55 protein-coding genes and 2 pseudogenes (1 of these 57 only partly in view) are annotated in these 57,245 nt (G+C 57.2%); 29 read left to right on the top strand and 28 right to left on the bottom strand.

Annotated features, from left to right (window positions below; translation table 11 throughout):
* From ACZ500_RS00500 to ACZ500_RS00490, 3 genes are all read right to left on the bottom strand, one after another.
* Positions 1-1,263, bottom strand: the 5' portion of a protein-coding gene (locus ACZ500_RS00500; RefSeq protein ID WP_464230579.1) for a TRAP transporter large permease. The gene continues 30 nt to the left of window position 1, outside the view; only the first 1,263 of its 1,293 coding nucleotides appear in the window; its start codon is at positions 1,261-1,263; its stop codon lies beyond the left edge, outside the window.
* A 3-nt stretch (positions 1,264-1,266) separates the two neighbouring features.
* Positions 1,267-1,734 carry a TRAP transporter small permease gene (locus ACZ500_RS00495; protein ID WP_464230578.1) on the bottom strand — a complete coding sequence of 156 codons (468 nt, stop codon included), beginning with the start codon at positions 1,732-1,734 and terminating at the stop codon, positions 1,267-1,269.
* 72 nt (positions 1,735-1,806) lie between these two features.
* Positions 1,807-2,805: a TRAP transporter substrate-binding protein gene (locus tag ACZ500_RS00490; RefSeq protein ID WP_464230577.1), complete on the bottom strand. Its 999-nt coding sequence runs from the start codon at positions 2,803-2,805 to the stop codon at positions 1,807-1,809.
* Between the two features lie 292 nt (positions 2,806-3,097).
* Here ACZ500_RS00490 and ACZ500_RS00485 point away from each other — a divergent pair, with 292 nt between their 5' ends.
* Positions 3,098-3,589, top strand: a complete 492-nt coding sequence (locus tag ACZ500_RS00485; protein ID WP_464230576.1) for a response regulator — start codon at positions 3,098-3,100, stop codon at positions 3,587-3,589.
* Positions 3,590-3,666: 77 nt separating this feature from the next.
* On the top strand, positions 3,667-4,275 hold the full coding sequence (locus ACZ500_RS00480) for a TetR/AcrR family transcriptional regulator (protein ID WP_464230575.1): 609 nt from the start codon (positions 3,667-3,669) through the stop codon (positions 4,273-4,275).
* Positions 4,276-4,519: 244 nt separating this feature from the next.
* Here ACZ500_RS00480 and ACZ500_RS00475 read toward each other — a convergent pair whose 3' ends face one another.
* The 6 genes and pseudogenes from ACZ500_RS00475 to ACZ500_RS00450 all read right to left on the bottom strand — a co-directional run bounded on the left by ACZ500_RS00475 (position 4,520) and on the right by ACZ500_RS00450 (position 9,137).
* Positions 4,520-4,669, bottom strand: coding sequence for a CooT family nickel-binding protein (locus ACZ500_RS00475; RefSeq protein ID WP_464230574.1), 150 nt, complete (start codon positions 4,667-4,669; stop codon positions 4,520-4,522).
* 205 nt (positions 4,670-4,874) lie between these two features.
* A complete protein-coding gene (locus ACZ500_RS00470) occupies positions 4,875-5,063 on the bottom strand; it encodes a ferredoxin (RefSeq protein WP_296995617.1) in 189 nt (62 codons plus the stop codon).
* A 429-nt stretch (positions 5,064-5,492) separates the two neighbouring features.
* Positions 5,493-5,694 (bottom strand): annotated as a pseudogene (locus ACZ500_RS00465) (DnaJ domain-containing protein); the annotation flags it as partial.
* Between the two features lie 64 nt (positions 5,695-5,758).
* Positions 5,759-7,126 carry a radical SAM protein gene (locus tag ACZ500_RS00460; RefSeq protein WP_464230573.1) on the bottom strand — a complete coding sequence of 456 codons (1,368 nt, stop codon included), beginning with the start codon at positions 7,124-7,126 and terminating at the stop codon, positions 5,759-5,761.
* 195 nt (positions 7,127-7,321) lie between these two features.
* Positions 7,322-8,713, bottom strand: a complete 1,392-nt coding sequence (locus ACZ500_RS00455; RefSeq protein ID WP_464230572.1) for a sigma-54 interaction domain-containing protein — start codon at positions 8,711-8,713, stop codon at positions 7,322-7,324.
* 244 nt (positions 8,714-8,957) lie between these two features.
* Positions 8,958-9,137 (bottom strand): hypothetical protein, encoded by a 180-nt coding sequence (locus tag ACZ500_RS00450; protein ID WP_464230571.1) that lies wholly within the window; start codon positions 9,135-9,137, stop codon positions 8,958-8,960.
* Between the two features lie 157 nt (positions 9,138-9,294).
* On the opposite strand from ACZ500_RS00450, the gene ACZ500_RS00445 reads away from it, so the two are divergent.
* The 20 genes and pseudogenes from ACZ500_RS00445 (at position 9,295) to ACZ500_RS00350 (ending at position 25,750) form a co-directional block, all read left to right on the top strand.
* Positions 9,295-9,477 carry a hypothetical protein gene (locus ACZ500_RS00445; RefSeq protein ID WP_464230570.1) on the top strand — a complete coding sequence of 61 codons (183 nt, stop codon included), beginning with the start codon at positions 9,295-9,297 and terminating at the stop codon, positions 9,475-9,477.
* Positions 9,478-9,741: 264 nt separating this feature from the next.
* Complete coding sequence (sctC, locus tag ACZ500_RS00440) at positions 9,742-11,556, top strand: type III secretion system outer membrane ring subunit SctC (RefSeq protein ID WP_464230569.1); 1,815 nt, start codon at positions 9,742-9,744, stop codon at positions 11,554-11,556.
* On the top strand, positions 11,553-12,953 hold the full coding sequence (gene sctD, locus ACZ500_RS00435) for a type III secretion system inner membrane ring subunit SctD (protein ID WP_464230568.1): 1,401 nt from the start codon (positions 11,553-11,555) through the stop codon (positions 12,951-12,953). The genes sctC and sctD overlap by 4 nt, the downstream gene beginning before the upstream one ends.
* The gene (locus tag ACZ500_RS00430) at positions 12,953-13,204 is read left to right on the top strand and encodes a hypothetical protein (protein ID WP_464230567.1); all 252 of its coding nucleotides are present in this window, start codon (positions 12,953-12,955) and stop codon (positions 13,202-13,204) included. Before sctD ends, ACZ500_RS00430 begins: the two co-directional genes overlap by 1 nt.
* Positions 13,205-13,486: 282 nt before the next feature.
* Positions 13,487-13,741 carry a hypothetical protein gene (locus tag ACZ500_RS00425; RefSeq protein ID WP_464230566.1) on the top strand — a complete coding sequence of 85 codons (255 nt, stop codon included), beginning with the start codon at positions 13,487-13,489 and terminating at the stop codon, positions 13,739-13,741.
* 42 nt (positions 13,742-13,783) lie between these two features.
* Entirely contained in the window at positions 13,784-14,242 is a 459-nt protein-coding gene (locus ACZ500_RS00420; protein WP_464230565.1) for a tetratricopeptide repeat protein, read from the top strand.
* Positions 14,233-14,679, top strand: a complete 447-nt coding sequence (locus ACZ500_RS00415) for an EscI/YscI/HrpB family type III secretion system inner rod protein (RefSeq protein WP_464230564.1) — start codon at positions 14,233-14,235, stop codon at positions 14,677-14,679. Before ACZ500_RS00420 ends, ACZ500_RS00415 begins: the two co-directional genes overlap by 10 nt.
* Before the next feature lie 91 nt (positions 14,680-14,770).
* Positions 14,771-15,511 (top strand): type III secretion system inner membrane ring lipoprotein SctJ, encoded by a 741-nt coding sequence (gene sctJ / locus ACZ500_RS00410; protein WP_464230563.1) that lies wholly within the window; start codon positions 14,771-14,773, stop codon positions 15,509-15,511.
* A pseudogene (locus tag ACZ500_RS00405) lies at positions 15,420-16,127 on the top strand (SctK family type III secretion system sorting platform protein); the annotation flags it as partial. The gene sctJ and the pseudogene ACZ500_RS00405, both read left to right, overlap by 92 nt.
* Before the next feature lie 20 nt (positions 16,128-16,147).
* A complete protein-coding gene (locus ACZ500_RS00400; RefSeq protein WP_464230562.1) occupies positions 16,148-16,813 on the top strand; it encodes an HrpE/YscL family type III secretion apparatus protein in 666 nt (221 codons plus the stop codon).
* The gene (sctN, locus tag ACZ500_RS00395) at positions 16,813-18,174 is read left to right on the top strand and encodes a type III secretion system ATPase SctN (RefSeq protein WP_464230561.1); all 1,362 of its coding nucleotides are present in this window, start codon (positions 16,813-16,815) and stop codon (positions 18,172-18,174) included. The genes ACZ500_RS00400 and sctN overlap by 1 nt, the downstream gene beginning before the upstream one ends.
* Positions 18,171-18,674, top strand: coding sequence for a type III secretion system stalk subunit SctO (sctO, locus tag ACZ500_RS00390; protein ID WP_464230560.1), 504 nt, complete (start codon positions 18,171-18,173; stop codon positions 18,672-18,674). The genes sctN and sctO overlap by 4 nt, the downstream gene beginning before the upstream one ends.
* A gap of 985 nt (positions 18,675-19,659) precedes the next feature.
* Positions 19,660-20,001: a type III secretion HpaP family protein gene (locus ACZ500_RS00385; protein ID WP_464230559.1), complete on the top strand. Its 342-nt coding sequence runs from the start codon at positions 19,660-19,662 to the stop codon at positions 19,999-20,001.
* Between the two features lie 390 nt (positions 20,002-20,391).
* Positions 20,392-21,258 (top strand): type III secretion system cytoplasmic ring protein SctQ, encoded by an 867-nt coding sequence (gene sctQ / locus ACZ500_RS00380; protein ID WP_464230558.1) that lies wholly within the window; start codon positions 20,392-20,394, stop codon positions 21,256-21,258.
* The gene (sctR, locus tag ACZ500_RS00375) at positions 21,242-21,892 is read left to right on the top strand and encodes a type III secretion system export apparatus subunit SctR (RefSeq protein ID WP_464230557.1); all 651 of its coding nucleotides are present in this window, start codon (positions 21,242-21,244) and stop codon (positions 21,890-21,892) included. Before sctQ ends, sctR begins: the two co-directional genes overlap by 17 nt.
* A 133-nt stretch (positions 21,893-22,025) precedes the next feature.
* Entirely contained in the window at positions 22,026-22,313 is a 288-nt protein-coding gene (sctS, locus tag ACZ500_RS00370; RefSeq protein ID WP_464230556.1) for a type III secretion system export apparatus subunit SctS, read from the top strand.
* Entirely contained in the window at positions 22,313-23,104 is a 792-nt protein-coding gene (sctT, locus tag ACZ500_RS00365; RefSeq protein ID WP_464230555.1) for a type III secretion system export apparatus subunit SctT, read from the top strand. The genes sctS and sctT overlap by 1 nt, the downstream gene beginning before the upstream one ends.
* Before the next feature lie 197 nt (positions 23,105-23,301).
* Positions 23,302-23,436, top strand: coding sequence for a hypothetical protein (locus tag ACZ500_RS00360; protein ID WP_464230554.1), 135 nt, complete (start codon positions 23,302-23,304; stop codon positions 23,434-23,436).
* 6 nt (positions 23,437-23,442) lie between these two features.
* On the top strand, positions 23,443-24,495 hold the full coding sequence (sctU, locus tag ACZ500_RS00355) for a type III secretion system export apparatus subunit SctU (RefSeq protein WP_464230553.1): 1,053 nt from the start codon (positions 23,443-23,445) through the stop codon (positions 24,493-24,495).
* 586 nt (positions 24,496-25,081) lie between these two features.
* Positions 25,082-25,750: a hypothetical protein gene (locus tag ACZ500_RS00350; RefSeq protein ID WP_464230552.1), complete on the top strand. Its 669-nt coding sequence runs from the start codon at positions 25,082-25,084 to the stop codon at positions 25,748-25,750.
* A 99-nt stretch (positions 25,751-25,849) separates the two neighbouring features.
* Here the strand turns inward: ACZ500_RS00350 and ltrA are convergent, their stop codons facing one another.
* Positions 25,850-27,328, bottom strand: a complete 1,479-nt coding sequence (gene ltrA / locus ACZ500_RS00345) for a group II intron reverse transcriptase/maturase (protein ID WP_464230551.1) — start codon at positions 27,326-27,328, stop codon at positions 25,850-25,852.
* Between the two features lie 583 nt (positions 27,329-27,911).
* Between ltrA and ACZ500_RS00340 the strand changes: the two genes are divergently transcribed.
* The 5 genes from ACZ500_RS00340 to ACZ500_RS00320 all read left to right on the top strand — a co-directional run bounded on the left by ACZ500_RS00340 (position 27,912) and on the right by ACZ500_RS00320 (position 31,487).
* Entirely contained in the window at positions 27,912-28,394 is a 483-nt protein-coding gene (locus ACZ500_RS00340; protein WP_464230550.1) for a hypothetical protein, read from the top strand.
* 63 nt (positions 28,395-28,457) lie between these two features.
* On the top strand, positions 28,458-29,222 hold the full coding sequence (locus ACZ500_RS00335; protein ID WP_464230549.1) for a hypothetical protein: 765 nt from the start codon (positions 28,458-28,460) through the stop codon (positions 29,220-29,222).
* Positions 29,223-29,357: 135 nt separating this feature from the next.
* Positions 29,358-29,597, top strand: coding sequence for a hypothetical protein (locus ACZ500_RS00330; RefSeq protein WP_464230548.1), 240 nt, complete (start codon positions 29,358-29,360; stop codon positions 29,595-29,597).
* A complete protein-coding gene (locus tag ACZ500_RS00325) occupies positions 29,594-30,208 on the top strand; it encodes a SycD/LcrH family type III secretion system chaperone (protein ID WP_464230547.1) in 615 nt (204 codons plus the stop codon). Before ACZ500_RS00330 ends, ACZ500_RS00325 begins: the two co-directional genes overlap by 4 nt.
* 4 nt (positions 30,209-30,212) lie before the next feature.
* Positions 30,213-31,487, top strand: coding sequence for a hypothetical protein (locus ACZ500_RS00320; protein ID WP_464230546.1), 1,275 nt, complete (start codon positions 30,213-30,215; stop codon positions 31,485-31,487).
* A 64-nt stretch (positions 31,488-31,551) separates the two neighbouring features.
* On the opposite strand, the gene sctV is transcribed toward ACZ500_RS00320, so the two are convergent.
* The 4 genes from sctV to sctW form a co-directional block, all read right to left on the bottom strand.
* Entirely contained in the window at positions 31,552-33,636 is a 2,085-nt protein-coding gene (gene sctV, locus ACZ500_RS00315) for a type III secretion system export apparatus subunit SctV (protein ID WP_464233132.1), read from the bottom strand.
* A 248-nt stretch (positions 33,637-33,884) separates the two neighbouring features.
* On the bottom strand, positions 33,885-34,214 hold the full coding sequence (gene sctY, locus ACZ500_RS00310) for a type III secretion apparatus assembly chaperone SctY (RefSeq protein ID WP_464230545.1): 330 nt from the start codon (positions 34,212-34,214) through the stop codon (positions 33,885-33,887).
* A gap of 18 nt (positions 34,215-34,232) precedes the next feature.
* The gene (gene sctX, locus ACZ500_RS00305; protein WP_464230544.1) at positions 34,233-34,637 is read right to left on the bottom strand and encodes a type III secretion apparatus assembly protein SctX; all 405 of its coding nucleotides are present in this window, start codon (positions 34,635-34,637) and stop codon (positions 34,233-34,235) included.
* 137 nt (positions 34,638-34,774) lie between these two features.
* Positions 34,775-35,914, bottom strand: a complete 1,140-nt coding sequence (sctW, locus tag ACZ500_RS00300) for a type III secretion system gatekeeper subunit SctW (RefSeq protein ID WP_464230543.1) — start codon at positions 35,912-35,914, stop codon at positions 34,775-34,777.
* 134 nt (positions 35,915-36,048) lie between these two features.
* Here sctW and ACZ500_RS00295 point away from each other — a divergent pair, with 134 nt between their 5' ends.
* A complete protein-coding gene (locus tag ACZ500_RS00295) occupies positions 36,049-36,237 on the top strand; it encodes a hypothetical protein (RefSeq protein ID WP_464230542.1) in 189 nt (62 codons plus the stop codon).
* Between the two features lie 606 nt (positions 36,238-36,843).
* Here ACZ500_RS00295 and ACZ500_RS00290 read toward each other — a convergent pair.
* A complete protein-coding gene (locus ACZ500_RS00290; protein WP_464230541.1) occupies positions 36,844-37,857 on the bottom strand; it encodes an aminoglycoside phosphotransferase family protein in 1,014 nt (337 codons plus the stop codon).
* A gap of 8 nt (positions 37,858-37,865) precedes the next feature.
* Positions 37,866-38,765: a nucleotidyltransferase family protein gene (locus ACZ500_RS00285; protein WP_464230540.1), complete on the bottom strand. Its 900-nt coding sequence runs from the start codon at positions 38,763-38,765 to the stop codon at positions 37,866-37,868.
* Between the two features lie 249 nt (positions 38,766-39,014).
* On the opposite strand from ACZ500_RS00285, the gene nagZ reads away from it, so the two are divergent.
* Entirely contained in the window at positions 39,015-40,082 is a 1,068-nt protein-coding gene (gene nagZ, locus ACZ500_RS00280) for a beta-N-acetylhexosaminidase (RefSeq protein ID WP_464230539.1), read from the top strand.
* 394 nt (positions 40,083-40,476) lie between these two features.
* On the opposite strand, the gene bioD is transcribed toward nagZ, so the two are convergent.
* From bioD to ACZ500_RS00220, 12 genes are all read right to left on the bottom strand, one after another.
* Positions 40,477-41,208, bottom strand: coding sequence for a dethiobiotin synthase (bioD, locus tag ACZ500_RS00275; protein WP_464230538.1), 732 nt, complete (start codon positions 41,206-41,208; stop codon positions 40,477-40,479).
* Between the two features lie 81 nt (positions 41,209-41,289).
* Complete coding sequence (gene bioF, locus ACZ500_RS00270; RefSeq protein ID WP_464230537.1) at positions 41,290-42,489, bottom strand: 8-amino-7-oxononanoate synthase; 1,200 nt, start codon at positions 42,487-42,489, stop codon at positions 41,290-41,292.
* Positions 42,473-43,828, bottom strand: a complete 1,356-nt coding sequence (bioA, locus tag ACZ500_RS00265) for an adenosylmethionine--8-amino-7-oxononanoate transaminase (protein WP_464233131.1) — start codon at positions 43,826-43,828, stop codon at positions 42,473-42,475. Before bioA ends, bioF begins: the two co-directional genes overlap by 17 nt.
* A gap of 235 nt (positions 43,829-44,063) precedes the next feature.
* Positions 44,064-45,671 carry a glucose-6-phosphate dehydrogenase gene (zwf, locus tag ACZ500_RS00260; RefSeq protein ID WP_464230536.1) on the bottom strand — a complete coding sequence of 536 codons (1,608 nt, stop codon included), beginning with the start codon at positions 45,669-45,671 and terminating at the stop codon, positions 44,064-44,066.
* Positions 45,672-46,171: 500 nt separating this feature from the next.
* Positions 46,172-46,879, bottom strand: a complete 708-nt coding sequence (locus ACZ500_RS00255; RefSeq protein ID WP_464230535.1) for an SPASM domain-containing protein — start codon at positions 46,877-46,879, stop codon at positions 46,172-46,174.
* On the bottom strand, positions 46,879-47,175 hold the full coding sequence (locus tag ACZ500_RS00250) for a hypothetical protein (RefSeq protein ID WP_464230534.1): 297 nt from the start codon (positions 47,173-47,175) through the stop codon (positions 46,879-46,881). The genes ACZ500_RS00255 and ACZ500_RS00250 overlap by 1 nt, the downstream gene beginning before the upstream one ends.
* A 337-nt stretch (positions 47,176-47,512) precedes the next feature.
* Positions 47,513-48,202 (bottom strand): acyl-CoA dehydrogenase family protein, encoded by a 690-nt coding sequence (locus ACZ500_RS00245; protein ID WP_464233130.1) that lies wholly within the window; start codon positions 48,200-48,202, stop codon positions 47,513-47,515.
* Positions 48,203-48,267: 65 nt separating this feature from the next.
* The gene (locus ACZ500_RS00240; RefSeq protein ID WP_464230533.1) at positions 48,268-48,762 is read right to left on the bottom strand and encodes an acyl-CoA dehydrogenase family protein; all 495 of its coding nucleotides are present in this window, start codon (positions 48,760-48,762) and stop codon (positions 48,268-48,270) included.
* Between the two features lie 266 nt (positions 48,763-49,028).
* A complete protein-coding gene (locus ACZ500_RS00235; protein ID WP_464230532.1) occupies positions 49,029-49,868 on the bottom strand; it encodes an aldehyde dehydrogenase family protein in 840 nt (279 codons plus the stop codon).
* Positions 49,865-50,512: an aldehyde dehydrogenase family protein gene (locus ACZ500_RS00230; RefSeq protein WP_464230531.1), complete on the bottom strand. Its 648-nt coding sequence runs from the start codon at positions 50,510-50,512 to the stop codon at positions 49,865-49,867. The genes ACZ500_RS00235 and ACZ500_RS00230 overlap by 4 nt, the downstream gene beginning before the upstream one ends.
* A 259-nt stretch (positions 50,513-50,771) precedes the next feature.
* A complete protein-coding gene (locus tag ACZ500_RS00225; RefSeq protein WP_464230530.1) occupies positions 50,772-52,718 on the bottom strand; it encodes a sigma-54-dependent Fis family transcriptional regulator in 1,947 nt (648 codons plus the stop codon).
* Positions 52,719-53,025: 307 nt separating this feature from the next.
* Entirely contained in the window at positions 53,026-57,159 is a 4,134-nt protein-coding gene (locus tag ACZ500_RS00220) for a S8 family serine peptidase (RefSeq protein ID WP_464230529.1), read from the bottom strand.
* Positions 57,160-57,245 lie beyond the last annotated feature (86 nt).

Below are 57,245 nucleotides of genomic sequence, written 5' to 3'. Positions count from 1 at the left end.
GGCGGTCGAAAGGGCCGGGAAAAAGGATATCAAGAACAGCAGGATAATATAGACCAGCAGGGTCGGCATGATCGCCCGCGATACGAACACGAAATCCGTCTTGGTGATGGCGGAGGCCGTATAGAGCAGCAGCCCGAGCGGTGGTGTGATATAGCCGATGCCGAGCGCTACGCTGATCAACAGACAGAGGTGGATCGGGTCGATCCCGAACGAATCGGAAATGGGCATCAGGATCGGCACCAGGATCATGATCGCGCCGATCGGGTCGAGGAACGTCCCCACCAGCAGCAGCAGCAAATTGGTGAAAATGAGAAAGACCCAGACGTTCGGGATGTACTGGAGTGAAACATCCAGGATGCGCTGCGGGATGCCCTGGATCGTGATGTACTCGGCCAGGACCCCGGCGCCCGAGACGGTGATCACCAGCGCACCGCTGATGATGCCGCTGCTGACGAGCATCTTGTAAAAGGCTCCCGGGCTGAGGGTCCGGTAGATGAAGGCCTCGATAAAAATCGCCATGACGCACGAGACCACCGAGGCCTCGGTGATCGTAAAGGCGCCCGTGTAGATGCCGGCGAAGAGGACTACGATCACCAGGCACGGGAAGAAGGCATCCTTGAGTGCCTTCATGAGACCCTTGCCGTCGAACGGCTCCATGGCAGTCCGGCCGAGCCCCTTCCAGGCGGAGACCACATAGGCGTAAAGGCAGAGCCCCGCAACGATCAGGAGCGAGGGCAGATAGCCGGCCGCGAAGAGCCGCACCACCGATTGACCGGCCGTCAGGGCGCAGATGATCATGATGATGCTCGGCGGCACGATGACCCCGAGGATGGCAGAACTCGTCAGAAGGCCGATCGAAAAATTCCTGGGATACTTATATTTGTCCAGGTGCGGGAACAGAACGCTGCCGATGGTCACCAGGGTCGAAATGCTCGACCCCGAAATCGCACCGAAGACCCCCGAACTGATGACGCCCGTGATGGCAAGCCCCCCGGGCAGGAACGAAACAGCCTTCCGCGCGAGATGGATCATCCGGTTGGCGGATTGGCCATGGACCATGACCGCACCCAGAAGGATGAAAAATGGGATCGCCAGCAAAGAGAAGTTGTCGAGCTTCTTCACCATGGTCTGTGCGACGAAGATCAGCTCCAGGTCGGTGAAGATGATCAGTCCCAACAAGCCAGTCAGGAAAAGGCTGATATAGACGGGGATCCGGATAAAAAGCAGAAACAGCAGAATTGCCAGAATGATCAGCGTTTCCACGCGTCATCTCCCTTTGAAAAGGTTGACCAGGCATTCCACGGTCCGAAGACCCATGACGACGCCGAAAAACGGGAGCATGCTGAAGATCACGTAGACCGGAACCCGCAAAATCGGGGAAAAGGTCTGCATCTCCCAAGCGACGACGACAAATTTGATTCCGAGCACGACGAAGATGACGCAGGCAAGAAGCCGCACCAGATTCAGGATGAGATCCAGGCCGAAACGCCACTGCGGAAACCGCTCGTAGAGCGCGTTGACCTTGAGCTCCGAATCCCATTTAACCGCCGCGCAGGCGCCCATGAACGTCATCAGAATAAACAGGTAAGTGGTAAGTTCATCGGGCCAGGAAAGAGGACGCCGAAAGACGTAGCGGCTCATGATACTGATGCTCAGGATGGTGAGGGTGACCGAAAAGCAGAGGAATATGCACCCGTTTTCGAGCCAGCCAAGAAACGTTCCAAGTCTCTTCATGGTAGACACCCTTGCAGAAGCGGGCCGCGCCCCCTATTCCGGGCAAAGCGGCCCGCGGTGTTCCGGGACCTCTTACATTCCCTCGGTCAGGTTCTGAATCTTGTCCAGCCACTCTTTGCCAATCTCGGGCTCGAACTGCTTCCAGACCTGCATCTGGGCCTCTTTGAACTTGGCCATCTCGGCGTCCGGCAGCACGATCACCTGCACGCCCTTTTCCTTCAGTGCCGCCGGGGCCTCTTCGGTCAGGCGCATGCTGGCCTCCCGGGCCTTGACAAAGTTCCGGTCGATGCTGCCCATGATGACCTCGCGCACCTTCGGATCCAGCTTCTGGTACCATTTTTCATTCACGACCAGGAAGAAGAGTCCCAGCATGTGTTTGGTCTCTGTAAAATATTTGGTCACGTCGGTCAGCCGCAGGCGAGCCACATTCATCGTCTGGTCCGTCCCATCCACGACCCCCTGCTTCAGGGCGGGAAAGACATCCCCCCAGGCCATCGGAACGGGGTTGACCCCAAGGGCCTTCCAGAAGGCCACCGGATAGCGGGCCTCGGTGGTCCGCATCTTCATCGCCTTCAGGTCGTCGAAGGAATTGACGGGCTTGGTAGTGGCGAGCCCGTAGACGCCGAAATAAGCCGTGTCCACCACGCGCAGGCCTTTGCTGAGGAGGGTGGTATAAAGCTCCTCCCGGACCGGCTCATTGTTCAGCAATGCATCCCATTTCTCATAGGATTCCATGCAGTAGGCAAGCGTACCGATGCCGAACTTGGGGTCAAGATCGGGCGCGTAGTTGCTGGTTAGAAACCCGGCCTGCAGCGTACCCATCCGCACCTTGTTGACGATCTCGATCGTGCTGCCCATTTGGGTGCTGTGAAAATATTTGGCCTCTACCAGGTCTCCGGCCGTTTCATTCAATTCCTTCTCGATCCACAACCCCACTTCCGCCCCCGGTTCGTTCGGCGGGATGAAGTGGGCGAACTTGAAGGATACCGGCCCGGCCAGCGCGTTGCCTCCAAAGGCCCCGAACAAAACCGCAAACATGACCATTCCAAAAAAACGAACTGCTCTTCTCATCATGACCTCCTCATTTCCTTCCGTTGACAATAAGGTTGGACAACAAACGGTTGGCACGAAAAGCAGGCTGCCAAGACCATCTCGATCTACTTGTCGGTCGGTAAATTTTTCTACTTGACGGACGGTAGAATTGGTGCCTATATAGGCATAAAGATTTGGGGTCGTCAACCATTTTTTTTGCGGCGGAAATCGATTTTTCGAGTGTGTGGCTGCGGAGATGCCGGGGATCCGCCTCGAGGGGGCTGCCCGTGCAATCCCATTCTGAATCTCTTTTTGAAGTGAGGATCGAACCATGGAAAAGAGGAACCTGCTGGACGGAAAGAAGGTGCTGATCGTCGATGACGAACCCGATGTGCTTGAATCGCTCGAAGAGCTGCTTTCGGACTGCAAAGTGACATCGGCGGACAATTTCGAGGCCGCCAAGGCCCTGCTCGAAAGCGAGCGCTTCGATATCGCGATCCTTGACATCATGGGCGTGAACGGATACGAGCTGCTTGAAATCGCCAACGCCAGAGGCGTAATTCCCGTCATGTTGACGGCCCATGCCTTAACCCCCGAAGATGCTGCGAGGTCATTCAGGTCAGGGGCGGCATCTTACCTGCCGAAGGAAGAAATGCTGAACCTCGAGACCTTCCTGAACGATATCCTGGAGGCCAAGGAAAAGGGCAAAAGCTTCTGGTGGAGGTGGTTTGAACGGCTCGGCGATTATTACGACCGGAAATTCGGGCCCAACTGGAAGGAAGCCGACAAAGATATCTGGGACATGATCAAATACGGGGCGTAATACGCTGGTTTGTAATGGTTTTTTATGTCCTGAACATCCGATCGTGTCTTCGGACCCATCCTCAGTGAGGGGTATTTATGGCAGCCATCGACCGGGAAACGGAAAAGTCGCGGCGTCAGGAAAAGATTTTCCGGACAGCTGCGAGAGTCCTGTGCAACCTCGGCTACGAGAAAGCCTCCCTGCGCGACATCGCCGAGGCGACCCACATGACCAAGGCCGGCCTGTACTACTACTTCAAGAGCAAGGAGGACCTCCTCTACCAGCTTCTGGATGGGTACATGGACGAGTTGATCAAAGGCATCCGAGAGATCCACACGCAGGTGGAGGACCCCCGTGAATTCCTGCAGGAAGCCATTCGCTTCCAGGTCGGGATGTACCATCGTGACAGCACGCGCAGCAAACTCATCATCCACGATGAAAACTGCCTGAGCGGCGCCTATTACCGAAAACTGAAAGACAAACAGCGCGAATACATTTCCTACTGGAGCAATGGCCTCGAAAGACTTTGCCGGAAGGAGTCGATCGAACTCGATTATCTGTCGGTCTACGTCAATTTTCTGGTCGGGATCTGCAACTGGATCTACCAATGGTACAACGCGCGGGGCGACGTCAAGCCCGACGACCTCGCCGAGCGTATCTTCACCTTCTTCCTGTATGGCATCACCGGCGAACGGGCCTCAGTCTGATCCGATGCGATCCCACATGCAAGACAGGCTGTTCCGCCTTGCGAGCCGGCAAGGCGGAACAGCCTGTCTTGGTTCTACAGTCCGTTTTTTTGATTGAGAAGCTCCAGATCCGAAGGGTGACAGATCGATCCGGACTTGTGCCGCCCTCACGAATCGCCCACTGACCGGTCCTGCAGGCCAAGGTGCGCCGGATTACGCTTCTCGAACAGTTGAAATCCTGAAATGCTCCCTTCCGCAAGCCCGTTCAAACCGATTGACCGTTACGGTGCATCACAAAAAAGCCATCCATCAAATTGACCGTCTCGATCGTCCCTTCGATGAACTGTTTATCGCCGAACATGTCGTAGAGCCAAAAACCATGGCCCTCAGCCTTGATCCGGGCCACATCCCTCATAATTTCCGTCTGTTGATTCCCCGAATCCATGTAAACCGTACTCAGACACATAAAAGCCTCCAAACTGCCGATCATGCCGAGCGCCGCCCGGTGCGCCCACCCTGAAGCCTTCCAGGCTCAGCACAGGGACCCTTCCACACAGGATGCCCCCGCATTTTACCGGGGGGCAGGACAGATCCACGCCGGGCGCCCTGCCGCGGCATCCTCAAACCTCTGAGACGGTGATCGCCTCGTGCTCGCAGACCTCGACGCAGCTTTCGCAGCCGAGGCACTCGTCCTCATTGACCGGGACCGATTTTTCATCGATAATTTCGTATACATCAACAGGACACACCTCTACACATTCACCGCATCCCACACACTTTTCAGCATCCACTTCAGGTTTGTAGCCCATCTGACATCCTCCGAGATCATAGTTCGTTTCCATCCGGAAATGGTCTTTCGGGCCAATCTCGGCGTCAAGCTGCATGATTGCTTGCGCGGCGACCTGCAGGTCGCTTCCGCACAAACGCTTGATTTAATTGAAATTGGCCAAACCGGGATCCGCTGCGGACCGGTGGGACCGAGCGGCGAAGCAATGAGGAAAAATCCTCATTTCCGGATTGGAAACCCGGTTGTGCTAAGTCATCATTTCCGGATAAACATGGTTAGAGATTCCAGTTTTTCCACCGGCAGCCCCGCTTCCCGAAGCCACCACCCCTGCAGCCGCCGGACCGCCCCACGCCGAAGCCCGCACGCGAAAAAGCCCGCATCATTTCGAACAGCACATCGTTCCAATCCGCTCCATCCGGCAGAGGCCCTTTCTCCGACGTCCGGCACAGGCTGTCATAATACCGCCGTTTCGCTTCGTCGCCAAGGACCTGGTAGGCTTCGTTGATCTCCTTCAGCCGCTCTTCACACGCCGGATCCCCCTGGTTTCTGTCGGGATGATAGGCCAGTGCGAGACGGCGGTAGGCCTTCTTGATCTCCTCTCCCGACGCCTCAGACTGAACTTCCAGAACCCGGTAATAGTCCCTCGTTGCCAAAGATACCATCCTCCCGTTGCCCAACCATCCGTCCCTCGATCCGCGTCCGCCGGAGCACACCCTTTCACTCTTTCGGCGGCATGGTCGCCGGAGTGGGCCGCCCGTTCGGACCGCCGCCGCTCCTCTCCCCTCTTCCGGCTGCGGCATAGTATACCGTACCGTTCTTCCGCTCCATCCGGATCCGGCCGCCGCGCAGCAGATTGCCGAGATACTTCGAGACCTCGTTCAGATGCATGCCGAATCCGCCCGCGATCTGGTCCGCCGTACACGGGCGGCGCTCCAGCATGGAGAGGATGGTTTCCCGGGTAGCATGCACGGAAATGTCTCTCTCCGCATGAAATTCGGCGATGACCTCGGCCTCCGGCCGAAAGAGCGGGCAAAAAGATTGGAGCCTCTCCGAGGAAACCGCCCCGGCGAATTCCTCTGCAGGCGGCCGCACGGCCGAATTGAGTTGGATGCGATCCGGGCGGATCTCGGCCGCCAGGGCGGCGATCCGACCGACATCGGCCGCCGTGGCATTCATCCCGGCCACCAGAAAGACCTCCAGCCAGAGTTGGCCCTTGAATCCCTCACGAAACACCTTTTCACCCGCTATCAACTGCTCGAAGTGCAGATCGGGATGCGGACGGTTCACCCATATGTAAGAGGCCTGATTCCAGGCACTCAGGGAAATCTTCACCACATCGGCCTGCGCAGCCGCCTCGCGCACCTCGGGAAGATGCAGCAGCGTCCCGTTGGTCAGGAGAACCGCCGGAATCCGGCTGTGGGTACGGACGAAGTCGAGCACCTCGCCGAAGCGGGAGTGGAGCGTCGGCTCCCCGGAGCCGGACAGGGTAATGTAATCGGCCTCCCCGCCCGCCTCCAACCAAGCCCGTATCTCTGCAATCACGGCCCCTGTCGGCACGTATTCCTCACGCGCCATGGTCTTGTGGGTGGTTCGGCCGAGCTGGCAGAACACGCAGTCGAGCGTACATGTCTTGTACGGCATCAGATCGACGCCCAAAGAGCGTCCGAACCGGCGGGAAGGGACCGGGCCAAACAGGTATCTTCCCGGTGAAACGGATTCCTCTTCCTGAAACAGGGCATCTTCCTTGCTGATCTCACATCCGGGCATCCTCAAATCCTCGCGATCAAGATTGCCGGAAAGATATGCTTCGAGGATTCTGTTCACCGAACCCGTGATGAAGGGGAGGATCCGAATGCCGCGGACCTCGATCAGATTCGCGTAAGACCCGGATATACCGCCGCAGATCAGAACCTTGACCCCCAGATCCACCAACCGCGCGGCGCGCGCCAGCGCGGTGTCGCACGCAAAGGGCACAAGGTGCTTCCCGCCGACCCCATCCCTGTCGATGTCCGCTACAAGGAGCATCCTTGCGGAGTCGAATAGGGGAGAGATACGATCTTCCCAAACCGTCAAGGCCACCTTCATCGAAGAAACTCCCGGCTTTTTCCCTTTAACAAAGCAAAAGCCGCGCCAAAACCCTCAAAAGCACGGTTCTTTTTTATAAATATATGATTTATCATTGCTTTTTAAATAAAAGGAAAACGCGGCAAATGGGCTTTATGGTGCTTTGCATCGCAGCACTGCAATAACAGGCCTGCATAGCGTCGCGTGAATGCGACTCTATTTGGGCGACTTTACGCCCCGTCGTCCGTCGCTTGTGGGCAGTGCAATCCCCAGCCGCCGAATCTTCCGGTAGAGGGTGCTTTTGTGGACTCGCAGCTCGCGCGCCACAGCCGCCCGGTTGAACCGGTTGCGCTCGAGGACTTCCAGAATCAGCCGCGTTTCGGCGGATTCCAGCGCGGCATGAATGTCGCCCCCCCGATCCATCACAGGCGAAGAACCTGTTCTGAGATGTTCCGGCAGGCAGCGGATCTCGATCTGTCCGCTGGGGCAAATCACGCAGGCATGCTCGATGATGTTCTCGAGTTCCCGGATATTTCCCGGGTAGTTATAAAACATGAGGCGTGAGACAGCCTCCCGGCTGATCCCCGTAATCGCCGATCCCCTCAAACGCTTCATCCGGTCTACGAAGCACTCGGCCAGCATAGGGATGTCCTCCTTCCGCTCCCTCAATGGCGGAAGGTTGAGACGTACCACGTTGATCCGGTAAAAAAGATCCTGCCGGAACCGGCCGGCATCCACCTCAGCCGCCAGGTCCTTGTTGGTCGCGGCGATCACGCGGACGTCGGCCTTTACGGAGCGCGTACCCCCGAGAGGCATGAAGGTCCTTTCCTGAAGCACACGCAGCAGCCGGGCCTGGAAGGCTGCGCTCAGATCACCGATCTCGTCCAGCAGGATCGTACCGCCTTCTGCAAGTGCGAAACGCCCGGGTTTATCCTTTACGGCGTCCGTGAAAGCCCCCGCCCGGTATCCGAATAATTCGGACTCGAGGAGGGTATCCGGCAGCGCGCCGCAGTTGACAGCCACGAACGGCTTCTTACGCCTCGGGCCGAGATTGTGGATCGCCCGGGCCAAGAGCTCCTTCCCGGTCCCCGTCTCCCCCTGGATCAGCACCGTGCTGCCGCTCCCGGCCACCTGCGGCAGGATCCCGAATATCTCGGCCATGGAAGGGCTCCGGCTGACCATATCCCCGACATGGTAGCGCCCTTCGAGCTCCTTGCGCAGTTCCTCGACCTGGCTCATATCCCGGAAGGTCTCGACACCACCGAGCACCCGCCCCACTTCGTCCTTCAGCAAGGCGGTGCAGACCACCACCGGGATCCGCCGTTTCTGATAATCGACAATATACGTTGCCGTGTCGACGAAGGAGCGACCCTGCGCCATGGTCCGCCGCAGCGCGCAATCCCTCTCGCACATATTGGACCGAAAGACCTCCCAGCAGTGTTTTCCGAGCGCCCTGTCCCGGGGGATACCCGTAATCCGCTCGGCCCCCCGGTTAAAGGACGTCACTCGCCAGGCATGGTCCACGGTGAACACCCCATCGGAAATACTCTCCAGGATGATCTCCGTCACATGCGAAGCGATCATGGAACACTTTTTCTCGGACCTCATCGACCCACCATTTTTAGCCGGCCAAGGGCCATACGCCCTTCAGAGCGGGCTCTCGAGCTGCGCTTCATATACAATACATTCTCAGCCGGTCTGCATGTCAACCGCACTTGCAGCACAGACCATATAGAATCACTTTTCCTGGATCGGCCTGGATCCATTGTGCAGCGGAGATTTCGGCCTGGAAAAACCTGTTTCGGACAAAACCTAACCTAGTGTCCATCCGGAAATGATTTCCCAGCACAACTCAGTTTCCAATCCGGAAATGAGGATTTTTCTTCACCGCTTCGCCGCTCAGTCCCACCGCTACGCGGCGGGCCCCGGTTTGGTCAATATCAAGAAAATCAAGCATTTGCGCGGAGGCGACCTGTAGGTCGCCGCACAAGCCAACGTGCAGATTGACGCCGAGATTGGCCAAAAAGACCATTTCCGGATGGAAACTAACCTAAGCGGGCGATCCCTTCTTGGCAAGCCAGAAATAAATAAAATCAGGGAGAAATTTCTTTCTTACCCGATATGCACCGCAATCTGGGCATCCAAGCACAAACGGTTGTGCGCGATCGGTCGGAAAGGCAACCGCCCTTATGACCCGGGGATCGGCCCATCAGCCTCACTCCAAAAAAGATAAACAGATATTTTCTCAAAAAGATCACCATCTTCCAGGCATCAATCCGATCCTCGATCCCGGTCTCGATGAACACCTGAGCGGCTCAAGAGCATCGGGGATTTCGGCACGGATATTGCTTAAGAGCTTTATCGCAGCCTGAGATTCATCGGTCTTGTGAGCCCCTGCTGAACGTATGAACGGACAAGCCCGGCGTACATCAAAGCGTATCAGACCTCCGAAGGGCAATTTACAAGGGGTAGCATATTTTCAGGGTGGAGAACCGCCATGACCGGGTTGCCTTTCCTTCCAGCCAGCCGGGGTGGAAGGGAAAAGATCGCCGCCATGGGAGGAAAACGAGGAAGACGATCGAACCCAATGGGCTATCCCGCTCATATCTTCGGTCTGTCTTTCCCCGCAAACAGAAATGTTCACCCGGATCATCCAAACAGGGGTGTTGTGCTGCATAACCGGAGCGATCCTCTGGTCTGCAGAAAGCCAGGCCGGGAGCCTGCCTTGGAGAAGCCATGTTTACTCCCATGTCTCCGAGGGGGAAAACCTTGCAGATCTTCTTCGTGATTTTTGTTCGAGCCAGCATTTGAGTGCGGTGATCAGCGAACAAATCGGGGGCACGGTCAAAGGCCGCTTCATCCAGATGGCACCGGAGGTGTTTCTGGAGCACATCTGCCGAGCCTACAGCCTCCTCTGGTACTGCGAAGGTGGCCGGACGCTCTACTTCAATCGATCGGGCGAATGGAGTTCCAAGATCATCATCATGAAGAACCTATCCTTCCAAATGCTGGAGGAAACCCTGGAACGAATGGGGGCGCTCGACGAAAGGTTTCGTCTGGAAATGCTGAACGAGGATGGAACACTTTATGTTTCGGGCCCGCCCCGTTATGTAGAGCTCGTATCGGACGTCGCTTCGAAGTTGAACGACACGCGCGCGACGGAGGCTGCAGCCAAGGCCGCACGGGAAGTCATCAAGATCTTCCCTCTCAAGCATGCCTGGGCTGCAGACCTGACCTTCACTTTCATGGATACCCAGCTGACGGTGCTGGGCGTAGCAACGATTCTCCGTCAACTGTTCGCCGACTACGGCACCGGCGGGCAGATGGCGGAAGCCCGGCTCAAGATTCTGCCCAGGACCGTCGGCAAACTCAAAGGAAAGGGGCTTGCATCGAGTGGAGCCCCCCTTCAGGAAGAACAACCCGATCAATCCGCTGACGAAGACCCACCAGCCGATCGAGAATCGGATGCGCCGGGTGAAAGAGGAACCGGGAGATATGGCAGTGCGTTTATTATGGCGGACACCCGATTGAATGCGGTTATCGTCCGGGATACCGAAGAGCGGCTGCGCTTTTATGAAGAGATGATTCCCCAATTGGATGTCCCGGTCGGATTGGTGCAGATCCAGGCAACCATCATGGATATCAGCACCGATTACCTGCACGAACTGGGTGTCAACTGGCGCTTCCATCACAAAGGGAATTCAGACGAGGGGACCACCTTCACCGATGCGGGACTCGACGTTGACGAAGATTTCAAACCCGCGAATCCCAACCTCATAGTCGGTCCGGGATTCAACTTCGCTACGGTTATCGGCTCGGCCGCAAACTATATCCTGGCCAAGGTGCACGCCCTCGAGCAAGACGGGAAGGCCCGCGTCTTGTCCCAGCCCTCGGTCCTCACCCTCGACAACGTTGCCGCCCTCCTCGAGCACAGTCAGACATTTTATGTGAGAATACCCGGCGACCAGGAAGTGGACCTCTTCTCCGTAACCGCAGGGATCGTCCTGAAGGTGACTCCCCATATCATCCGGGATAATTCAGAAACACGAATCAAACTCGCCGTCAGCATCGAGGACGGCAACATATCCTCTGATCAGGAAGTCGACAAGATCCCGATCGTCCAAAAGAGCAGCGTAAACACCCAGGCAGTCATCAAGGAAGACCAGAGCCTTTTGATCGGCGGATACTATCACGAGTCGCATTTTGCCACCGCCAGCGGGATCCCCTGTCTCCTGAACGTTCCGATCCTGAATATCTTCTTCAAACAGGATCAGAGGGTCTCCAAACGGGCCGAGAGAATGTTTTTGATCACACCGAGGATCATCCTGGACGAGGCCTTCACCGGGGCTGATCCCAAGAACGATCTGACCGCCTTACAAGGCGGGGAATCGATGTCACGAACCACTCTTCCCCGCCCCGAAAAAGGGAACGTCTTTGGAGTCGAACCATGAAACCCGCGCAAGAACCGCAAAAGCAGTACGTACTGAAGATCCTCTCCGGACCACATCTTGGGGCCGAGGTTCTGATCCGCGAAGGACATTATGTCATCGGAAGCCAGGAGACATGCGATATCGTGCTCAGCGACGAAAGCGTTGCATCCCGGCACGTATCCCTTTCCATCTCTGACGGCACCCTTGCCCTTTCAACGCTGGACGGCGCTGTCTACATTGACGGAGAAGGGCCTAAACAGGCTGTAACCACCCTCCTTCCCTTTCAGATTGTCACGATCGGCACCACCCATTTCAGCATCGGCCCTGCGGGTGAAAGATGGTCCCCCCTGAGCCTGCCTGAAATCCCCGGTCCGGAAAAGACCGAACCGCCTTCCAAAAATGCGGCTCACGTTTTACCTGATAAAGAAACCTGCCCAAAGAGTGCATCCATCCGCCTGCTGCTTTCGAGTTCTGTCTTCTTTGCAGTCGTTCTTACCCTTAGTATCTTTCTGGTATCCTTTTCTAAAGAACCCTCACATGGTACGTCGTTCAGCGCTTTGATCCCCACGGCACCCATTGAAGAGGCTCGAACCGTCATCGGCGAATTGGGGCTGTCAGGAGTGGAGGCCTCTCGCCTGGGAAACGGCAGGCTCATGCTCAAGGGTTCTGTGGAAACGCTGGAAGAAAAGCAGGCCCTGATGGAGTCTATCCAGCGAAGGATGGATGATGAGCCCCTACCTGCTTTCCACATAACTGTCAACGAACAAGTCGCAGGGATATGCAAAGACACGCTGGCGGCCTTGGGGCTCCCGCTGGAGGCAACGTCGGAAGGACCGGGCAAGATCATCCTCACCGGCTTCATACTCGATGAAGAACGTCTTGATCGGGGTATCGAAGTCATCAAACAAGATCTCCCTTTCATAGAAGAAATCGAAAATCGCGTCATGACCCCCAAGAACCTCGTACAGGAGATCTACGCCCGCCTGGCGAAAGCCGGCTTCAAAGGAAAAATCGACTTTGCCCTTCATCCTGACCACATCCTCGCTACAGGCTTGCTGCATGAGGACGATCTCAGACTATGGTCGGCCGTCAAGAAAGCCCTATCCGAGGAGTACGGAGACCATATCGCTATCCGAGAAAGCTTCCAGGCCGCTTTCCTTCAAGAAGATGAAATCGACTCGAACACGCCTGAAGCCTGGCACAGTGAACAGATTACCACATCCGGCGACCGCCGATTCATCCTCCCCATGAAATCGATCAGCCTCGGGCCGTTTCCGCATGTTTTGCTCGCACAGGGAGAAAGGCTTTTCGAAGGCGCCATGATCGGCAACGGCTATTCCATCAGACGCATCGGCCCGGACGGGATCATTGCCGTTAAAGGATTTGAAACCGTGCACATATACCCTGGAGAAAACTGATGGAGGACAGAGTGGATTTACCGGAAATCGATTTGGAAAGAGAACTGAGAACGGACCAAAGCGGGACATGCCTGGACGCTGTTATCCGCACTCTCTCTCACCATCTCATTGCTGTAAAAGGCGCCATCGATTCTGGGGCAACACCGGAAAGATTCGCCGACCTGAAAAAAATAAAGGAATCCCTGGAGACATCCAAACGTTTTGCAGAACAAACATTAAGGTATCTATCTGAACGATATCGAACAGAATGATGCGTATATTTAAAATAAAACCAAACGACTACTGTCAATTTCTGTATTGGAATTCACCGTGTCAATTTAAAAATTTTGTCAGATTCATCTCTTGCAGATCTCCTCCAGTATTTTTTATATCTCAAATTCAAAATACATACTTAATTATATATTTTGCAACAAAAGACAATCATACAACTAAAAACGTAAATTTTAGATAGAAAAGTATGTTGTTTATAAGCTGATTATTTATACATATTGACAGAATTTATAAATAAAACCAGTAGAAAAAAGGAGATTATCATGGCTGGTGATATCAATGTCATAACATTGAATATAGGCACAATCTTTGACGCTCTGGATTTGGCAAGAACGAGCAAAGAAACAGAAATAAAAACAAAGATCGACGAAATAAAGGCAAGTAAGGATCCGGATACCACACAGCAGATGGAACTCTCAAAACTCGTCAATGAGTGGCAGATTTACATGGGAGCACAGACCAACACCGTCAAAGCCCTGGCAGACGGCATCCGCAACTGCTACCAGAATATCAAATAGCAGGCAGTTGCGGCGCCATGTCTCAAATAAAGAGGAGAACATATGCCGATACAATTCCCTGCCGATCTATTGAGACTGATGATGCAGATTGGGTTTATAGCCAGCGGAACGGGATATCATACGGAGGCGGAAACCATCTTTTCAGGGGTCCAGGCCATGTCGCCCCAAAGCGAGTTCCCATCGATCGGGAAAGCGGTGAACAAATTGAACGAAATGGATCCTCAATCGGCGATTCAGATCCTTACAAGTGAAGCCCTCGAGATCAACCCCGGAAGCGATTTGGCGAAGGCGTTCTTAGCGCAGGCGTTCAGGCAGGCAGGACTCAACGACCGGGGCCGAACGCTTTGCACCGACATCCTGAACACCACCGAAGACGCCTCCGCGAGGCGGATAGCCGAAGCGATCCTCATCGAAATGAACCCGAAACATTTTCCAGCCCCTGCCTTTCGCAGCAACCTTTTCACATCTCTTCAACAGGAAGGAGAAGCATCGTGCAGATAACGAACCCGCTCGATTCGATCCTGCATCGAACACCACTCGATACATGGACGACCGAAGAAGCCGGCGTGTCGAGGTTTTCCCAATCCAGTGACGTTTCGGGATTTGAAAAGGCCATCGTTCCCGATTCGGAGTCTTTGATCGGGCGCGCCGATGCGGCCACCATTTCCTGGGCCGAGGCATCTTCATCGCCTCAGCGTGCCACGGGCCTTGGGGACGTCATTCTTCGAAGCATCGAGGACATGTCAGCAGCGCATCGTGAACGGATCCACAGGATACACGATACCGTCGACCAAGGAGCCGCACCGGCCTTGTCGCCAAGTGAACTCATACGGTTGCAGTATGAGATCCTGCAATTGACGATCGAGCAGGAGTTGGCCGGCAAGGTCGTCGATAAATGCGGTCAGGGCGTACAAACGCTTTTCAGGAATCAGGGATAGAGGCAACCCATTGAGCCTTATGCCAATCCAAAAACGCTGCAGGCGCATGTTTTTTTTGGTTGGCCTCTGCCTCCTGCTACCGGCTTGCAGCATGGAACTTTACACCAACCTCGAGGAGCGGGAGGCAAACCAGATCCTCTCGGTCCTCCTCGGAAGCGGGATCGATGTCCAAAAAATCGCTGGGAAAGAGCGAACCTGGGGGTTGAGAATCAACAAGGCCGACATGGCCCAAGCGATACAAATTCTCGAAAAAGAAGGACTTCCACGAGATCGTTTCGAAAGCATCGGAGAGGTTTTCAAGAAACAAGGGCTCGTGTCCTCTCCCCTCCAGGAGCGGATTCTTTACCTATACGCCCTCTCCCAGCAGATCTCCGAGACCATTTCGCATATCGACGGAGTGCTGACGGCAAGGGTCCTGGTGGTCATCCCTGAAAACAATCCCCTTTCGGACAAGATCCGCCCTTCTTCCGCTTCGGTTTTCGTTAAGCATATCGAGGCGACCGACCTCCAGACCAGCATCCCAAAAATCAAGCAACTGGTCGTGGACGGAATCGAAGGGCTTTCCTATGAAAATGTCACTGTGGTGCTTTTCCCATCGGAATCAACCTTCCTTCCCCTGGAAGCCCCCCATTACCGGCGGATTTTTTTGATCGATCTTTCACCTGGTTCGGTCATCCCCTTCTGGATCCTGGTCGGAGGCTTGGCGCTCGTCTCGGCGTTGATCCCAATCGGAATCGCTTATGGGCTCCGCTACAAACGAACATCGCGGGCGGAAGGAAGGCAAAAGGGCGACAGTTCTCTGCATCCAGGTGCCGATTATACGGCGTCTTGAAAATTGGGGAATCAGTGATATGAGCAACGTTTTTTTTGAACATCTGGTTCAAAAGCGGCATCCACTGGTCCCGCTCATCCTCGAATTCAACCTGTCGCCCGGCCGGACCGTTCATTGGAGTTGGATGGAGCATCTCCTGGATCGAAGGACCCTGGAAACCATCCGATGCAAACCAAGGGCCTCGAGAAGAATTTCACGCATCCTGCTGGACGAACATGGACTCGGTAACCGCTACTGTTTCCATTTCGAGGAAACGCCCCGGCGTCTGGCACTTATGGATGGGCGTACGCTCGAAGAACTGGTCTGGCATACGGGCATTGCTCTGAATGCACAGAAGATTCTGAAGACCATCGACAGAGAGTCCGTTCTCAGACTCAAGAGTGCCCTCGGTGAAAAGGGATATCTGTTCGCTGTCAAGCGGGCGCCATTTTTGCTGGGGCCGATTACGCCTCTTTCGGATGGCCCATGTGCCATGCCCGATCCCAGGTCCCACATGACGGCCTGTGGAACAATCTGTCTCGCTGCCAGTCTGGGCGATGCCCCTCATGCTTTGAAGGATCGGCTCCGGCTGAAACTCCCCAGGATCTATGCAAACTATTTCGGGCATCAGACAAACCCCGTGAAGAAGGAAATCGCATGGTCGGTACTCCGAAAGATATTGCTAAAAGAGGTGGCACCGCAGTGGGCCCCCTGTTTCTCGTCTACCATGAAGGGCTTCGGACAGCCCGAGGCACAAAGGTCCTCAAGGCTCGTCAATATACAACCTGTCTGAAGGCCGAAGAGATCATCCGCAAAGCCAACGAAGCCGCCGAAGAGATCACCGCTCGGGGCCGGACAGCCTTCGCGGAGGAAAAGGCCAGGGGCTACCGGGAAGGTCTGAGGGAAGGGAAAATGCAGTTGGCGGAGCAAATGGTTGGAACCGCCGCCGCCACCGCACGTTATCTCGCGGAATTTGAAGAAAAAGCCGTCGAATTAGTCATATCGGCCCTTCGGAAGATCGTTGGGGAAATGAACCCCGCGGAGCGGATCGTCCAGGTCGTGCGAAACGTACTGACCTTCGCGAAAAATCAGCCACAGGTCTCTTTGAGGGTCTGCCCGGCCGAAGCGGACAGCCTCAACGCCTCACTGAACGACATCATGACGGATTTTCCGGCTATCCGCTTCATCGATGTCGTGTCGGACGGTCGTCTGAAAGAAGGCGGCTGCATCCTGGAAACAGAGATGGGAGTGGTCGACGCCGGTGTAGACGTCCAGATCGAAGCGATACGGCGCGCCCTCACAAACGCCCTCAAGCGGAAATAATGGAGTTTTTCGTGCAGCACGAAGAAACCGTCGCGCGCTCTTTGGAACCTGTCGACAAGATTCTTGCCGCCGCCTTGAAAGAGGCCGTCTCCGTCGAGATCAAGGGGCGCGTCACTCAAGTCCTGGGAACAATCATCAAAGCAGTGCTCCCCAGCGTGCGGATCGGGGAGATCTGCCTTCTTCGAAACCCTTTCGAAGACCGGAGCCTGCAGGCGGAAGTCGTCGGCTTTTCCAAACAGGCGGCCCTGCTGACCCCCCTTGGAGAGATCGGAGGAATCTCCTCTTCAACGGAGGTCATCCCGAGCGGCAAGTACCACACGGTCCCGGTAGGACCGAGTCTTCTTGGCAGGGTCCTGGACGGATTGGGAAATCCGATGGACACCGGGAGGCTTGGACCGGTTGAGGCCCAGGATCATTACCCGGTCTACGCGGAGCCCCCGGCCCCGCTGACTCGTCGATTCATCACAAAACCGATGCCGCTGGGGTTGAGGGTGATCGACGGACTGCTCACCTGCGGTGAAGGCCAGCGTATGGGGATCTTCTCAGCCGCCGGAGTGGGGAAAAGTCGTCTCCTGGCGATCCTGACCAAAGGCGCCGAAGCGGATGTCAAAGTACTGGCCCTCATAGGCGAACGCGGCCGTGAAGTGCGTGAATTTCTAGAGAAGGACCTTGGTAATGAAGGTATGCGGCGAGCGGTAGCGGTGGTTTCGACCTCCGACAGGCCCGCCATGGAACGACTTAAGGCCGCCTACGTGGCAACGACCATAGCGGAGTATTTCCGCGATCAGGGCAAGAGCGTACTCTTGCTGATGGATTCCGTAACCCGGTTTGCCCGCGCGCTGCGAGAAATAGGACTCGCTGCAGGCGAACCGCCGACGCGACGAGGCTTCCCCCCTTCCGTCTTCTCCACTCTGCCGCGCCTCATCGAACGCGCGGGGCAATCCGATAAAGGCTCCATCACAGGATTGTACACCATTCTTGTCGAGGCCGACGACATGAACGAACCGGTGGCCGATGAGATGCGGGCCATCCTGGACGGGCATATCGTCCTGTCGCGGAAGTTGGCCTCCGCCGGCCATTACCCGGCCGTCGACGTACCGGGAAGCCTGAGCCGCGTCATGAGCAGCATCGTAGATGCCAATCACAGGGCGGCCGCCGCCCGGCTGAGGGAACTGTTGGCAAAATACCAGGAAATCGAGCTTCTCGTCAGAATCGGTGAATACAAAGAAGGGTCCGATCCGGAGGCTGATACGGCCATTCACAAGATAGAAGCGATCAACCATTTTCTGCGCCAGGATTCGAGTGAACGGATTTCTTTTGAAGACACCGCGACCCGGCTGAAGGAAATCGCGTTTCAATGATCACCACCTCATTCGACGTCTTATTGCGTGTCCGAGATCTCCGTGAGAGCTCTGCCGCTAACCTGCTCAAAAACCGTGCAGCGGCCTACGCGGAAACCCAAGAGGACGTCCGGCGAAAACAGGAAGGGCTGAAGGCCTACCGCGCCTGGCGGATAGAAGAGGAATCCCATCTATTCCGCCAGATAACAAACCGGCGTGTGACGGTCCGCGGACTGGCCGACCTCAAAGGACAGGTTCAATCGCTCCGTGAAAAGGAGATGATCCTGGAGGAATCTGCAGCACAGGCGGAAACAGACCGGCAGACTGCACAAGAGGCAATGAACGTAGCAAAAAAGGCCTATTTCGTCTCCGTCAGGCAAAGGAAAAAGTTGGACGGGTACGAAGCCGTTTTGAGAGAAGCCATACGAAGGGAGAGTGAACGGCTGGAAGAGGTCGAGATGGAGATCTTCCAGCGCTCCAGAATTCGCATCCTTATGGAGGATCCCCATGAATTGGCATAACACATCCGGCTTGACACGCAATAAATGGGACAAACCGGCAAGCACCCGTTGCATCCCCAATGAAAAACCAATATGCGATGCCCCGCTCGATGACGCGGATATCGAGCGGTTCCAAACCGCCATGTCCGAGCACCCGCCGCAATGCGTCTCATCGGCTCATAAGGGCTCGCCCCGAAACCACCGCGATACGGCACTACACGATCAACCAATCACGGATGATGGGCTTGCCGCTGATCGGAAGCCGCCTTCCTCCGCTTCTTCCTCCAAGGCTTCCGACCATCATCCAAATTTGCTGGATACGCCTGTTCAACTCTCCTCACCGGCGCCATACGGTTTTTTCCCCAATCAAGCCTCAGGCACGGAAACCTCGTTTACTCCGGACTCCAACCACGGTTCCCGGGACTGCCGAGGACAGGATCCGCAGGCTGCGGCAACGCATCGCCAACCCCCGCTTTACTCGATGTACCGATCCACCTTTGCAGAATATTTTCAGGATGGATACCGGACAATCGCACCAACCCCTCTGTTTGCAGCCTTGCCCCCTACCACGTCCGGCAGTGATGCGGAGCCCTCGATAAGCCTGTCCCATGCTCTTACGGGCATACGTCCCTTTCAGGAAGGGGCGGACCCGATCACCATGGAGAACACCGACAGACCTTCGGCAGGACCGCTTCCCGGACCTGAAAAAGGAAAACCGAACCATACGCCCTCCACGCCCGGGAGGCGAGAGGCTTTTCCCGGTACAGAAAAATTGGCACCCTTCTCTCATTGCAGCACCATGCACCGTGGCAACTCTTCAGAACCGACCATCCGAAAGCCCCTCTTCCGGGCTGGCAGCAGCCAGGCCCTGCCAATCGATAACCCACTGCCCGAAAACAGGCCTGTGGACCCGGGCGGAGTCGCAATGGCCATTCTTTCATCATTCCTGGGGGCAACCCGGGGTTCCGTCCCGTCGCAGTTTTCTCCCACCGAAGCGCAACCCTCTTTGGAACTTCTGGTTCATCAGATCGCCGACCGGGTCGGGGTGCTCCGGGACAGGCACGATGGACAAGAAGAGGTGCGCATCACGCTCAAGGATGCCTATATCGTAGATACCGAGATCCGCATCCGTATGGATGCGGGGAACCTCCAGGTGGATCTCCTGACGACCTCGTCAGACGCCCATGCGCTGCTTTCAGCGGCCGCAGAGGAACTCGCGCATATACTGAAAAACCGCATCGGAGAAAATACATCTGTCAGCATACACTACTCCGAAACACGGGAGGATCGATCAAGCGGGCACTCGAATCATCAGCACCGGCAACGTGATCCGCAGGAAAACGAATGAAAGACTCCAAAGTACCCGATCGATGCGACGCCGATCGCGCGATCGCCTTATCAAAAAGGGGATTGAAAGAGGCCTCTTGAACGGAGCCGGTTCAATCACGATAGGACCAGTGACGAAGACATGAAACACGACGTAGTCGCGCTGCGTATTGAGACGTTATCCCAGGAAACAATCCTTCTGTTGAACAAGATCTTCAGCAGGTGTGACCATTTGTTTTTCCGGATAGGGAATCAGCCGTGTCGTGTCGGCTTTCCGGCTCATAATCCTCTCTTCCAGGAAGAGATATGCCTAAAACTCTCAATAGGAAGGGCCACTGTACTGATGGGCCTCGGCCCCTGCTTTCCACCCGGCTGGACGGAAACTCTTTCCGACTGGGAGACTTTCCGTGAGATGCCCGAAAAAACGAGAGGAATGTTGATCGAAGCTGCGCTGGAAGATCTATTCGATCGTTTCGAGACATGGAGCGGCCTGCGTGTGGAAGTTCGTGAGGTCCTCTTCAGGGAACAGGGTTTTAACGAGACAAGGAGGCCGACAGGTATTCCGCGAGGGCCTGTGCAACTGGATTTCGAGTTCGTACCGGAAGGCGGCGGCATCACGAATGAAAACCACCAAAGCATCATGGGGCGTCTGCATCTGGAAACGGACGCGTCCCAGTGGATCGATCCGCTGCTGGAACATATTCCCCGGACGGTTAACATGGCATGCGACGGCATCCCCTTGAGGTTAGCCCTCCTCGTGGGCCGTACCCGCCTCACACTTTCCGGGCTCAGTCAAATAGAACCGGGAGATGTCATTTTACTGGATGAAAATGCCCGGAACGGCGACGGAAGCGTTGAGATCCGCCTTGCGCCCCGTCTGTCCTTTCAGGCTCATTTGAACGGCCGCATCGTCACAGTGCGCAGACTCGTAAGAGGATCTATGGAAAAAGACCATTTCGATGAAATCGCCGAATCAGATGACGACCTCGAAGACCAAGACTTCGAAAAAATCGAGGAAAGCGATGAGATCCCTGCCGCAGAACTGGATGAAATCACGATCGGCCTGACCTTCGAGGTCGGCCATAAAACCATCTCTCTCGGGGAACTCATGAATCTGCACCCGGGCTACACCTTCGAGTTGGAAACCCCTTTGGAAAAACCGGTTGCCATCCGCGCGAACGGGAAACTGATCGGCTGGGGAGAACTGGTAGGCGTAGCGAATCGGATCGGCGTCCGAGTCTTGACGTTTCTACGGAACAGTGATGAACGAACTTCCTGACATTCTGTATGTCATTGCAACACTCGCCTTTTTGGGCCTGGCCCCTTTCCTGGCGGTGATGGTGACTTCTTTCGTCAAACTGGTGGTCGTATTCGGACTCCTCAGAAACGCCCTCGGCATTCAGCAGATTCCTCCCAATATGGTCATCAACGGACTGGCCATCATCCTTTCTTTTTACATCATGGCCCCCGTTGCGGATGACTGCTGGACGGCGATGCAGCGCCAAGACCCGATCCAGAAAGATTTCAAGAATTACATTCAGGCGGCGGTGGAAGGAAAAGAGCCCTTGCGCCGCTTTCTGCTGAAACATGCAAAGGAAAAAGAACGCCTCTTTTTTGTGGAATCGGCCAAGACGATCTGGCCGAAGGACAAGGCGGAAACACTCAAACCCGACGACCTGATGGTGCTCATACCGGCCTTTACCGTCAGCGAACTGACATCGGCCTTCCAGATCGGCTTTCTGCTCTATCTGCCTTTTGTCGCGATAGACCTCATCATCTCCAACATTCTTCTGGCCATGGGTATGATGATGGTCTCCCCCATGACGATTTCACTGCCGTTCAAACTCCTGCTTTTCGTCCTGTTGGACGGTTGGGGGAAGTTGATTCACGGGCTTATTCTGACTTATCGCTGATTGACGGCGCAGCCGTTTGCGGTATCCCACCGGATGGATCGACCATTGTTCGGACCATTGAGCGCTCCCGGGGGGTGAGCGGAGAGGCAACCGCATCTGTCTTCGGATCAGGGTGGGAAAAACCGTGTATTGGATGCAACAGAATGAGGTTCCAGACTTCATGACGATCCTCGATTGTACGATTCAAGCCTTGATACTGGTGCTGCTCCTGTCCATGCCGGCCATCACTGTCGCTGCTGTAGTGGGCATCATCGTGAGTCTGCTTCAGGCGGTCACGCAAATCCAGGATCAGACCCTGTCTTTCGCCGTCAAGCTCATTGCCATCATTGTCACGCTGATCGTTACGGCGCGGTGGATTGGCTGGGAACTCCTGCACTTCTCGGAGAACCTCTTCACCCTCTTCCCGACCATAACCGACTGATGGATATAACTCCCCTAAAACAGATCCTGCTGACCTTCATGGTTATAACGCCGAGGCTTCTGGCGGCCTTTTCCATCCTGCCTTTTCTGAACCGGGAGGTAATGCCGGGACTGGTCCGCAACAGCGTCGCCCTGGTGTTCGTCCTGATCCTGTATCCGATGGGGGCGCCTCTTGCGGCAGGGAATTTGCCGGCTTATCCTCTGCTGGCCGCGCTGGTTGCCAAAGAGGTGTTTCTTGGCTGTCTGCTGGGTTTCCTCGCCGGAGTCCTCTTCTGGGCAGCGGAAGGCATGGGAATCTTCATCGACAATCAACGCGGGGCTGGCATGGGGGGGTTTTTCGACCCCATTTCCGGGTCCCAGACCTCCTCACTCGGAACACTCCTGCTTCAACTGATCACTGTCCTTTTCTTTTCAGGAGGAGGATTCTTACTGCTCCTCGGCGTGATCTTCGAAAGTTACCGCGTTTGGCCTGTCTTTTCCTTTTTTCCGCATTTGACGCCAGGCTTCTCGGATTTTTTTCTGGCGCAGGCGGACCGCATCATGTGCCTGACCGTCCTCCTGGGCGGGCCGATCGTGATCGTCATGTTCATCAGCGAAATCGGACTGGGGCTCATTAACCGTTTTGCACCCCAGCTCAATGTCTTTTTCATATCCATGCCCATTAAAAGCGGGATAGCCGTTTTTCTTTTGATCCTTTATGTGAGGTTTATCGAGGTATATTTCGAGGAGGAATTCCTTGGATTCAAACACCTGATCGAGGAGCTGTCGACCTGTATAGAAGGGCCAACCTAGCGTGCGCCGGCCCCCCGGTAATCGCTTCGGCCCGACCGGGCACTTCTGCGGAGAACCGCGATGATATCGAGGGGCGTCCATCCTCATCTCGAAGCCAAACGGTCCACCCTTGAAGGCCTACCCCATTTGCCTAGCGAGTATCCATCCGGAAATGATTTCCCTATAGAACCCAGTTTCCAATCCGGAAATGAGGATTTTTGGCCAATATCAAGGAAATCAAGCGCTTGCGCGGAGGCGACCTAGTGGTCGCCGCACAAGCAAACGTGCAGATTGACGCCGAGATTGGCCAAAAAGACCATTTCCGGATGGAAACTAGCGAGGAAGGTATTTAGACTGAAATGCAGACGAAAACGGAACATCCTACCCCAAAAAGGCTGCGAGACGCCAGGAAGAAGGGCCAGGTCGCAAAAAGCAGGGAGATCGGATCCGCAGCAGCCATAACAGCAGCCTTTTGTGTCCTCTGGGCCGGCTATGATACCTTGCTTCAACAGGCAAAAGAAATGGTCCTGCTGCCGCCACGGTTTTACGAACTGACATTCACCGAAGCCCTGAAACGGACGCTCGACGGAACCCTCCAAGCCTTTATCAGCCTTTCCCTGCCCATCCTTGGAGCGGTTTTCGGGGTCCTTGTTCTGAGTCACTTCATTCAAGTGGGAGGTCTATTTGCGATAGAGCATGTCAAACCGAACCTGGCGAAAATCAACCCCGTGGACGGATTCAAGCGGCTCTTTTCCATCGAAAATTTCGTCGAACTATTGAAATCGACGGGCAAAGTCTTGATCCTGACCCTGATGTTCAGCCTGGTGATCAAGGAATCCGTGAACCCTCTGATGCTGGCGCCCCGTTTCGGGCTGAACGGCCTGACGGCTGTCCTGAACGATGCTCTTAAACAGCTGGCGGCCTGCACCATCGCTGCTTTCCTGACCGTCGCGCTCCTGGATTACTTTTTCCAGCGATCCCGGCATATCAAAAAGCTGATGATGACCCGGGAAGAGGTCAAGCGCGAGTACCGGGAAATGGAAGGAGACCCGATTCTGAAAGGTCGCCGGAGAGAACTTCATCGCGAGTTGGCCATGGCCGACACCCTCGAAAAGGTCAGAAAGGCGACCGTGCTCATCACCAATCCGACGCGACGGGCGATCGCTCTTTTTTACGATCCGGAAAAGACCAGACTGCCGGTCGTTACAGCCAAAGGCGAAGCCCTCCTCGCGAAGCGCATGATAGAGGTCGCCCGGAAGGAGGGCGTTCCCATCATGGAGAATGTACCGCTGGCGCGTGATCTTTTTGAACAGGGGCGCCTTGATCAATATATCCCCGCGGCGCTGATTCAACCTGTGGTCGAGGTGTTACGATGGGTCAAAAAGATCAAGAAAGAGCAATCGGGGCCTTGAATCGGACTTCGAGGCCGACTAAACCACGCTCAAGGCAGGATCAAGCCAGGCGGAACAGGTCCCGTCTGCACAAACGTGAATGCTTAATGCCCTTATTTTTGTGCAGCTTCCGGCGTTCTTGCATCGCAGAAGGCTTCAACCGGCCTTCATCCAAAACGGCATATCTTTTGCTTTGCTCATTTGAAGCGCACAGCCCAGGTTCCCCTTGAAAGGCCGCCAGTCATCCTCGAGGAGGTCAAAAATGACATCATGCAACAACGTTCATGCCATCCCTTTGAGCAGCGTATCGCCAAACAGCGCTCGCGAGCCGGCAACACCGGCTGGAGCCACTCTAAAAACACACTTCAAGACAACGGATCCTCCCGGTTCCCCGGCCTTCGGTCATCCGCCCTCCTTGCCGGGCAGCCCCACACTGCCGGTGATCGAGAATCCGGTTATCGATATGGCGGATATGACCCTCGCTCTTCTGCTGCTTCAGGACTCCCTGGCCAAACAAACCTTCGAAACCGGCCGCATCATGGCCGACCATCATCGCCGGGAGATGGAGCACAGGCAAGCGGAGCGCGTAGATAAATACAACGAGTGGATGGAGAAGCTGGAAGAAGCGAAAAAAAAGATTCAATCAGCAGGCTTCTTCGGGCGCTTGGGCATGGCGCTCAAATCCTTTTTCAAGGGCGACTTCGAAGATGCAGGGAAGAAACTGGAAGAAGCCTTCAAAGAAAACCCTGTTACCGGCGGATTATTCAGCGCCACCGCCATTCCACTTCTTATCGGGGGCGGACCGTTGGGGCTCGTCAGCGCGGCAGCCCTGTTTGCACCCGAAATCATGAACGACCCCGCGGTACAGAAAGCCATGATAGAAAGCTACGCCAAGACCTTCAACATGAGCCGCGAGGACGCGGGAAAGGCGATCGCCATCTTCACCACGGCCGTAGGCGCCCTCTGGGCGGTGGCCAGTGCATCCTCGCCGGTGGTCCGAGGCACGATCGTTGGGGCGTTCCAGGGTGAAGCAGCCTACAAGAAATATGAGGCGGACACCGCACAAGCGGATGCGCAGGAAAAAGAGGCCGCGCTGGATCAAGTAAAGGCAGATCAAGAGTTCATACAGTCACTCGCTGAGACCCATCTGGAGCTCATGAAAGCGATCATCGAAAGCCTGTCGCGTAACCTGCGCACAACGATGGAAATCATCCAGCTCGAGGCCGAAACCGCCCAGAAGGTCAATCAGGCCATCGGGGCGGCGAAAAGAATCTGACAACCATAGCTTCGGCATGGAGTCGGAGTAGGAATCATGGTTGCCCATAACCCCCTCCACAGATCCGGACGTGCGGGATTACCGCATCCGGCTCTTGCCTTAGGTAATAGCGCCAAACCGGCGCAAGGGATAGTCATGATAGACTCGGGGCTTGGGCAAGTATCGGTCGATCAAGCGGGCCATTCGCTCCCAGGATATTCGCCCTCTTTGGCTTCTCCGCGACAGTGTGCGACGCCACAGTCTGCCTACCTGGTATCGAAACAGAGCCAGCGCCCGGGTGTTCATGGGCACCCCGTAATAGCGGTAATGCCCCGTAAGCACCGCGGCCAGCCAGTTGCCGACCTCCGGCACCGGCCGGCAGATGCGACGGCGAAGTTCGGCTTTGACTTCAGCCACCTTGGCCTGCACCCGCTTGCGCATGCTTTGTCGATACACTGTAAAGTAGCCGTTGCTGTGCTTTTTGCCGCAAATGTGCGTGAATCCCAAAAAGTCGAACGTCTCGGGTTTGCCCTGGCCCCGTCGGCGGCGGTTCTTGGCCGCCCACGGGCCAAACTCGATCAACCGGGTCTTTTGCGAGTGCAGTTCCAGTCCGAACTTGGCGAAGCGTTGCCGCAACTCCTCGACAAAACGCTCGGCCTCCTCTTTGTACTGGAAGCCCACGATGAAGTCGTCTGCGTAGCGAACCACGACCACCTCGCCGCGGGCCTGGAGGGTTCTCCACTGCTGCACCCACAGGTCGAATACGTAGTGCAGGTACACATTGGCCAGAAGGGGACTGATGCTGCCCCCTTGCACGGTGCCCGTCTCACTTTGTATCCGCTTGCCTTCTTCCAGCACGCCGGCGTTGAGCCATTTCTGGATCAGTCGCACGACGCGCCGGTCCCCGATGCGATGCTCGATAAACTTCACCAGCCAGTTGCGGTCGATGGCATCGAAGAACCCGCAAATGTCGGCATCCAGCACCCAGTTCACCTTTCTCGTCAATTGGGCCACATACACGGCATCCAGCGCCTTATGAGGGCTGCGACCCGGACGGAACCCATACGAGAAACCGAGAAAGTCCACTTCGTAAATGGCGTTGAGCACCTCCACGGTGGCGCGCTGGACGATTTTATCCTCCAGCGCCATCACCCCCAGCGGACGTTTTCGCCCGTCGGCCTTGTCGATGTACGCCCGACGAGTGGGCTTGGCCCGGTACCCGCCGCGTTTCAGACGTCCCGCCAGATCCTGAAGGTTGGCCTCCAGGTGCTCGCCGTAGTCTTGCCACGTGACGCCATCCACTCCCGCTGCGGCCTGCCGTTTCAGACCATGGTAGGCTTCCCGCAGTGTGTCTGGATTATACACGTGGTGCAGCAGCGCCGTGAACCGCATCTTTCTATCCTGCTCAGCTGCTTGACGCACCCGCTTAAGTGCCTGTTGCATGCGCGACCGGCCCTGAGTCCGGAGCATGGTGCGCTCTCGCGGGTTCCCTTTGGCCGGTCCCCTTCCCTCCACCCCCTCCGCACCCGTACAGGCGGGCTTGTTCGGGGGCTTCCCCGGTACTATGGGACCGTCCGACTTCCCTTGTCCGTGCATCATCGGCGTGTGTCCTCAGACTTCCCGATGCGGCCCGCGTCACCATCTGACGCGAGCGGCCAAGGGATCTCCCGGGTTCCGTACAGGTTGCTTGCGCGCATGCCCGGGGTCTCTGACCGCGCGGGGTCCGGAGGCGTCTTGCGATATCGACGCTCCCGGTGTGGCCTTCCGCATCTCCTTACTGCGTCGGCACCCCGGAGGGATCTTTCGCGGCTCGATGGCCGGCCTGCACGTCCCCCTGTCAACGCTTCCCCACTCCCTTGCGGGATGTCGAGGCATGACTCGGGGCCGCTGTGGCTCGCTAAACCTTCAACGTGTGAAACTTTCATTCACTACAACCTGCCGGCGTGACCGGCGCTTTCAAGGAGCCAAAGACATGATCGGACCGCTGGAAAAACCTTTTACTCATGTCCACTCGACCATCCCCAGCGAAAATCCGCACGGGAAGGTCCTCGCGGGTTACCCGTGCCCCCCGGTGGCCAATGAACGGCCCGCACCCAGCCCCCCAAGCGAAACACCGGGATACCGCAGTCTGGACCCAAACCTCCCCAGCCCTGATGCAGGTCACTCAACCGATCCTCAGGCATTGAGCAACACCCTGCATCACTTTTTCGATCTGGCACTCCTGTTTCATCAGATGGCGAGAGAGATGACGCCTCAGGATATTCAGCAGGTCGTGGACGCAGCCATCCAAAGGAGGACCCTGCTGACCGAAGCAGCTCAAAAGAAGGAAGACGGCGCCGACATCCTTCAGAATTATGCCACCGACGCCCTGGCCGTCAGCATCGCAGGGGCATCTCTCTCTCTGGGAGGAGAGAAAACGGCCGGTCTGGCTCAAAGCATGAGCAGCACATCCCAGGCGGTTTCCAGCATCGGGCAGGCAAAAAACCAGACCGAGCTGGCCAAGGGCGACAAACAAACGGCCCAGGCTGAGTACACGCGCGCTCAGCAGGATATGTCGAACGCCTTCTTCCAGTCCTTCAGCCAGACGGCGCAGTCCATCAGACGGTCCCTGGGGGAAATGCTCCAGGCTGAACTGGCCGCCAAACAGGCCGTAGGAAAGATCTGAAGCAGGCCGCCTTCGAATGAAAAGCGAAGAGAGCCGGCCATGACTCAAAAGGGGTAAGGGATTATGACGTCACCGATCGACAACACCGGGAATCCGCAAATCGAAAACCAGGGAAATCTTTTGAAAGAACCGGCCAATTCCACAGACCGGATGGGTTTCAAGTGGAAGAATCATGACGTTCGCAGGGTATCCCACAAAGAGCTTCCCGCCTGGAAAGGTGTCCTGTCCAGAGTGCTCTTGGATCACACGGGACTTCCCGTAAATCCGGATCGAGGCTACAAAAGCAAGGCCTCTGATTATACATGGAAGTGGCGAAACATTGGGATTCATTCCGAGTACGCCGCGGCCTCCTGCCTCCTGAACCTGACCTCTTTACCCGCTTTCTTTCCCTTGCAGCCGAACAATGCCTACCCTGGCGGGCAAGATTGGGGCGCTCTAAACCACCCGGCTTATAGAGAACCTATTGCGGACAACAGGTGGAACGAGGTCGATTTCTCGGAGACGCCCAGCCTCTCACAAACGGGTAATGAATTGGATTTGTCTGACGATTTGGAGGATATCGATTCCTTGCAGAACACCGGCCACCCAAGGAGGGGGAGGGTACCAACCCAGATTCACGGGGCTGATGGCCAGGATGGGGACATGGGCCATTCCAACGAGATAGATAAGGAACCGGTTCCGTTTGGCGATTTGGAGAATATTGATCCCTCAGAGAATACCACCCTCCCACAACATGATCATGAACGAAAGGCACCTACTCCCTTCAGCAAGGATCCGATTCAGCCTTATAACGCTGAGGGGCTGGATTCCAAGCGACAAACCAATTAGGGTTAAGATGATTGAGCTTCAATCAGACAGACTGACCAAGATGACGGTCGGCCGGTTTTGACAACTTTTTTCCCGAAGGCCGTTATGACGCCCCATCCCTTTTATACAAATCGAACAGCCGCATTGGAGCGGATCATGCGAGAGCGGGACAAAATCGATCGCCGTTTCTGTGAAATCAGGAAGCAGGCGATCAAGACCGTCCTCAGCCTGGACGCGGACATCCCATGGAAGGATCTACCGGAAAGCGCTTTGAAAGAGCTGATCCTTTATGGATTCGCCCCTCCCGTTGAATCACCAGCTGGCGAAAACGGCGCCGCGTATCCCGAGTCCGGATGGGAGCTGCGGGGCGGATTTTTTCGGGGCACAAGGATATGAGACAGGCAGGGTTCCGGGACATCCAAGGACGGCCGGCGGAGACCGCAGACACACGCGGCCGAGTCGAACCGGTTAAACGGAATACATCCGGTGACGCATGCGAACAGCCACTCCATCAGAACGGAGATCCCATCGCAGCAGAAACCCAAAACCCCACGGTACGAAGCGCTTACCCCGGATCAACCCAAAAAGGGACAGCCCGTTCGGACCGCGGCATCGAGGAAAGCGGCCTCGAGACCATTTACGCTTTGGGCTACAGCCTTTATACCCAGGCAAGGTATCCCGACGCACAAAAGGTCTTCGCGCTGCTCGTCCTCATCAACCCCCATGTCTATAAATACTGGTTCGGCCTCGCTTCTTGCCACCAAATGGCCGGACATCCGGGATTGGCTGCAGCCGCCTATTGCTTCGCCACCCATACGGAACCCGGTAAACCGGATGCCCATCTGCACTTGGGCCTGTGCCTCCTGGGGCTGGGCGATCGAAAGGCCGCTCGGGAAAGCCTGCGGAGGGCCGCCGACTTGGCTCGAAACAACAAGAACGGTCTTCTGGAGCAACGTGCCGTTCTGATCCTGCAGACCCTCGACTCCGATAAACCAACAGGAGGATAAAGCAATGGGAATCAATCTCTGCACTTTGGCTGATCCTTACCGGGTCCAAATGCACTGTGCCATTGAGGGCAGACCTGTCGTTTATCCCCCCGGTTATGCCTTCGGAGACGGGACCTACTGGTATAACGGCATGCGCCTGACCATCGATGAACTGCCCGACGGCCTCGGCCTTTCCAATGGCCTGTACGTGTATCAAGGCGAAGAAAAGGACCGGTCGTTTTTCCCCGACGGATATGCCCTCAATCGTTACTTGGATGGGCTGGCATTCAAATGGGGTGATGGTTATGTCGGTCTGGGGGCTCTTCCCCCGGGTCAAATCGTGGAAGGCTACGGGCGCGAAGGCCGCTGGTACAAATGGGGCAACACCTTGACGCAGGCCCCACCGAACGGCTGCCTTCTCTCAAACGGAAGTTATTTTTATAAAGGGGAGGAATATTGTCTCGATGAACTTCCCAAGGGCGCGGTGTTTTACAACGGAACCTATGTATGGGCGGATGAAGCGGGACAACCATGCCTGATGCATCTTTGGGATCTCCCCGACGGGGCGATTCTCGACAACGGCAAGTTCGTCTATCACAAAGAGGAAGTCGAATTGGCCTCGATTCCCGATGGCCTGGCCCTCTCCGATGGAACCTTCAAATGCACCCTCCCCAACTCCGTACCCCCAACCGCCGGCAAACGCGACGCCGAGGGACGATTTTATCTTGCCGACGGCACTTTCGTACCCGAGGATCGGTATGTCTATGACGGCCGAATGGTGAGCCTTCTTGAAATGCTCTTGCTCTTCCGCATGGAGGCGATTCAGGAAGCCAATGAAGCGTTCATGCAGTATTACGATAAGGTCCGCATCACAAACGATCATATTCGTGTGCTGAACGAATACATGGAAATGCTGCGCGCCATAGATCCGGATATGGACGGCAGGCGAACAGGTCTTGGCGAAAAGGGATGGGTAAAAGGCCTGAACAGCCAAGGCGAAGAAGTGACCCTCAATTTCCATGATTGGCTTGGAGAACTCGGTTTGTCACAGGCGCTGAAAAACGGTGAAATGGAGGTTTGGGACGATCCCTCGAACACGGTAAACTGGTGGGAAGGGAGGCTGGAAGGGTTCAAGCTGAGCATCGAGGGCAAAATCAATGAATTCAACATGCAGAACGAGGAAGACACGATTCTGCTCAATCAGCACAACAACGACAAACAGACCCTGGTACAGATGTACACATCCGATATACAAAAATGGCTCCAGGGACTTCGGGGCAACCTGGCGGTCGGTGGTTAACAGGCACCAGCCGCCTGCGCCTTCCGCCCGGCCTGCCATAGTTCACACTTGGATCCCAGAGACGCTATTGGGCAGGAAGGGTAATACGACCCAAGGGCTGGACGATGATCTCCTGGGTCAGTTCCTGATGTGAGAGTACGGGCAGGTCAGGCAGATCCAGTTCCACCATCTTCTTGACATAACGTCTGATATCCATGGAAACCAAAAGAACGGGTTTCTGAACTCTTCTGCCGATATCCCCTACCTCCGCCTTGATTGCATCGACAAGGGCCCTTGCAGCGCGTGGATCAAGGGCCAGGTAACTGCCTGCCGATGTCTGCCGAATGGCTTTGCGTATCGTTTCTTCGGTATCCGCATCAAAGAGGTAAACCGCTAAGAGATTCTGCCCCATGCTGTATTTGTAGCTGATATAACGGTTCAGACTCATCCGGACATACTCCGTCAGGAGGATCACATCTTTTTCCTTTTGCCCCCATTCAATCAGGCTTTGAAGGATGCTCCGCAGATTGCGGATGGATAGGCCTTCCTGAACAAGACGCTGCAGGACCTCGGTGATTTTCGGCAGGGGTAGAATGCGCTGGCTTTCCCGAACCAACTCCGGAAATCGCTCCTCCATCCTCTCCATTAAATAACGCGTCTCCTGGAGGCCCATGAACTCGGAGGCATATCGCTTGAGCACCAGCATAACGTGATAAGTCAGCACCCCGACCGGGTCCATCCACGCCACCCCCGCCTGATCAAGCCGGGAGCTAAGACCCTCCTCGACCCATATATTGGGCATATCCGGGAGGAAGGTCTTGCCTGCCTCACAAGCGATCCCCAAGACCCGAAGATGCTCCTCCGTCTCCCTTACCAGAAGTCTGCCCGAAAGCAGCACCCCCTCCGAAACAGGGATCTCATGCAGGAGAACCACGTAACGGTCCTTTTCGATCGTATGGCTGAATCGGAGGGCAATATCGGGAAAAGGGACACCAAGATCTAGGTAAAGGGCTCTGCGGACCTCTTTCAGCTTGCCCTGCAGCGCTTGAGACTGGATCATCGTCCTCAGTGAAGAGGCCACCGCAACCGAAAGCGGGGTAGTAAGAGAAAACGTCGCTACCCTGCCGGTACGTTCCTCAATCTCATCTTCTGCGCCTGAGACTCCGTCATCTTCGAACTCCGCCTTCTGAAGCGGTCCGGATGGAACCAATCTAAACACAAACCCCACGAAGCCAATCAACAGGCCGAGCGTAATGAACTGCCACTTGGGAAAACCGGGGACCATGGCAAAGCAGCAGAGCAGCACTCCCCCCAGCAGCAAGGCCTTCGGCTGTCCCAGAAGCTGGCTTCCAATCTCGCCTCCGAGGCTATCCGATGTTCCCGAAGAAACACGCGTCACAATGATCCCGGCCGTAACGGAAATAAAGAGGGCTGGAATCTGACTGACCAGCCCGTCCCCGATCGTAAGGATCGAGTAGGTCTGCACCGCCCTCCCGAGGTCCATCCCCTTTTGCAGAACACCGATCGCCATCCCTCCCAGGATGTTCACCACAATGATGATAATGCCGGCGATGGCATCCCCCTTCACAAATTTCATGGCACCGTCCATGGCGCCGTACAGCTGACTCTCCCTCTCCACGCCTCGCCGTCTTCGCCTGGCATCGGCCATATCGATGACGCCGGCCCGCAGATCCGCATCGATACTCATCTGCTTGCCCGGCATAGCGTCGAGTGTGAAACGGGCCGAGACCTCAGCGACCCTTTCCGACCCTTTGGCGATAACCAGAAACTGGACAATCGTAATAATCAAAAAAATGGCCCCTCCGACGACGAAATTTCCGGCCACGACAAAATTCCCGAATGTAGAAATGATCTCGCCGGCATCGGCGTTCAGGAGGATCAAGCGGGTAGATGTAATGTTGAGGGAAAGTCTGAAAAGGGTCGTAAACAGCAGGATACTCGGAAAGGTGGACAGGGAAAGTGCCGAAGGGATGTACATGGCGACCATGATAAGGGTCACCGCCAGACCGAGATTCGCGGCGATCAGACCATCGAGCAAAGGGGTCGGCATGGGAAGGATCATCAGCGCGATAATCGCCACCACGAGGGTCGCGAGGACGATATCGTTGTACCGCGATGCCTTTACAAGAATATGCTGGAGGTTATTCAGTTTCACGTGCATGTTCGGGACTTCTCCTCGACAGGTGGTTCCCATCCGGTGATGGCCGGTTTCTTCCCAGGCTTCGCCCCCTCAGTCCCGCCCCTTCGGGGCGAGTCCGGGTTCGCCCGGTCTCTGCCTCCGTTTGGACGTTTGATCGCACAAAGGGCTGCAGTTTACCTTCATCGTAACAAACGGATTTCGTTGGAATTGACAAAGCAATCCTGATGTTCGAACAAGATCCGGGACATGCCGGATGATCACTTCCGGAGGGAGGCCAGATAGGCATTCAGGCTTTCGCAGGCATTTTCCTCCTCTCCGAGACTGCGGTAGGCCCAGGTCTTCAGCAGGTAGCCCAAGGCCTGGCGCTTTCGCTCCTTTTCCAGGAGGAGAAAGACCTCTGCGGCTGCAAGGGACCGTTCATATTCGCCGGTCATAAGATACGCATAACTCAGGGATTCCACGAAGCGAGCCTCCTCGGGAAACAGTTCCACCAGTGCTTGGAAAAGGATGCGGGCCTTTTCTGCCTTTCGATTGGAGAGGAAAAAATAACCGAGCACAGCCAATGCTTCTTTTTCTCTTGGATTCATCGATCGATCCCGGGCGTTTCACCCCTTCAGCAGGATGTTCCGGCAGGCAACAAGGTACTCGTCGAGCATCAAATGCTCCTCCATCACGGCTATAGCCTCGCGTACACTTCTTCGGGACAGCTGCCGAAGCTCTCTCACGGACATTTCCCGCAGGGCGCGGGCAGCGCCTGCAATCGCCTCGCGGTAACATTCCGACCTCAAGATATCCGGTTCCAGGGTCACTGGTTTCATCGACGTCAGGAGGCGGGAATCCAGAGAACGGTCCGGGAAAATGCCTTCCAGACGGCCGAGCGGCGGATCTTCACTCGGGACAGGCCGCGCAGCCGCCGGATCGAAGCGGACCTTTCCGGCGATAGGCCCGCCGTAAATCCTTTGCTGAAAGACGTCTGGAACAACATCTGAATGGTCCGGAATTCGAGGCATCCGTTTCTCTCCCTGCTTGACGACCCTGATGGTCAGTCAACCGAACTTATGCCCCCTATGCGCGCTCCGCTGAAGGGACCATCGCAAACCGAGGTCCCTGCACAGGGCACACATCCCACCAGGACGGTCGACTCCCCTTATCGGCTACGGCGTAGTTGAAGCGCCTGCTCCTTTGCGATCTCCGAATCAAGCGCCTCCTGCATTCCTTTTAATAATTTTTGCCGGCCTTGCATATCCTTGCAGGCCTTGAGGGGAATCTCCCAGACCAGCTGGCGCAGTTCTCTCAGCAAATAGATCCTCGCCGCAGCGCCGGTGATCCCGAGATAGTTCAGCATAGCCAAAACCCCCTGGCTCCCGACCAATGGATCCATCCTCAACCCCATCAGCCGGGCCATCAACGCCCGCCCTGAGCCAGCTGCCGGCTCATGGAACTGAGTCTGCATTCTTTTCATCAGACCCATGCAGGCCCTTTGCATGTTCCCGAGGACCTCAAGATAATAAAGATGGTCGATGATGGACCGGAGTTCCGCTCGATCTATCGAAGGCCCCTGAGACATCAATTCGGCCCCGGCTGCCTTGATGAGAAACCCTGTAGCCCGCTGAAAACCATCCTCCCCGTAGGCTTCGATCACCTGGCGGTAGGCCGTTTCGAGGTCCACGAAACCAAGCACCGTGCCCCGATAAAAATCCCGCAGGCGCTGCACACCGCCCAAGCCCTGCTCTGCGTACTCAACGGCAATTACGGTCGTGTTCAGCCCGGCACGGACAGCCGGCCCCTGTTCCCGGTCCAGGTATTCCAGCGCTGCATCGAGGGCGGTGCGAAGACCGCTCGATGAGGCTCCTGCCCCGGCGATCGTCTCCAGGGCATGCAGCAAGACAGCGTACTGATGGGAAACATCCGTGAAGGAGAGCCTTACACTCGCCAGGATCCGCTCCGCACTCACATCCCCGAGCGAAGCAAGATGCTTCATGAATGCCTGAAGCCGTGCGCCTCTTTCAAAATCCGGCAATCTTGCGAAGCAGTCCTCTGCCCTTTGCCGGAGCTGTGTTCTGCCGCTGGCCAACCGAGCCGATTTACACTCCGTGAGGCGTTTTTCCACCCGTTCGCTGAAAATAAAGGAGACCTCTTCTGCCGCCTCGGCGATCAGGGATCGGAGATCTTTGACCGGGACGACATTACCCCCAATGTATTCGCCTTCGGACCTCCTGGGCTCCGGAGCGGTCTCCCGCGCCGATGCCCATTGAGCGTTGCGAGTCCCATCGACTTGTTCGAACATGGTCTCTGAAACCTTTTCCGACCCTTGCTGCAGGCCTGTCGGATTTAATGTCTAAGCCGTTGATATCTCGAAATACTCGGTTCTCTGCACAAGATGCCTGTGCCGCAGAGACGTTAAGTTGTTTCCATCCGGAAATGGTCTTTTTGGCCAATCTCGGCGTCAATCTGCACGTTTGCTTGTGCGGCGACCCACAGGTCGCCTCCGCGCAAACGCTTGATTTCCTTGATATTGGCCAAACCGGGGCCCGCCGCGTAGCGGTGGGACTGAGCGGCGAAGCGGTGAAGAAAAATCCTCATTTCCGGATTGGAAACTGGGTTCTTTAGGAAAATCATTTCCGGATGGACACTAAGTTGTAATGAACCTGCAAACACGGAAGCCACGACCTCTTGCCCCCGGGAGAAGGGCCTCAACGCCGGGCACGCGCACTTCCTTGGGCGTACGATCGGGATCCGTCCGATGACCGAACGTTCCCCGGGAACCCACCGGTGCTGAATAGATGTAGTTTCTCTTGCAAACATGAAGCCATCACGCGGTGAAACAGGACCCGCATTTCCCAAAGGACAAGAAACGGAGCGATACGATTCTCATGACGCCCCTTTTGTCTGCAAACGACCGGTGCCTCACCGGTCGCCGTGTCGCATCGCTGAACGTTCGGGAAGGGACCTGCCAGGCGGACAAATGCATAGCAAACCGTGCACAACGCAACCGGAATTGAGCGACGGATGCCCCGCGGCAAGGATTCAATTCTTGGGGAAAGAAACGCTTGAACGGGTGCTCGATGGATGCGGGGCAACTGACGCCTGGGGGCCCTCAAGACGATATCCGCTTCCATCGATGAACGATGATCGTGAAGCGAATCCGTTCCGACCCCCCTGGTCACGCCCTCCCGCAGCCGCTGTCCCATGAAAATGCGCCTTCGAAACGGGGGGTTAGAATGTAATTTCTTTCAGGCAGTCCTGCAACGGCCTCAGGTAGCGATCATCGACGGCGGAGAGGCGCTGCTGGAGGGAAGCGAGCGCAGTCGGGATATAGGCCTCGAAAAACAGCTTGCCCTTGACCTTGCTGAGGAAAGAAAAAGCCCCTAAGATCTGGAGGTTCCGCTGCAGGGCCAGCCAGGGGTAGGACGCGGCCACCCCGGCGACGGCCTCCGGGCGGCGTTGTTCGAGTCGTTTCAGATAGTGGGCATAAACGTCGCGCTGCATCGCTTCTGACAGGGCAGCATACGGGTCGATCAAGAGTGAAGCGAGATCGTACCCCAAGGGGCCGAGCCGCCCTCCCTGCCAATCGATGAATCTCGGTCGACCCCCTGACCACATGATGTTGCGGGACTGGAAATCGCGGTGCAGAAAAAACAGGCCGCCGGACTGCAAAGCCCCCGAGGCGATCCGGTCAAAGGCACCCTGCAAACCGGGGCGATCGAGGCTCAATCCGAGGTAACCTTGGAGAAACGCACGTGCGAAGTAGCCCGCCTCGTAAAAGGACGCCACATGCGCATCGTAGGAAGGCGTCTGGCAGCACCATACCGTCTGAAACCCCTTCGTGCCGCACAACTGCATGTCCAGAAGCCATTCAACAACCTCCACATACAGCGGGACCGGTTCGGCTCCACCAAGCACCATGCCGTGCAGGGACACATCCCCCAAATCCTCCAACACAACCCATCCCGCCTCGAGATCGAAATCCAGGATCTCCGGCAGGGGGGCCCCCTGCGTATAAAGGTGGCGGCCGATCTCGACATAGGCCCTGTTTTCGTGCCGAGCCGTTTCATCCGCCGGCGGGTTCACCATCATGACGCACCCGCGCCCGCCTCCCGCCGGCGACCTCAGACGGTAAAACCGGCGATCCGAGCCGTCACCTTTCAGTTGGGCCGCTTCTTGCGGATCAAAGCGGCCACCCCGCCGACCCAGAAAAGCATAGACAGCCGATTCAACAAGGGATTCCATAACCACCTCTACTGGATTGCGCCGCGCACCGACCGGCCGACGCGCCTTCCCGCCGTGACGATACTGTCGACGACCTCCACACCGGCTGCAACGACGACCTCTTCCCACAGGACACTGCGGCAGATCACGGCCCCCTCCTCCAAAACAGCCCCCGGGCCTACCACCGCCCAGTCTTCGAATCGCACCGAGGGGTACACCTTCGAGTCGCGCCCCACAAACAACCGTCTCTCGCCCAGCCAATCGCGGTTACCCGCCAGATACTCCGGGATGCTCCCGAGGTCCCTCCAGCGGTGGCCGGTGCTCAAAAAAGCGCCCACCCCGCCCCGCTCGACGATCAAGCGACGATAGCACGCGATGATATCTGCGAACCCGGGGCCCGGGATCGTTGCGATCATACATGGATCGAGCACATGAATACCCGTGAAGGCCAATCGACCCGGGCAGGGCGCCGCAGCGATATCGACGACGTTCCCTCCGGCATCGATCGCCACCTGGTTGTAGGGTTCGCACGGATGCAGGACCAGAGTCGCCAACCTTCCGGCATCGCAATGGGCACGGTAAACGGCTCGAAGGTCGATATCCGTCAGGACATCGCCGTTCAGGACGATGAAGGGCTCCTCATCCCAGAAGTCCGCTGTGTTTCGTATGCCGCCCCCCGTGCCCAGGATCTCCTTCTCGATCCGCACGGAGACAGGAATGCCCCAATCTCTCCCGTTCACATAAGAGGCCAGAGAGGCCGCCATGTGATGGGCGTTGATCACTACGGCCTCGGCTCCGTGCCGCTTCAGGTAATCCAGATTGTGTTCCAGGAGAGGACGGTCGCCTATCGGGACGAGGGGTTTGGGGCGCTGGTCGGTCAACGGACGGAGCCTTGTACCGTATCCGGCGGCAAGTATCATCGCTTTCATGAGTGATTTTTCAGTTGCAAATTATCCCTGCGCGGAAAAGAATCAGCCTTGGGCCATGCAGACCTCATCTCTCCGGACCGGTTTCCAGATACGGACGCGCGCTCCGCCCGACAGATCGAGGCTTACCCGATTTAGCAGGGGCATCCGGGTATTTCCTGATCGATTACGCCACCAAGCCCTTTGCCTCCGGCAGCAGCCGAACCAAAGGCACGGACCGTCTTCATGCAACCCCAGTCGAAGGGACCTTCCATGAATCATTCCACCCTGGAACTGAACGAGATCACCCTCCGCGTCGGACGTCTTTTCATGTCGGGCGTGCCCGGAACCACCCTCGATCGAGGCACAGAGGCGCTCATCCGGGAAGGGGGTCTGGGAGGGGTCATCCTGTTTGCCCGCAATATCGAGAGCCCGGCGCAGCTGGGCGCCCTCACCAACCATCTCCAATCGGCGGCCCAAGCAAGCCAGGGCATCCCGCTTTTCATCGCCATCGACCAGGAAGGGGGCCGTGTCGCCCGTCTCCAGGCGCCCTTCACGATCTTCCCGGGAAACGAGGCCATCGGCCTGAGCCCGGACCCGGAGGAGGCCGCCCGCGCCTTCGCCCGCACCACAGCGCGCGAAATGCGCCTCGTCGGGCTCAATATGGACCTCGCCCCGGTGGTGGATGTCCGACGGGGAGAGACCGAGAAACACCTCGCCGGACGGACGTTCGGAGAAGATCCCTACCGTGTGGGACAGCTCGGAAGCCTGGTCATCAGCGAACTGCAGGCAAACGGCGTCATGGCCGTAGCCAAACACTTCCCCGGTCTCGGGCGGACCGGCCGCGATCCACACCTGCAGCTCCCCACTATTCCTCTCTCCCTTGCCGAAATGGAAACCGTCAGCCTGCCCCCCTTTGCCGCAGGCATCGCGGCGGGCGTAAGCGGCATCATGACCTCTCACGCGGTATATCCGGCCCTCGATGACGGCACCCCCGCCACCCTTTCCCCGCACATCCTGACCGGACTTTTGCGGAGGCGGATGGGGTTCGACGGACTGATCATCACCGACGACCTGGGAATGGGTGCCATCACCGGCTCCTGGGGAGTCGAAACAGCCGCCGAACGCGCCTTTGAAGCCGGGTCGGATATCCTGCTCATCTGTCGCGACCAGCAGCTCGTCCGCCGGGCCATCGACGCCCTTCAGACCGCCCTTCTTCAGGGCAGACTCCCCATGGAACGGCTGATCGCAAGCAACCGCCGTATCGAGGCGGCAAAAGGACGCTATCTCAGAACGACCGTCCCGGTAGCGCTCGAAGAGGTACGCCGCTACTTCACCTGAAATCGGCGGGCACCACTCGGAGCCTGTCGGGCTTACCCCTAAGTCTTTGAAACAATTGGATGCATCATTTTCGATGCGCCATATCTATTTCTGTCCATCCGGAAATGATTTCCCGGTAGAATGCAGTTTCCAATCCGGAAATGAGGATTTTTCCTCACACCCTTCGGGTGCTCAGTCCCACCGCTTCACGGCGGGTCCCGGTTTAGCCAATATCAAGGAAATCAAGCGTTTGCGCGGAGGCGACCTGGTGGTCGCCGCACAAGCAACCGTGCAGATCGACGCCGAGATTGGCAAAAAAGACCCCTTCCAGATGGAAACTATCGTGGAAAATCCATTTATTGAATGACCCGGCCAGCAGAAGGCCGACATGGATCCAGGGACCGGAGACGAGATGCTATTCCCCTGAGCAGGCAGGCTTGACCGCCTCCAGAAACGGAGCGATCCGCGCGATAAAGAGCTCTGTTTCATCCCGCCCGGGGTCATAAGCAGGGACATGCCCCAGATAAGGGATCTGTCCCAGTTCAGCGACCATCCCGGGGCTCGTTCTCACCGCTTCGTCCTCTTCATCCCGCGCACCGTTGGTGACGAAACCCAGCACGTGCAGCCCGCGCGCGCGAACGGCCGCCAGGGTCAAAAGGGTGTGGTTGATAGTCCCCAAAACGGGGCGCGCCACGATGAGGACCGGCAGCGCCATCTCTGCCATCAAATCGAGGACCAGACAATCCGTCTTCAGCGGCACCATGACGCCCCCGATCCCTTCGACAACCAGGGTCGAATACCGCTCACGAAGCCTTTTGAAGGCCTCCCGGACCACCCCGAGATCGACGTCACGCCCTTCCAGACGGGCGGCCGCCAGAGGAGCCAGCGGTTTTTCGAAACGGAGCGGACAGTGGAGTTCCGGCGGCATTCCCTCGCCCAGAAAACCGGCCATCCAGGCCAGATCCTCCGACATCAGCCTTCCGTCTTCAAAATAACAGCCGCTCGCGATCGGCTTGAAGTACCCGGGGTTCAGCCCCTCTCGGCGCAGATAATACATCAACAGCCCCGAGACAAAGGTCTTCCCGACCTCCGTATCCGTAGCCGTCACAAAGAGTCCCTGTGCCTTCATCTCTATATATCCATTCAACGGCTGGTTACCCCCGGAAAGGATCAGGCCGAACGGCTGGGCGTGGCCGATCCTGACATCCGTCTCGCCCCGGGGGCCGGATCAGCTTCCCTGCCGAAAATAGTCCTTGATGGCGTAGACGAGCCGGTCGACGTCTTCCTGGCGATGGAGCGCGCTCAGGCTCACCCGCAGACGGCTCTGACCCTCCGGCACCGTAGGCGGCCGGATCGGGGGCACGAAAATCCCCTCGTCCCACAGATAGGCCGAGAGGCGAACCGCCTCCTCCGCCTCCCCCACCACCAGAGGAATAATCGGCGTCGGGCCGTCGACCGGGGAAAATCCAAGCGGAGCCAAGGCCTGGCGGAGATAACCGGCCAATCGGTGCAGATGCTTACGCCGATTCGGCTCCTCGACGACGATCCGGAGCGCCTCGGCATTGGCCGCCAGGACGGACGGGGGCAGACCGGTCGAATAGATGAGAGAGCGGGCGTGATTGACCAGAAAATCCACCATCTCGGCCGATGCCACAGCAAAACCGCCCAGGCTCCCCAGGGCCTTGCTGAAGGTCCCTACCTGCAGCGCCGCCGGATCCTTCAGACCGAAGTGGTCGAAAATGCCCCCGCCGTTCGGCCCGATCACACCGGTGCCATGGGCATCGTCCACCACGAGGAGTGCGCCGTACTGCCTGCTGAGGGCGCTGAGTTCGGGCAGAGGCGCGAGGTCTCCATCCATGCTGAAAACCCCGTCCGTCACGATCATGACTCGGCCCTGGACGCGCGTGCGGCGGAGCAGGGACTCGAGGGCATGGACATCCCGATGCGGAAAAACGGCGATCTCGGCCCTCGAAAGACGGCAGGCGTCGACAATGCTGGCGTGGTTGAGGGCATCGCTCAGGATGAGGTCTCCCGGACCTGCCAGGCTCGTAATGACGCCCACATTGGTGGCATAGCCGCTCGAGAAGACCAGCGCGGCCTCCACCCGCTTCAGTTTGGAAACGGCCTGTTCGAGGGTGCGGTAAAGAGTGATATTGCCGCTGATCAGACGGGACGCCCCCACGCCGGTTCCCCAGGTCCTCACGGCCCGCACGGCGGCGGTCTTCATGCGGGGGTCGGTCGCAAGCCCCAGATAGTCATTGGAGCAGAAGACCAGCACAGATCTTCGGCCGACCTTGACCGCTGCGCCCGGCGCCGAATCCAGGATCTTCAGCTGCCGGTAAAGCCCTTTCTCCTTCAGTTCCCTGATCGCGTGGACGATATAGTCCGGCCACGCAAGCAGGCCATGGGGATCATCCGCAGACTTCACGAATCGCGTTCTCCAATACGTCGAAGATCCGGTCCAGCTCCTCGATCGTCAGGGAAAGCAGCGGCATCAGAACGATCGTGTCCCCGAGATTCCGGAGAATCACCCCGTGTTTGCGGACAGTCATGCAGACCTTGTGCCCTATCCGCGCCTCGAGTGGATACGGGAGGTTCCCGGCCCGGTCCCGCACCAGTTCGACACCGGCCATCATACCCCGCTGCCGGACATCCCCGACGTGCTCCCCCTCGGCCAGACGGTCAAGGCCGGTCTCGATCCGCGCGATCTTAGGCGGCAGATTCGCGAGGGTCCGGTCCGTTTCGAACAGCCCCAGGGAAGCCAGCGCCGCCGAACAGGCGAGCGGGTTGCCAGTGTAGGTATGGCCGTGGAAAAAGGTCTTGAGATCCTGGTAATCCCCCCAGAACCCGTCATAGATCCGCTGAGTGGTCATCGTGGCCGCCAGCGGCAGGTATCCCCCGGTGATCCCCTTGCCGAGGCACAGAAAATCCGGCGCGACCGCTTCCTGCTCGCAGGCGAACATCGTCCCGGTGCGCCCGAAGCCGACCGCCACCTCGTCCGCGATCAAAAGGACGTCATGCCGGCGGCACAGTTCCTCGATCCGCTTCAGCAGGCCCGGCGGGAAAGGCAGGATGCCGCCCGCCCCCTGCACCAGCGGTTCGAGGATGAAGGCGGCAGTCTCGTCGGCGTAAGCCGTAATGAGGGCATCCACCTCCGCCGCCAGCCGCTCCGCACCCTGCTCCAGCGGGATATCGTTTTCCTGGCAATAGCGGTAGGGGCACGGGGCCTTGATGCCATTGAAAAGAAGCGGCCCGTAGACCTGATGGAAGAGATCGATCCCCCCCACGCTGACAGCCCCGATGGTGTCCCCGTGGTAGCCTTCCTTGAGGCTCATGAAACGGGTCTTCTCTTTCCGCCCCAGGTTCTGCCAGTATTGAAAAGCCATCTTGATCGCGATCTCCACGGCCGTCGAACCGCTCTCCGAATAGAAGGCCCACTGGAGATCCCCCGGCGTCAACTCCGCAAGCCGATGAGCGAGCAGGGCCGCCGAGGGATGGCTCAACCCGAGCAGCGTCGAATGCGCCAGATCCTGGAGCTGCAACCTGATGGCCTCGTTGATCTCCGTTCGTCCGTGGCCGTGGACGTTCGCCCACAGCGAGGAGACGCCGTCCAGATAACGCTTCCCGTCCACGTCGACGAGATAGTTGCCTTCGCCACGGGCGATCAGTAAAGGGTCCCCCTCCGTCCACTCCTTCATTTGGGTAAATGGATGCCAGAGATGCTGCTTGTCGTATTGGATCAGTTCATCCCTGGACGCTGAGTACATAAACGACATGATCCTTCCTTTCCGGGTCCACAGAATGTTGCAGCCCCCGTCGGACCGGCATCGAAATACCCATCCGCACCAGTCCTGATATCTTCCGGGCAGGCGGCTTGGGTGCCCCCGCACAAATGCTGGGGCCGCCGCGTACAACACGGCAGCGCAGCGCTACTCTATAGCTGCGGAGACCAAAACTCAAGGATCAATTCGGAGCAGGGTCTCATCCCGTGCAAATCCATTGTCATGGCGTATCTGACAATGAGTCGAGCACCGGCCCGAGCTGATGGGCCTGGTCCGGTCCCCAGCTTCCCGCAGGGTAGCGCAGGAGCCTTTCCGCCCGATTGCCGCAGGTCTCGCACCGATGCAGGATGGGCGTCAGGAAAGACCAGCAGAGTTCTACGCCGTCCTGCCGCCAGAAGAGCATCTGATCCCCCAGGATGCAGTCGATGAGGACCTTTTCATAGGCCTCGAGGACCGGGCCCGTGTAATTCTGATGATAGTTGAAATCCATGGTCACCGTTCGCAGACAGACCTTGGCCCCGGGGTTTTTGGTCTGAAACGTGAGGGTGATCCGTTCCTCGGGATAGATCCCCAGGATCAGCCGGTTGGCCGATATATGCTCGCCGAGGACCTGCCGGAACATGGAGTGGGGCACATGCTTGAAGGCGATAGCGAGCTCGGTTCGTTTGGCTTTGAGACGCTTGCCGGATGTCAGATAGAACGGGACCCCCTGCCACCGCCAGTTGTCGAGGAAGACCCGCATCATGGCAAAGGTCGGAGTCAGCGAATCGGGGCTCACCCCCGTCTCTTCCCGGTACCCCGGGACCTCCCGCCCGTCGAGCACCCCCGGGCCGTACTGGCCGAGGACCAGGTACTCATCCAGCCTGTCCACCGGGAAGGGCCTCAGGGCGCGGTAAGCCTTCGCCTTTTCGTCTCGGACGCGCTCCGCTTCGAAGATCGAGGGCGGTTCCATAGCCGTCAGGGCCAGAAGCTGCATGATGTGGTTCTGGAACATGTCCCGAAGAACGCCGGCCTCTTCGTAGTAGCCTGCCCGGTGCTCCACGCCGAGGGTCTCGGCGGCTGTGACAGCGATGTAATCGATGTAGCGGCGGTTCCACAACGGTTCGAAGATCGCGTTCGCAAACCGGAACATCAAGATGTTCTGAACCGTCTCCTTGGCGAGATAGTGGTCGATCCGAAAGATTTGATGCTCCCTGAAATAGCGGTGGAGAATTCCGTCCAGCCGTTCGGCCGACTCCAGATCGTGCCCGAAGGGCTTTTCAACGACGATGCGGGACCAACCGCCCCGGCCCGTCCCCTCCCCGGAAAGGCCGGAGTTCCCGAGCAACTCGGCTGTACGTGCGTAGATCCCCGGCGGGACGGCCAGATAGAAAACGCGGTTCCCAGCTGTGTGCGCCTCTCGATCGAGCGCGTCAAGGTCCGATCCGAGGGTCTTGAAGGCTTCAGGATCCCCGTAGTCGAGGACGCGATAATGCAGCAGCCGCGAAAACCCCTCCCATCGGGATGCCTTTAGCATACCGGCAGACTCGAGCAGTTCCCGCGTGTAAGCTCGGAACGTCTCGTCCGTCATCGGAGTCCTGGCGCAGCCGAGGATCGCGAAGGTCTGCGGCACGCCGCCCTGCAGATAGAGGTTCCAAAGCGCGGGCAACAGCTTGCGCCCCGCGAGGTCCCCGGAAGCGCCGAAAATCACCAGGACGCACGGTTCCCCCGGCCCCTCCAGTACGCACATCTCCCTCGGCAGATCGAGATCGGGCGCGCGCCCCTCGACCAGCGCCCCATCCGCGTCCTTGCCAAAATCACCCATCTTCTCCACCGCCTCCACCGACATGGGCGAACCCAGGCCCTTTCAGTCAATCCGACACGCCGTCATGACGCGATCCGCCGCAAAATGGCGGTTATCGGCGGATACATCCTTCGGCGAAGAAAAACCTCTCTCGACCACCCTTTATCATATAGGCTCCCGTTTTGCAGGTCAATGCACCTCGCCACGTTCCTATGCTCAGGTGGCGAAAGTGCGTATGAAGCGATATCCGCGATTCCACGGCGGGCGGCAAGACGGATCAAGCGGCTTGTGAGACGACCGCAGCCCTTGAAGGCATCGAGTTCAACGATGGACAGGAGGCCGTTTATCCCTTCCACCTCTTTAAAGCGTACACCGTATTCGGAGTCTTCGTTCGCTGCGCTCGATGCCTTGGAGATCAACAGCGGCGTGATCGGCTTTCCTGCGGGAGACAGGGTGCAGCCCAGGAAAAGCCGCTTCCCATGCACGGCCGAGGACGGCGCCGTGTCCCGAGGACAGGCCCTCCATCGATCGCTGGAGCCGCCGCTCTATTTCAGGTATTTTGTAAGGCCCATGTAATGGTGAAGCTCGCAAAAGCGCCTCTTCCCCATCCTGAAGAAGAGCGAAAGGTAGGTCCATCCTTCGTAGGTCAGTGCGTACCGCTCCAACCCCGGCTCGGTGCACGACCGGCATTCGGGAAGGGAGCCCATCCGCCGGCGCATCCAAGAGGCCTTTTCAGAGACGAGGATTTCCGAGATGGGGCGATCGGCGATGCTGCCGACAGACGCATCGATCAGGGGACAGAGATATACATCCCCCGTGCTCCGTACAAAAAAGTAGTTGAAGCCGCAGGTGCAGGGTTTTTTCATGACCCCCGTCCGGAGGCAACGCGCCACGGCCTTCGAATGGTACGCCCAGCCAAGCGGCCTTCGCGCGAAAAAGGCCGCCGCCTTTTCCCTGTCCCTTCCGCTCAAGGCGAGTTCGGCCTCGCGGTCGGGGTTCAGATAGCGGCCCCGGGTGATAATGCAGGGGGAGATGATGGTGAAAAGCCTGTTTTCATCCGCATAGGCGCTGATCCCGTCTAGCTCGTCCACATTCAGGGGCAGAACGGTGGTCTTCAGGCCGACAACGAGGTTCGGGTATACCCGCCGTAACGCTCTGAGACCCTGGACGGTTTCGTGGACCCTGGACCAGGCGTCGGGGTAATTCCTGATCCTGTCGTGCAGCCTGCCTACGGCGTCCATGGCGCAGACCATCACGAGTTCGATCCCCTCGGTGCGAGGATGGCCAGGATCCGCTCCGTATCCTCCAGCACCCGTGCAGTCAGGAAACCATTGGTGGTGAGGGCGACTGAGGCAAGGGCCCGGAGGTTCCTCCGCTTTGCGTCGCGGATACCCCGGAAGAGATCCAACAGGTCCCCCCTCAGAAAAGGCTCTCCGCCCGTGACATCCAACTCTCTCAGGTCCGAAAGGATATCCGAGGACAGGAGCCGGATCCAGGTCTCGACGGGGAGATCCTTCACCGAGGCGGGAATCTTCCAGATGTTGCACATAATGCATAGGAAGAGCACTTATGTCATAAACAGCACTCGATTAATTCTTCTTCGCGAATTCTTTAACACTCATATGTAAACGTCCAGCTATTACGCGCTTGAGGCCAGATAAAAGAAGTGACGTTTCTGAAAAACACGCAGTACGTGACCTCTTTCCTTAGAGACAAAGACAAAGCGACAAACCACTCAGTTTTTTTGCAAAGATCTCTATTTTATATCCGTATAGCTCGCACGACCATGATTTCATGCTGCAGCAAACGACAGCGGCATCAATGGTAACACGTATAACGCATTCATCAAAGTGCTGCCGTTTCAAAGTAATACCTCGAAAGGTCCGTCAGGTAGAGAAGGGGACCCCGACCCATATCTGGGTGATTTTCATGTCCCTGACGAGCTTTTCAAGCCCTCCTTCACGTGAGTAGCCCTGCGAGCCCATCAGATCCAATGCGCGATTCACCATCCTGTAACCTATGTCACCCGCCGTTTTCTTAGCAGCAGCAACCAGGGCATAGTTCTTGTATTCCCAGGGCGGCCCGTAGACGTCTGGAAGGTCCAACCTCTCGGCTACGGCGTAAAGATATGCCTCTACCGTTAGGATATCCTCTTCTATTTGTCCGAGTTCATGCACAATCACCCCATGGTCCTTCATGGGCATCCCAGCAATTTCCCTGACATCGACATGCTCTTTAAGGATTTCATAGGCCCTCTTCATAATCCCGAGAGTCATGGGCACCGATGCCAATCGGCCGGGTGTCAAATTGACAATCAAGGATTTCAAATCTTCTCTGGGATCATCATGTGCCCGATTCTCTCGGGGTACCCTCACGTTGTCGAACCAGACATCTCCATTGGTGTCAATACTGCAGCCCATTTTTCTGTAGGGCTTGCTTGTGCTAACTCCCGGGGTCTCTGCCGGCACGTATATTTGCGCAATGTTCTCTGGAAATTTCTTGCCTTCAACGCAACAGACCACCCTGTACAGATCAGCTTCCCTGGCTCCCGATGCCCAAAGCTTATGGCCATTGATGACCCACTCATCGTTTTCTAGACGAGCCCTGGTTTTAATCTGAGACCCCTTTAACCTGAAGTCTTCTACCGATCCCCCCCCTGAGGCTCCGTAACGCAGGAACAGACCTGAAATACCTTATCCCCGCACATTTGAGCTGCAAACTTCTTGAGCAGGGTTTCGTTGGGCGTGGGAGGTGCGATAGGCATTATCCCCCAAACATTCATGAACGCTTCAGTGCAAATGCCGAGGTCGCCCCTTGCCAATTCCTCCACCAACGCGTAAGCATCGGTGAAAGAACCGCCGCCCAGTCCGCCCAGCTCTTCCGGGAACAGCATTTTCTGAATGCCAAAATCAACGTAAAGCGTTTTGATGATGTCGTGAATAAACGTACGTTCTTTTCGTTCAGTCCAATCCCAATAATCGTCCATTTTGTCGTGATGAGGGAGAATTTCCTTGTTCACGAATTTTCGCAACTGATCACATGCTATCTTGGTGTGATCGGATAATAGATGGGAAGGTCCCATGAAATCATCTATTCCGGTACATCTTGACGTCTCAAACTTACCGATGTCCAGCATAATATGCCTCCTTAAGTTCGCAATACTAATTGTGTTAAGATAAAATCCCGCTGCATTGCCTGCAATGCCCATCCTCTAAGCTCTTCGATAACTCCAAATCACTCAATCTGACCTTTCTTGCTAGCAGGGAAATGCACTGGTCATCAGCCAGAAAGTAGTTTTCCGTTGAGTTACACTCCGCCGAGAAAATGGTTAGTCCGATGCGTCAAAGCGGAAAGGATGTCGGCCCCTTACCCACCAAGCGGCGGCCCGGCCTCGACATCGACCTACTTGAGAATCGCGTACCACGGTTTTTCGGGCACGCCGGTCAGGTCCACGTAGATGTGCTTCGTGGTCGTGTATTCGTCGAGCACCATGGTGGAGAGATCCTTCCCCCAGCCGGATTGCTTGCAGCCGCCCCACGGGGTCTCGCAGAAGATGATCAGATGTTCATTGATCCACACTGTACCGGCCTTGATCTGTCCGGCCATGGCCAACCCCGCACGCACATCCTTTGTCCAGATCGATGCGGAAAGTCCGTAGTTCGAGTCGTTAGCCAGCGCAACGGCCTCCTCCGGCGTACTGAAACGCGCCAGTCCAACGACGGGGCCAAAGATCTCCTCCCGCATGAATGTCATGTCATTCGTGCAGCCGCCAAAAATGGTAGGCAGAACGAAAAAGCCGTTTCGGGTTTCGGGCGTGTCGGGCCGCTCCCCCCCCAGCAGCAAAGTGGCGCCGGCCTCCTTGGCGCCGCGGATATAGCCCTCGACCTTGTCCCGGTGGGCCTCATAGGCCAGTGGTCCGATGACGGTTCCCATATCCATGGTGTCGCCACACCTGAGCTTCTTCGACGCAGTGACAAATTTTTCGGCGAACGCGTCATACAAGGATTCATGGATATAAAACCGGCTGGCGGCGGCGCAAACTTGTCCGGTGTTGAAGAACGCGCCGAAAACGGCCCCTTCCACAGCCGAATCGACGTCGGCGTCGGCCATGACGATAAAGGCGTTCTTGCCACCCAACTCCAACCCGACCTGCTTGACCGTATCGCTGGCAAGCCGCATGATGCGCTTGCCTGTCGCCGTATCGCCCGTAAACCCGATCTTGGCCACCTTCGGGTGCTTCACGAGGGCCTCACCGACGGATTCACCCGGGGGCCGGTCAGGATATTCACCACACCTGCAGGGACGCCCGCTTCCATGACGATCTCGCTCAGCTTCAACGTGGTCAGGGGGGCAACCGACGGCGGCTTGACGATACAGGTGTTGCCCGTAACGAGGGCCGCGCCGAGTTTCCAGACGACCATCAGGGCCGGGAAATTCCAGGGCGTAATGAGCCCTACGACCCCCAGCAGCTCCCTTACGGTGCATGACAGGCACCACGGCCCCACGGGCAGGGTCTCCCCTGTCAGGGCCCGGGCAACGCCGGCAAAATATTCGAACTGCTCGGCGCAGAGCGGAACATCGAAATTCATGGCCTTGCGTATCGGAGATCCCTGTTCCGCGGTCTCGAGCTTCGCCAGTTCTTCCTTATGGGCCATAATTCCTTGGGAAATCTTCAAAAGTATCTTTGAACGCTCGCCCATGGTCTTGGACGCCCACGCTGGAAAAGCTTCCACGGCCGCGCTCACCGCCTTGTCCACCTCCTCCGCACCGCATTCGGGGGCGCTGCCGACTTTCTCCCCGTTTGCGGGATTGATCACCTCGATCCGCCGGCCTCCCGCCGCCTCAACCCATTCCCCGCCGATAAGCACCCTATAATCTTTCTGCATCGATCCCTCCTGATTCCTGGTTCGGGTTCACGAAAGCTCGTTGACGCGGTCACGCCTCTACGAACCAATCCCATGCTGCAGGCCGATTGGTTCCTCGCTGCGACCACCCATGGTTGAACATCAGCAAAACGGATGCCAACGGCGCCTTTGCACCCGGCAAGTCGCTTAACCAGCTAATATATTATGAAATCGGGGATCGAAACTCTCAGAGCGGCTGGCGAATTCCGGCAGCATCGGTTTTCAAAATGGCATAGGCGTGTCATTTTGAAAGATTGAACCGCTTCATTTTGCGGTAGAGGGTGCTTGTCGAGATACCAAGGGCATCAGCCACCCCGGTCACGGTAGGTTGAGTTTTCAGCGCTTCCACAATCAGATCTTTAGTAATACCTTCTATTGTTTTTTCCATTTTTCTTTCATTGTGTTTGAACTCTAGGAGTTTTTGACCCAGGTCCTCCACCGAGATGACATCCTTATCGCAGAAATTGAAGGCATATTCGATACAGTTGCGCAACTCCCGGACATTTCCAGGCCAAGCATACCGCATGAAGAGGTCCATAGCCGCAGACGTCAACCCCTGGATGGCGCGGCCGAATTTCACATTCATCTCCCGGATGAACGTCTCCACCATCGGAGGGATATCCTCCTTCCTCTCCCGCAGGGGAGGAATCGTAAAATTCACGACATTGAGTCTGTAAAACAACGCCTCAAGAAAATCCCCCGCCTCCGTCAGCCTGCGCAGGCTTTCCGAGCTAGCTGTAATGATACGAAAATCAAGAGGGATAGGATTCAGCCCGCTGATTCTTGTAACCGCACGCTCCTCGAGAACCCGCAGGAGTTTCATCTGGGCCGCCATCGACATCGCTTGGATTTCGTCGAGGAAAATAGTCCCTCCGTTGGCGAGTTCAAACTTACCTGCAGCCCCCTCTTTCTTCGCACCCGTGTATGCCCCGCGGTCATATCCGAAAAGCTCGCTTTCGACGAGTTCCTGGGGAATCGCCGCACAGTTGACCGCCACAAAGGCACCGTTCTTGTAGGAACTTGCGTGATGAATGGCCTGCGCTAGAAGTTCCTTGCCAGTGCCCGTTTCCCCTTCCAACAAAATGGACGATGCATTTCCGGCCGCCCGCTTTGCCAGATCGAGAAGCCGCACGCTTTGAGGAGCCTTGGCGACGATGCGCGCAAAGGCGTACCCTTCGAACCGATTCGAGCCTGCGATGGTAAAGAAGCGTGTCTCTTCGGGCAGAAATCTTACAAGATACACCGTTTGATCGCCAACCTGCCCCAGCAGGGGAACCACCTCCATGGCAAAACGACCGTTCTGGATTTCACTGCTGCGCAACTGCACCCAATGGGTTTTTCCGGCATACGCGGCAAATGAGCCGGGGGTTTTGGGAAACTGCATCCACTTTGCAAGATTTCCAAACGTGGAAGGTGGTGGACTGGCGCTCAAGAGCCGTCGGCCTGACAAGTTGAGATCCAGGATCGCGCCTTCACTATCGACGAGGGCCAGGGCTTGGTCAGCCAGTTCAAAGGTGGACCGGAAGTAAAAGTCCTGGATCTCGAACCTTCGCAGCCTCTCTTCGATGAACAGTTCGAGCGAAAGGGAATGGGCCAGCCAGCAAAAATACTCGATAAGGGTTTCAATCTTAGAAGGGCATGCACGGGTAGTAGTAAGGCCGAGCGATCCGGCAAGATTTTTCTGGTAGTCGAAAATCGGGACCGCAAAACATTTGGCCCAGTGGAAATCCTCAAAAAAATGTTCTTCCGCCAAGACTGTCACGGGCTTCTTTTCCATCAAAGCCAGATACGGTGCATTGGTGCCCGCGACTTGCTCTTCGCAGCTCGCTCCTTCCCGAACGCAGAGCACATCGAACTGATCGATCACGTCCTCGCTCCCGTAAAGGGAGCATAATCGGCCGTCGGCCCCGGCGAAGATCAGGGCAAAGGGGCTGAAGGCGAAGCGCGATTCGATGTCGTGGTACCGGGAGACAACCAACTGTCTCAAACGCCTCCGCATCGCGCCGTCGAGTTCCGCCGGCACGGAGCCATCCTTGCAAGACCTCCGCTCAGTGGGTTTGAGACCTTTTTCCCTGCAGCGTAGCCAGGAAGACCTGATGACTTCACGGACGCCCGCTGTACTCCCCGTTCTCAGGAAGCTGACCCACTGGGCTCGAATCTTCATTCCTTCGGTCACGGGGCAAGGCATCTGCCACTCCTGTTTACCGGGTTCCTGTTCTGTTTCGCTAGATGGGCTGGGGTAAGCGATCGTTCCGAGACCACCGCCCGAAAAGGCGGGCACAGGAACAGCCACGAACCCTTGCCCCCCCTTCCCCGACTGGAACGTAGGACGGTACTCCACGGACCCCTTCGATGATTCTAAGAAACAACCATCTGAATTGTATTCATTGTGCGTCCTTTTTCAAAACAATTTATTCGAAAAAAAACGGGGGAGAACCCCGTTGCGGCTGTTATGGGCGGCGTGCCGCCCCTCCAAAGGGGCGGCACGGGATTTATCAGACGGTCCGGCGTCTCCTCAAGAAGAAGAACGCCCCGGCGGCAAGCAGCGCAAAGAGAACGGCCGAACCGCCCATGGAAATCGCCGGTACGGGCATGCTCGGGGAAGGAATGCGATCCCGCAGGAGCACCGGTATCTCAATGCTCGTCTCACCTCCGGGCGGCCCGATGAAAAGAACCCCCTCCGGCGAATCACACGGGTAATCGCCAAAATCATAGGTAATCGTAACGGTCACGGTCTGCCCGGGCTCATAGGGCCCGGGAGGGTCATACGAAACACTCAGGGCCTCTCCCTGGACAGCGTGGATCGTCAGCGTGTAGGGAGCCGGTCCTTCAGGAACGGACCAGCCATACACCTCGATCACCCAGTCACCGTCCTCCGGAAGCTTTACGCGGACCGTCTCGTTCGACCCGGAGCTTTCAGACGTGGCCACTACATTGCCGTGGGGGTCCTCGAGATAAAGGTCGAGATCCGTCCCCAAGGCGCCTTCGAGCTCCACTTCCAGCAGCCCCCCATGGGAAATGGGAACCACATGGAATTTGGACTCACCTTCGGAGACCGTGCCTTCCACGACCTGTGGGCAGCTCAGGCCGTAGACCTCAAAATCGAGCTCGGACAGGTTGAATCCTGTCTGCACGGTCATGGTGATCGAACCGGTTCTTCCATAGACGGGGACATCGATCTCGGGCTTGCTTACAATCAACTGCCCTAAGGTAGCATTGAATGGCATACCGAAGAAATCCCCACCCTCCTCGCTCGACTTCTGCCCGACAGCCGCAGCCCATTCCTGCTGATAGAGGACATTGTGGAGCGCCACCAGATGGAGGCCGCCCGTCAGGGGCGCCGACACCCAATCCTCGGCCCCTCCGGAGGACGTCTGGAACGCCCACTTGCCGCTTCCCATATGAGTATTGGGGCTTTTTCCGACGACATCCAGCGAGTAGGGGCCGTAGTAATCCGGATCCAGCTGATCGAAGCCGTCTATCTGAGGCCCCATGATGATCGTGTCGATGTCGGTATGGGGAGTGATCCCCCCCCAGGTCGTTTTGCAGAGCAGGTAAGTCCCTGGAGCAACGTCATCGGGGACATCGACGAAGAAGAAACGCCAGTCCCCCGACTCCGCACGCCAATTCCAGTTGAAATGACCACTGAGACGACCGTTGTTGTACAGGAGTTCAGGGGTATCGGAGGCCGGTTCGGTCAACGACACAAGTTCACCCGTCCATTCGGCCGCCACGTTGACCGTCACCGGTATGGTCGCATTGTGGGAACCGTCGTATGTCCGAATGGTCCCCTCGTAAAGCCCCGGCGCCGTCCCCGGCGGGATCTGGATACTCGCCTGGAAGGTCGCATTCCCCGAGAGCGGCACCTCGATCGAGGGCGCATCGAAGGTCAGCCACCCCCATGGATCGTGTCGATAATATTCAACCATCACCTTGAGGTGCGTGACAGGGACGGCCTCGTCCCTCCAGGCATGTATGAGGCCCAGGAAGAGGCCGTCGGTTTGTCTTTCGAGCGGCTTATGCACCCGCAGTTCCTGGGTGGTCCCGACATTGTAGGCATAGCCGAAGCGCATATACTCCCCCGTTTCGATCTCGCCCTCGTTCACCGCCCCGTTCCCGTTCGAATCCTCCCAGAGCGTGCCGTTCGTATTCATGTCTTTCCAATCGTAGGCCGCGAGGATGAACCGGTTGTCGGCATTATAATCCCCGTTGACATCGAATTCGGTGTACGGCTGGACCAGCTTGATCACCATGAGATCCGTACCGAGGGGGACCTGTGGGAGTTCACCGCCGAAACGCTTGAGATAATCCGGCCTGCGATAGACGTTGGGCGCACTCTCCGCCGTCAGCACACTCGTGGTCCAGTCAAAGCTGTAAGAACCGAACCTGACCAGCCTATCCGATTGGATAGCAACCGTCCTGGATGCGTTGGAGGTGTTTTCAACCGTGAACACCTGGTCATAGGTCTCTCCGGGGTAAGCGATCGCTGCGAAGCCAGTATGGGCGACGCCCCGGTAATCGCCCGCGCTCCAGCTTTCCGGCAGGGTGTAGACCCCGCCTTCGAAACCGGCGATTTGGGTGGCGGTGTCGGCATCGAGCACCCCGGCGCCCTGAGTCAGGGAGTCGTAATGGACGTTCTGCGCTCCGGACATCAGGATGGCCCTGGCCTTTTCATAATCGGGCCAGTTCCCGTGCTTCTGCCGGTAGGCGTCGTAGACGAGCGCCAGTATACCGGCCGCCAGAGGCGTCGAGCGGCTGGTACCGCCCCATAGGTCCCAGGCATTCTCTACGTTCAGGGGATTCCCGCAGCTGCCTTCCCAACACTCGTTGACGGCCAGGTCGCCGGCACCCCAGGCCCCGTTCGCTGTAACGTCGACCCCGGCGTTGCCCCTCGCCCCGGGGCCGCGGTTGGAGAAGGGAATAATATCATTATAGAGAATCTGATCGAGCCCCGTGAGGGAATCAAAAACCCCGCAGCTGTCAAATAGCGTCGACGCGCCCACGCTGATGCCGCTCGGTGGCGCCGGAGGCGCAGCTGTCCCGTAACCGGGCCCGCCATTGCCGGTCGAAAAAAGGATGCTCAGGTTCTGCGGCAGGACCCGCTGGATCCAATCGAGATATCGCGATTCGAAGTCCCAACCGTCGTTGTCCGTGTCGCTGTAGCCGAAGCTGTTGGATACGATCTGGGTGTCATCGCCCGTCCCGGACCAACCATCATACCCAAATTTAGCGAAGAGAAACGCATCTTCTATAAAAGGGCTCATATATTGGTTTCCGTTGCTCTGCAGCCGCGCCCCCCGGCCGCTGCCAACCACCAGGCCGTCCCCCTCCTGGACAAAGGGCGGCTTGTACGAAGGCGCACCGCCATTCACCCACCCCTGTGCGGCCACCGCTGAAGCACAGAGTTGGCCATGGTCCCCTCCCACCTCTGTGAAATCGTTGATCGTAAAGGCCACAAGCATGCCGTTCGCGGGCGGCCCCATTTCGTAGAGCCAATCGGAGACGGGAACCGGATTCACCCCATCGGCGATGAAATAGACCAGTCCGCCGGAGATCAGGGCCCCGGTGTTGCCGTAATTCGAGCAGAGGGTCGGGGTGGCGGCCTGCGCCTTCGGATCGTCGGTAAAATCGTGATTGCCGTTCAGGTCGGCGTAGACGGTGTCGTAGACCCCTGCCGCGCCCTCGTCCACCACCAGGATAGCCGCCCGCTCACCAGCGGTTCCGATACCGAGCAGACTCTCGTCGGGGTGGCTGCCGATGTGGTAGACCCCGCTTTCGCTCGTCGCAGGAAGGACATAATTATGCAGGCTCGCCGCCCCGAGAGGCCGATAGCTGCAAGGCGAACCCGTGCAGGTTTGGGAAGTGTCCGCGTAGTGGGCCGCACCAGCGGCGATGTTGCCTTCCCCGAACACTGCATCGCGCCAAAAAAGGTACATGGAGTAGCTGTCATACATGAGGGGCCATCCGGTATCCGGGTGGACGGCCCAGGTTCCATAGAGGTCGGGGTGGCAGAAATCGATCCCGGAGTCGTTGACCATGACCCGCACGTCCGTGCCGTTATAACCGTTGGCCCAGGCGTTCCGCGATCGATGGACCTCGTCCCGCACCTCATACCAGTCGCCCGCGATGGGAGACGCCTCATCCAAAAGGCCGGACACCGGATCCATTCGCTCCAGCGATGCGTCCGGTTTCTGATCGAAACGCTTTCGAATGCCCGGGTCGGGCCGCTTGGGCGGATCGATGATGCTTTCGGCCGGCTGAACCCGCTGGACCTCGGGGATGCCCACGAGCTGTTCCAAGTCTCCCAGCTTTATGGTGCCCACCACCGCCTGCATTCCGAGCGGGTCCACATAGGGCCGGACCGCCGAGCGGATCATGATATCACTTACGTCCGTGCCCGCTTTGACACGGATCACAACCTCGACCGACTCAGATGCCGCGGGTTCCTTCTTCAACATGGCGGCAAAATCTTCACCGTAGCGGTCTTTGAGCCGGTCGATGAGCTTTGGATGGATCTTGTTCCAGACGCCACCAACCCGGCCTTCCGCTTCTTCCGCCGAGGCCTGCATCGCCCCGACGAACCCAAAACAACAGCACAAACATACGGTTAAAAGCCAACTTTTCAACATACCCCACCTCCACTGTATGGTCGAATATCTACCGCAAGCCTTTGGACAAGGCTTTGAAAAATCCTGATGGATCGGAGTGATACATA

The sequence above is a fragment of the Desulfatiglans parachlorophenolica genome (assembly GCF_055394735.1).
The sequence above is the reverse complement of the archived record's forward strand: the minus strand, read 5'-3'. Positions and strand labels throughout refer to the sequence as shown.

Bases quoted from the DNA above. Each gene is read 5' to 3' on its own strand.
- ACZ500_RS00495 (WP_464230578.1), bottom strand. From the start codon at position 1,734: ATGAAGAGACTTGGAACGTTTCTTGGCTGGCTCGAAAACGGGTGCATA.
- ACZ500_RS00490 (WP_464230577.1), bottom strand. From the start codon at position 2,805: ATGAGAAGAGCAGTTCGTTTTTTTGGAATGGTCATGTTTGCGGTTTTG.
- ACZ500_RS00485 (WP_464230576.1), top strand. From the start codon at position 3,098: ATGGAAAAGAGGAACCTGCTGGACGGAAAGAAGGTGCTGATCGTCGAT.
- ACZ500_RS00480 (WP_464230575.1), top strand. From the start codon at position 3,667: ATGGCAGCCATCGACCGGGAAACGGAAAAGTCGCGGCGTCAGGAAAAG.
- ACZ500_RS00475 (WP_464230574.1), bottom strand. From the start codon at position 4,669: ATGAGGGATGTGGCCCGGATCAAGGCTGAGGGCCATGGTTTTTGGCTC.
- ACZ500_RS00470 (WP_296995617.1), bottom strand. From the start codon at position 5,063: ATGGGCTACAAACCTGAAGTGGATGCTGAAAAGTGTGTGGGATGCGGT.
- ACZ500_RS00460 (WP_464230573.1), bottom strand. From the start codon at position 7,126: ATGAAGGTGGCCTTGACGGTTTGGGAAGATCGTATCTCTCCCCTATTC.
- ACZ500_RS00455 (WP_464230572.1), bottom strand. From the start codon at position 8,713: ATGAGGTCCGAGAAAAAGTGTTCCATGATCGCTTCGCATGTGACGGAG.
- ACZ500_RS00450 (WP_464230571.1), bottom strand. From the start codon at position 9,137: ATGGTCTTTTTGGCCAATCTCGGCGTCAATCTGCACGTTGGCTTGTGC.
- ACZ500_RS00445 (WP_464230570.1), top strand. From the start codon at position 9,295: ATGACCCGGGGATCGGCCCATCAGCCTCACTCCAAAAAAGATAAACAG.
- sctC (WP_464230569.1), top strand. From the start codon at position 9,742: ATGTTCACCCGGATCATCCAAACAGGGGTGTTGTGCTGCATAACCGGA.
- sctD (WP_464230568.1), top strand. From the start codon at position 11,553: ATGAAACCCGCGCAAGAACCGCAAAAGCAGTACGTACTGAAGATCCTC.
- ACZ500_RS00430 (WP_464230567.1), top strand. From the start codon at position 12,953: ATGGAGGACAGAGTGGATTTACCGGAAATCGATTTGGAAAGAGAACTG.
- ACZ500_RS00425 (WP_464230566.1), top strand. From the start codon at position 13,487: ATGGCTGGTGATATCAATGTCATAACATTGAATATAGGCACAATCTTT.
- ACZ500_RS00420 (WP_464230565.1), top strand. From the start codon at position 13,784: ATGCCGATACAATTCCCTGCCGATCTATTGAGACTGATGATGCAGATT.
- sctJ (WP_464230563.1), top strand. From the start codon at position 14,771: ATGGAACTTTACACCAACCTCGAGGAGCGGGAGGCAAACCAGATCCTC.
- ACZ500_RS00400 (WP_464230562.1), top strand. From the start codon at position 16,148: ATGGTCGGTACTCCGAAAGATATTGCTAAAAGAGGTGGCACCGCAGTG.
- sctN (WP_464230561.1), top strand. From the start codon at position 16,813: ATGGAGTTTTTCGTGCAGCACGAAGAAACCGTCGCGCGCTCTTTGGAA.
- sctO (WP_464230560.1), top strand. From the start codon at position 18,171: ATGATCACCACCTCATTCGACGTCTTATTGCGTGTCCGAGATCTCCGT.
- sctQ (WP_464230558.1), top strand. From the start codon at position 20,392: ATGCCCGAAAAAACGAGAGGAATGTTGATCGAAGCTGCGCTGGAAGAT.
- sctR (WP_464230557.1), top strand. From the start codon at position 21,242: ATGAACGAACTTCCTGACATTCTGTATGTCATTGCAACACTCGCCTTT.
- sctS (WP_464230556.1), top strand. From the start codon at position 22,026: ATGCAACAGAATGAGGTTCCAGACTTCATGACGATCCTCGATTGTACG.
- sctT (WP_464230555.1), top strand. From the start codon at position 22,313: ATGGATATAACTCCCCTAAAACAGATCCTGCTGACCTTCATGGTTATA.
- sctU (WP_464230553.1), top strand. From the start codon at position 23,443: ATGCAGACGAAAACGGAACATCCTACCCCAAAAAGGCTGCGAGACGCC.
- ACZ500_RS00350 (WP_464230552.1), top strand. From the start codon at position 25,082: ATGGAGAAGCTGGAAGAAGCGAAAAAAAAGATTCAATCAGCAGGCTTC.
- ltrA (WP_464230551.1), bottom strand. From the start codon at position 27,328: ATGATGCACGGACAAGGGAAGTCGGACGGTCCCATAGTACCGGGGAAG.
- ACZ500_RS00335 (WP_464230549.1), top strand. From the start codon at position 28,458: ATGACGTCACCGATCGACAACACCGGGAATCCGCAAATCGAAAACCAG.
- ACZ500_RS00330 (WP_464230548.1), top strand. From the start codon at position 29,358: ATGCGAGAGCGGGACAAAATCGATCGCCGTTTCTGTGAAATCAGGAAG.
- ACZ500_RS00325 (WP_464230547.1), top strand. From the start codon at position 29,594: ATGAGACAGGCAGGGTTCCGGGACATCCAAGGACGGCCGGCGGAGACC.
- ACZ500_RS00320 (WP_464230546.1), top strand. From the start codon at position 30,213: ATGGGAATCAATCTCTGCACTTTGGCTGATCCTTACCGGGTCCAAATG.
- sctY (WP_464230545.1), bottom strand. From the start codon at position 34,214: ATGAATCCAAGAGAAAAAGAAGCATTGGCTGTGCTCGGTTATTTTTTC.
- sctX (WP_464230544.1), bottom strand. From the start codon at position 34,637: ATGCCTCGAATTCCGGACCATTCAGATGTTGTTCCAGACGTCTTTCAG.
- sctW (WP_464230543.1), bottom strand. From the start codon at position 35,914: ATGTTCGAACAAGTCGATGGGACTCGCAACGCTCAATGGGCATCGGCG.
- ACZ500_RS00295 (WP_464230542.1), top strand. From the start codon at position 36,049: ATGGTCTTTTTGGCCAATCTCGGCGTCAATCTGCACGTTTGCTTGTGC.
- ACZ500_RS00290 (WP_464230541.1), bottom strand. From the start codon at position 37,857: ATGGAATCCCTTGTTGAATCGGCTGTCTATGCTTTTCTGGGTCGGCGG.
- ACZ500_RS00285 (WP_464230540.1), bottom strand. From the start codon at position 38,765: ATGAAAGCGATGATACTTGCCGCCGGATACGGTACAAGGCTCCGTCCG.
- nagZ (WP_464230539.1), top strand. From the start codon at position 39,015: ATGAATCATTCCACCCTGGAACTGAACGAGATCACCCTCCGCGTCGGA.
- bioA (WP_464233131.1), bottom strand. From the start codon at position 43,828: ATGTACTCAGCGTCCAGGGATGAACTGATCCAATACGACAAGCAGCAT.
- zwf (WP_464230536.1), bottom strand. From the start codon at position 45,671: ATGTCGGTGGAGGCGGTGGAGAAGATGGGTGATTTTGGCAAGGACGCG.
- ACZ500_RS00255 (WP_464230535.1), bottom strand. From the start codon at position 46,879: ATGGTCTGCGCCATGGACGCCGTAGGCAGGCTGCACGACAGGATCAGG.
- ACZ500_RS00250 (WP_464230534.1), bottom strand. From the start codon at position 47,175: ATGTGCAACATCTGGAAGATTCCCGCCTCGGTGAAGGATCTCCCCGTC.
- ACZ500_RS00240 (WP_464230533.1), bottom strand. From the start codon at position 48,762: ATGCTGGACATCGGTAAGTTTGAGACGTCAAGATGTACCGGAATAGAT.
- ACZ500_RS00230 (WP_464230531.1), bottom strand. From the start codon at position 50,512: ATGCAGAAAGATTATAGGGTGCTTATCGGCGGGGAATGGGTTGAGGCG.
- ACZ500_RS00225 (WP_464230530.1), bottom strand. From the start codon at position 52,718: ATGCCTTGCCCCGTGACCGAAGGAATGAAGATTCGAGCCCAGTGGGTC.
- ACZ500_RS00220 (WP_464230529.1), bottom strand. From the start codon at position 57,159: ATGTTGAAAAGTTGGCTTTTAACCGTATGTTTGTGCTGTTGTTTTGGG.